We start from the raw sequence: 54,923 nt of genomic DNA, 5'->3' as shown, positions 1-54,923 counted from the left end.
AAGCGTTATCAATATTTGGAAAAAGAGGACTTTGAAACGGCTTACGGTGTTGACAGTGTGCTCAAAGAACGCTTGGAGAGGTTCATGCCGTCGTATGTACTGCGGACGGTCAGCGGTGTTGTTTTATGTATGGTTGCCTTTATTTTTCTTATAATTTCGGATATAGCGCCGGAATTTTATCAACTTTCATCCGGCTTTTTTGCAGTTATTGCTATTGCCCTGGTGGCAGCAGCTGTTTATTTATTCGTACAGGCGAATATTGTCCGCTCGTCCTATTACCGTTTGCTGCAACCAAAGAAAAAGACTGTCTATCCTGAAAAGATTAGGTTATTGCTCGAAGCTTACTGGATTATAATTATCTTCATTTATTTAGCCTATAGTTTCATCACATCCGATTGGAGAAAAGGCTGGATCGTTTGGCCGTTGGCCGCATTGACTTACAGAGTAATAAAAGCGGTGCTCAAAGCGTGGAGGCTCGGAAAGAAATAAGTGATTTGTTTCGTTTATAATAGAAATAAATGTAAGAATCAATAGGTTTATCGACTATAATCGATAGCGTAAGCAAAAAACTGTAATCGAAAGGTACGATGTTATGTCATACATAGTACGTAACAAATATCTTAATAAGATCAAACCTTTTATTGACAAGCCTATTGTGAAGGTGATTACAGGTATGAGGCGCGTGGGAAAATCCACTTTGTTAAACATGATTCAATCTGAGTTACTTACAGACGTTCCCACAAGTCATATTATTTATATTAATTTAGAATCAGCTCAATACTTATCGGTCAAAAACGATCTTGACCTGCAAAAGTTAATTGCAACACGTAGTCAACAAATCGAAGGTAAAATATATTTTTTCTTCGATGAAATTCAGTTAGTCACTCACTGGGAGCGTGTCATAAATGCACTTAGAGTTGATTATGATTGCGATATCTATTTGACCGGTTCTAACTCAAAATTATTGTCTAGCGAGCTTGCTACCTTGCTTGCAGGGCGTTACGTGAGTTTTGAGGTGTTGCCTTTTACTTTTAGCGAATTTGTAAATTTGTATCAAACTTTGAATTTAAGCATACAGGAATTATTTCAGCTATATGTCAAGATTGGCGGCATGCCCCCTCTTCATTATTTTAATGGAGAAGAAGAGCCGAGTTTTAAGTATTTAACCGATATCTACAATACTGTTGTTGTTAAGGATATACTTGAATACAATTCAATCCGAGATGTCGACGTGTTTAATCGCATTTTACTTTTTTGTTTAGATAATATTGGTCAAAGTTTTTCGGCCAATAGCTTACGTAAACATTTTATGAGCGAAGGTCGTAAAGTGTCAGTGGACACCATTTTGAATTACTTGAATTTTTGCCAAGCCGCATATCTTCTAAAAAAAGCTCCACGCTATGACAGTGTCGGAAAAAAGTTATTGACGGTTGAGGAAAAATACTATGTAACGGATCATGGCTTTAGGCAAGCAGTAGGTTTTTCAAATGTTGCATCAATTGAACGTATTCTGGAAAATATCGTCTATATTGAGCTTTTGTCTCGTGGCTTTCAAGTTCAAGTTGGTCGTATTAACAATCAAGAAATCGACTTCATTGCTACGAGGCAAAATAAAACTGAGTATTATCAAGTCTCTTATTTAATGGGTAGTGAAGAGACTCGTAGTAGAGAATTTGGTGTTTATCGATTGGTTAAGGATAATTATCCTAAATTCGTTTTGTCGATGGACACAATAAATTTTTCGCAAGAAGGCATTATACACAAATATTTACCAGATTTTCTACTGGAGAAGGATGCGTAAGGTGCTTGATTTTGCTCTTATGTAGATTAAGTTTCGCGATGACATTATGAAAGCTCAAAAGACTAGTATGGATTCTAATTTTAATAGAATTGTATTCTTATTAGAATTGCATAGTAAGAAGAAGGACAACTTATGAGATTAATTAGACCAGATAAGAAATATATCCAAAGTTATATAGAAGCAAATGAAGAAGATGAAATGTTTAGGCCGCATGCTGAAAGACGTTTTAGAGACTATGAAACAATTATAGAGCGTTCTTATAATTTTGAGCATGGTATCAATTTACCTGCAAATTATGTGAGAGCTACTACATTTTGGCTGATAGATAATGAAAAATTTATTGGTGAAATTGGTATTAGGCACGAATTAACTTCTTTTTTAATTAACTATGGCGGTCACATAGGGTACGAAGTTAGGCAATCTGAATGTATGAAAGGCTATGGAACAAAAATGCTTTCTATGGCACTTACATATTGTAAAGAGACTTTGCACCTACAGAAAGTTTTGATTACATGCGATGATGACAATATCGGATCAATAAAAGTTATAGAAAATAATGGCGGAGTTTTGGAAAACAAAGTAGAAAATAGCTTATCAAGGGGAAATGTTACCACAAGAAGGTATTGGATTACTCTATAGGGAAAAAGCAATTTAATCTATGCGCTATTTAATCTATGCACTATGAAATTAATTGCCACCTTTCCACATACGAGGATTTTAAGAAGACTAAATCTTTATCCATGCTGATCACTCAATCCGTATTGTATGGCGTGCAGGTGTTATCCCAGACGATATACAAGCTATCCTATAACAGCTATACTATACAAACGAGTTAATTGGCTGCATGAAAGTCAACAGGTAAGCATACCAAGAATGTGGGAACTCTATGGCAAAGAAATTACGTCTTAAAGATATTGCCGAGCAAGCAGGCGTTTCTATTACGGTGGTTTCGCTGCTCCTTAACGGCCGCGATGTTCGAGTAAGCGATGAAAAACGTCGTCTTATTTTAGATATTGCGCGCCAAAATCACTACCAACCCAATCAAATTGCACGGAGTTTGGTTACTCAACACTCGCACACCTTGGGTCTGATTGTTCCTAATATTGAGAGCCGATTTTTCTCGTCGTTTGCTAAACATCTTGAACTTAAGTGCCGCGAAAATGGCTATGCCTTGTTTATCACCAATTCAGATGAAAGTTCCACGCATGATAGCGAGCTTGTTTCGCTTTTGATTCAGCGCGGCGTAGATGGCATTTTTATTATTTCTTCTGATGAGCTATCTGCTACCGAAGAGTTCAAGCAAACGCTTTTGCACTTAAGCGTTCCTTACGTTATGGTTGACCGTACTATTGCTGGTCTTGCGTGCGATAAGGTGTACTTCAATAATGAATTAGGCGGCTATCTTGCCACGCATTACTTACTTGCTCATAATCACCGCCGCATTGCAGCGCTTATTAACGCAGATTCCCTAACGGGTCAAAGGCGCCTTAATGGTTATAGACGCGCGCTGCAAGAATATGGCGTTGTTTTTGATGATTCTTTGATTTTGCCAAGCAGATATTATATAGAAGATGCATACAATGCTTCTCATGCGCTGGCACATCTTGGCGCAACGGCTGTTTTTGCAAGTAGCGATAACATCGCTTTAGGGCTGCTTCGCTATTTATATCAAACAAACTTGCGAGTTCCGCGCGATTATTCGGTTGTAAGTTACGACAACTCTGCAGCTGACGCGCTGTTTGAGCCTGCCTTAACTTCTGTTGAACAAAACGTTTCTGAACTAGCTCAAGCATCGTTTGATACCATGCTTAAACGGGTGTGTGTTAAGAAACGTACCAACGATAAAGGCGACAAAGGCGATGCAGACGCTGTATCCGCTGCAAGTGATAAAGGCGACAAAGAAGCTGCACGCGCTGCGTCCGCGGCAGGTGACGAAGACGCTCCTTTTGATATTATGCTTAATCCCGTGTTGGTAGAAAAAGCAAGTGTTCAAAATTTGTAGTAGCCGCCTTTGTTATGAGACACATGTGAGAACTTCTCATCTTGGTCTGCTCATACGTTTAATATTTCTTATATGTGCATACGATTGCAGAGCGCTGCGGTTGTGATGTCTAACATTTGCATAACTTTGTTTTGATGTCTAACAGCTGCGGTTTTGCGTCTGTCGTGTGGTGTTTTGTGTGGTGCATTTGCAGGCTGATGCTTAGCATTTACTGATTGACGCCTACTATCAGCGCCTTTGCGCGCGCTGCTTGTTACGTTTTTGGCTGGCAGTGGTTTTAGCTGGCGAGGTGTTAATCGTGATTAATAGCGTTATTCAAACGCGTGCGATAGTGCCCATATACCACACAAGCAAGTGGTAACAGCACAAGCATGGCAGGGAAAAATAGTGCGTGGGGAACGCATGTTACTAATACGCCGCCAATCATTGGCGCTGTAGCCATACCAATATCAAGACCAATATAAAATGTTGAACTTGCAAGACCTTGTTCGCTTCGAGGAGCGAGCATCATGGCAGTTGATTGGTTTACCGAATAAATAACGCCGTATCCAATTGATAACAGAATCGCGGCAATACTCATATGAATATCGTTAGCCATGAACGACATCATAAGCAAATATCCTGCCATAGCAATGGTGCTTATCCAAAACCAGATGCCAAACCTTACTAAATCAAAGTATTTTTTGAAGACAACACGTATGATGAGCAGCGCAATTGCGTATATGATAAAAAATAGCCCACTTGATACTTCAAGTGACGCGTCCGCCACGTATTCAACCAAATCGGCTTGCGTTGCAAAGTAGGGTATAGAAAAACAAATCATAAATAACGTAATAGGAAACGCGTCTTTTTGAAGGATCTTAACGTTTCTCCACGGCGCCTTTGATTCAGTAGAACACGCGTTTGTAGAGTCCGCGCAGCTTTTTTGTTGTACAAGAGGGTATGCGTGATTGCTTACAAATTGGATAACAATCAGCATGATGAATGCGGCACCAGCTGCTAACATAAGGGCTTCTCGGTAGCCGATAATTTTATAAAAATAAATTCCAACTGCAGGGGCGATGGCCATAGCAAGAGCGTTCATAAGCCCGTAAAAGCCCATAGCTTCGCCCACGTGATTGCGCGGAACAAGAAAACCTAACCATGTAGTCATACATACCGTTGCAAGCACAAAACCCGTACCGTTAATAAGTCTAAAGATAATAAGCCAAACTCCGTTAGGAGCAATACAATAGCCAACGACGCCAATAAAAATAAGCACTCCTGCAATACAAGATAGTCGATACTTAGAAAAACGGTCGGTAATGTTTCCAGCTATAGGACGCAAGAAAAGAGAAACTACGCTCATTGATCCGGTAATGATTCCAGCAATAACTGCACTTACACCAAGCGTAAGGGCGTACCCATTAATGAGCGGCGTTACCAGCATAGTAGAAAACATAAAGAAAAACGATGCTGCCATAACCAAAATTACGTCGCGCGTATAAATGGATTGATGAGCGTGGTTTGTGTTCGTAGTCTGTGTAGGCTTTTGCCCAGAGCGTTGCGTGTTCATAGCTGATGCAGGTTCATGGTGGGAGTGTGCATTCATTTCATCTGCAGGTTCTTGCTGAAGCTTTGCGGTGGTGTCATGAGTATTTGCGCGAGCTTGATTGAGCGTATGCGTAAACGTACTCGAAGAGATTTCTTGTGACAAGCGAGCGTCCTTTCGTTAACAAGTCCTTTACACGGTAAAGGTGCACAGTTAAGAATGCTCTTGTTTGACGGGTTTAATTCGCACATCATAGATATAACAAAAAAATGCTAGAAAATATGCTTATCGTGCTTTTTCTGCTCGTTTTTCCATGATATTTGTTTGCGTTTATATGCATAAACCAAGAACGCTCTAGCCCCATAAAACATGGGACTAGAGCGTGGTGCTCTGCATATGTGTACTACACATTCGTTACGTATGCATGTGCTATGCTGCGAAAGTTATTTTGTGCGCTTTTTCATGAATCCAAAAGCCGTTGCACTTATGCCAAGTACAAATGTACCAAATCCAAATGCGAGTAAGGATGAATCGGAAGTTTGAGGCGTGCGATGCGCGCCGTTTGCACGTCTTACACGATGTTTTGCTTTTGAAGCACCAGTTTGCTTTTCAGTTTTGTGGGGGTGCTGAGCAAGCATGTAATCATGACTTGAGTCTTGTTGTTTGCTGTCAGCTTGTTTTTGAGCTTCGCTTGGCTGCTCACTTTGCTGAGGTTTGCTTGATTGCGGAGCCTGAGGTGCCACATCGCCAGCTTGTTGAGGCGCAGAGCCCGTCTGGGGCTTTTTGTCCATAGGTGGTGTTGGTTGTTTTTCGGGTACAGCTGGTTTTTGAGGCTGAACTTGCGGTTGAACCTGAGGTTGACCTTGTGGTTTTACCTGCGGTTGTGGCTGCTCCTGAGGTTGAACTTGTCGCTGTTTTGGTTGCTGTGCCTGATCCTGCCCCTGAATTTGAGGTTTTTCTTCCTTTGGCCTAGCTTGTTGTTCGGCTTCGGCACGTTGTTTTGCCTCAAATTGAAGTACTGCTTCTGTAAGAGTTTTTTGTGCAGCTACAGTTTTTGCGTGAGCATCCTTAACAACGCGTTCTTGTTGTGAGATAGCTTCTTGTAACTGTGATAATTCACTTTGAGCTTGCTTAAGTTCACTCTTAGCTACGGCTTCTTTTTCTTCAGCTTCTTCACGTTTGTTATATGCTTCAAGTATGGGCTCAAATTCCTTTGTTTTTGCAACTAAGTCTAAAAGTTTAGTTTGGAGTCCTTCGCTTGCTCGACGAGCAGTTTCTTCGGCTTCTGTAAGTTGTTGTTTTGCTAGTTTTTCATGCTCGGTATGTTCTTGAATGTTTTGCTCAAGTTTTGTTTTCTCTTGCGTATTGTCACTAATTTTTTGTGTAAGCTGTCCAACTTTTGCTTCAGCGCGATCTTTCGCCACAACAAAAGGTCTTTTTTCCGTTTCGGCTTTGCGCTGTTCTTGTGCAAATTCTGCATCTTTTTGCTGTTTGATGCCTTTTTTAAATTGAATAGTAAAGTTGAGCTTGTTGAGGTCCCTTTTTATTTGATCAATTTGGGGCTTAAGCTCTGCTATTTTAGCTTCAGCTTGTTGTTTTGCAGTTTCGGCTTGTTCTTTCTTTTTTGTTTGCTGCTCTATTGCGTTTGCATTTTGCTTAATTTCCTCCCCTGCTTTTGCAAGTTTGTTGATAATGCTACCCAAATTACCAATTCCACCATTTTCAAGAGCAGTTTTTTCTTTTTGAATAGCCTTTTCTTTTTCTTTTAGTCCAGCAGTTTGACCTTGTAATTCGTTAAGTTTTTGCTGAGCCGCTTGAGCTTCCTGAGTTTTTGTATCTTTGAGTGTTTGATGCTCGCTAAGCAGCTTCTCTTTAGCCTGTTTTTCAGTTTCTTTAGATTTCTTGTGTTGCTCCAAGCCGTTAAGCTCATTGGTTTTTGCTTCTATCGCAGTCGAAAGTTTTTCAAATTTTTCGTCATACGTTTTAGCTTTTTCCAATAATTGCTGTTGTGCTGTCTGTAGCTGTTGTTTTGCTTGAGTAAGTTCGCTTTCAAGTTGTTTTGCTTCTTCTATATGTTGCGTGTGCTTTTGAGTTGCTTCGGTTAGTTTCTGCTTAAAAAGTTGATGTGTCTTCTCTTTGGTTTCGATATCTTTATCAGCATTGTCTTTTGCGCGTTGAGCCTGTTTTTGTTCAGCTTTAACCTTTTCAAGCGCAGCTTTTTTGTTTTTAAAATCTTCTTTATCAACTTCGCCGACTTCTTTAAGAGCTTTTTGTGCCTCGAGAACAGCTTTTTGCTTCTGTTCAGTATTGTTCTGTGCAACTGAAAGCTTATCTTTATGTTGTTTTAAAAGTTCTTTAGCAGCGTTTTCTTTTTGCTGAGCATCTTCAGAATTTTTACGTGCGCTTGCAACATCTTTATCACTTATGCTTTTGAGCTTAACATGTTCATTTGAAACAAGAGGAACGTGTATGTTTGCTGCGCTCTTAGTAGCTGCCATAGCAAGCGGTGCCGGATATGCAAGAGCTAAACCTGCGATAACTGCTCCAATTCGGTGTATATTTTTCATGTTCATCCTTATCTGGATCGTTTGCTTTACACTAGGAAAAATAGTTTACATGATCAACTAAATATTTCCTAAAGGATTTTTTGTGTGTGATCAACATGTGAATAATATGGGCACATCGCCACGTTTACGATGTGCCCATATACAAAGATCAGAAAAGAATGAAGATATCCTGTTAGGATGTCACGCTTATGCAAGCGCTGCGTATACATGAATAGGACCGCAAGCTATCGTGTAAGCTATCGCGCAAGTAGGCGCGCACAAGCTATCGTGTAAGCTATCGCGCAAGTAGGCGCGCATAAGCTATCATACAAGCTATCGTGCAAGTGAACCCATAGGATCCCACGGTTCAAGTACGCGAGCTTCTTCTTGCTCAAATACAGCTCGTTGTTCGGCGGTTAAATACTTTATGTCTACAACAACCTGATACACATATTCGTCAAACCATGCATCCGACAAGGTATCAAAGCCGTCACGACCGTGGTCTTTACCCCAGCTGTTTTCAACTTTCCACATAACAGGCTTTTTGTTTTCGTCTAAACGAACACCTTCAAGCACCATAGCGTGAGTCATCAGTGATTCTGCGTAATCAAGGCGTGTAGCTTTATCCATGCAGCCTTCAACCTCAAAGCCAAATAACGCGTCTACATCAAGCGCGCCAAGATCCATCATACCTTCATCGCGCAAGTATGATTGCGCTACATCGCAACCAAACCACACAGGCAAGTTATCGTTTAGCTGGGCAATAGCTACGCGCTTAAGCTCGGACGGCTCCAAATTGAGATAGCGCACGCCGTGATCTTCCCAAACATTGCCCAAACGAGAAACCGTGTAGGTATGACCAAACGGTTTATCTGCAGTTGGTGCCGAAATAAGAGAAATATAATCATCAAGGTTCATGTCAACAGCACGCTTGAAAAATTCTTGTGGTGTAAATGTACCTGAAAGCACTAGCTTGTGATCTTTATCGCGCATACGAACGTCAAAGGTTACAGGAGGCTCGCCCAAACAGATAGAAAGCAAATGATAAATGTTGTTCATCATCTCTTTTTTCATCTCGTAGAGATCTTCGTCTGTAGCTCCTGCCTCATGTGTTTCACGCAAGTTATGCGCACAACCACGTAAATAACGAGTTAAATAGCGATCCATGTCTGATGTGTTGCACGAATTTGCTGTTTCGGGCATAGCTTCCTTGGGGCACACACCATATTTTTTTACCAAGCTCTTAAACATATCCCATTGGCCACCATCGCCAATAGGGTCGGTGAGCAAAAATGAAACTAGACGGCCGTGCAGATCTTCGTCAACGGTGTCGATGATGTTCTCCAAAAACCAGTTGCTTTTTTCCATTTTGTCCCAAAAGAGGGGATATGCTTGTGAAAGCTCAAAGGTGTCAAGATTATATTTTTTGATAATGCGATAGCGCATGGTATTAAGTGACGCAAACATCCAGCAACGCCCAGAACGCTGTTGATTGCAACGCTTACCTTGCGTTACTTCGATATCAAAGTCAAGTGTGTTTTGTGCAACGCCCTCGGGTACACGCGCTGCTTTTCGTACGCCGTTAGAACTTGCTGCATTTTTTGCAACTTGATTTGCGCGTTCGTCAACAAAGCTGTGATGAGCGCGAAAAACATCTTCAGAAGAAATGCTGTGCATAAAATTCATGAAAACCTCCCTAAAGTACGCAGCGTTAGTAATCACTGCTATGTTAAGTAAGCATATCATGCAATATGGAGGTACCTTATACGAGTGAATATTTAAGACGTAAAGCACATGACTTGTGATAAACTCGCTATACACATACATATTTGTTTGCCGTTTGCATGTACAACAATCCCTTTATTGCAATGGGTTGTATCAAAATTATTTGCTACGTAGTTGTCGTACGTAGCAATTTTTTGATAGTACAAGCCAATAGAGTACGAGCCAAATACCTCATTGTATGAACGGTATATCAGCATGTATACCTATACAGTTCGCTTAAGCAGTAAAAGCATGTTGTGGATGCTTGTCTGCGGAAAGGCAGAGTATGAAGATTCTCTATAACGATGGACGCGTGGAAGAATGTCCTAAAGACATGGAAGAGCACGTTATTCGTCATTCATGTGCACATATGTTGGCACAGGCAGTTAAACGTTTATATCCCCAAGCTCACTTTGCATATGGTCCTGCAACCGAGACGGGATTTTATTATGATATGGAATTCCCCGAGGGCGTAAAAATCAGTGAAGATGATTTACCTGCTCTTGAGGCAGAAATGAAAAAAATCTCAAAAGAGAATCTCAAAGTTGAAACCTTTGAATTGCCACGCGCAGAAGCAATTGCTTTTCTTAAAGAGCGTGGCGAGAAATTTAAGGTAGAACATATTGGCGATTTTCCAGAGGACACACGTCTTACCTTCTATAAGCAAGGCGAATACGTTGATATGTGCACCGGTCCTCATGTGTGCTATACCAAGATGGCAAAAGCTTTTAAGCTTACGGGAGTTTCGGGTGCATATTGGAAAGCTAATAGTGATAACGAAATGCTCACTCGTATATCTGGTGTTGCATTTGTAACAAAAGAAGAGCTTGCCGAGCATGAACGCCTTATGGCAGAAGCAGAAAAACGTGACCACAGAAAGATTGGTCGCGAAATGGATCTGTTTATGGTAAACGAAGCAGGTCCTGGTTTTCCGTTTTGGCTGCCCAATGGTATGCGTATCCGCAATGCACTCATGAACTATTGGCAAGAAATGCAAGAAAAATTTGGTTACGAGCAAATTCAAACGCCTGTTATCCTTTCGCGTAAATTGTGGGAAACATCTGGTCACTGGGATCACTACAAAGAAAATATGTACACCACAAAAATTGACGAAGAAGATTTTGCCATTAAGCCTATGAACTGCCCAGGTGCATGCTTGGTATACATGAACAAGCCTCGTTCGTATCGTGATTTGCCGCTTAAACTGGCAGAGGCAGGTCTTGATCACCGTCACGAGCTTAAAGGTACGCTTCATGGTTTGTTCCGCGTTCGTGAGTTTACGCAGGATGACGCGCACCTCTTTATTCGTCCCGATCAAATTTGTGATGAAGTTGCAGAGGTTACGCACCTTATTACCGCATACTATAAGCAATTTGGATTTCCGTATAAAGTTGAGCTGTCTACACGCCCCGAAAATTCTATGGGCTCAGACGAGGATTGGAAAACCGCAGAAGACGGTTTGCGCAACGCTTTGGAAACTATGGGTCTTGAGTATACGATTAACGAGGGCGACGGCGCTTTTTATGGGCCAAAAATCGATTTCCATCTTAAAGACTGCTTAGGCCGTACGTGGCAATGTGGAACTATTCAGCTTGACTTCCAATTCCCACACAACTTTAACCTTGAATATGTTGACAAAGACGGTCAAAAGAAGCGCCCGATTATGATTCACCGCGCAGGCTTTGGTTCGTTTGAGCGCTTCATTGGCATGCTTATCGAGCAGTACGAGGGTAAATTCCCTGTATGGCTGGCACCTCTGCAGGTAAAAGTTTTGCCAGTTTCCGAAAAAACGCGCGCATATGCACGCGAACTTACGCAGAAACTACGCGACCTTAAGATTAGAGTAAAGCTGGACGATCGCGACGAAAAAATTGGCTATAAAATCCGTGAGGCGCGCTCAATTGACCGCGTTCCCTACATGCTTATCGTAGGCGAACAAGAAGCTCAGGCGGGCAATATTTCGGTACGAGATCGTACCAACACCACCAAACAATATGCGTTTGATGATTTTGTTGCACTGCTTCAAACTCAAATTTCTTCTCGTCAAGACAATCAAGAAGACTAGAGCCGTACAAAAAGTCTAGGTCAGTACAGGCTAGAGCAGCAAAAAAACAACTCAGATATGTGGCTTTGTGTTCTGTGCTTGGTTTGAGCACAAAGCCGCTTGAAGTTGCATCAGCTCTTGGTGGTTTAACAGACGTTTTTATGAGGTTTGCATACGCTCTAGTCGCGTAACACATGTGGCGTGAATCGAAGTTATTATGACATCTAACACTCATACAACTACTCAAGCATTACCTACAAAATCGCAGATAAAAGCCTGTGCTTCGCAGGTATTAAGCGGGCTTGATCAAACAAGGGACGCACGCGTTGCCTTGTATAAAGAGTTTCATCAACATCCCGAGCCGGCGTTTCAAGAAGTGTGGACATCTCAGCGGATATATGATGAGTTACAGGCCTCACATATTGAGGTAACTCGTATTGGTAAAACGGGACTTGTAGCTCGTATCCAAAATGGCGAGGGCGCATGTGTTGCTATGCGTGCCGATATTGATGGTCTTCCTGTTAAAGAAACGTCACAAAAACCCTATGCATCTACGTATACCGTGCAAGACAGCACAACTGGTGCCAGTGTTCCCACCATGCATGCGTGTGGCCACGACTTTCATATTATGAGCCTACTTTCTGCACTTAAAGCGCTTAATGAGCATAAGTGCGCTTGGAAGGGAACCTATCTTGGCGTATTTCAACCTGCCGAAGAAGTAGGCCAAGGTGCGCTGTCTATGATTCGCGAGGGCTTATGCACACAGTTTACCAAGCCCGATGTGTATTTAGGTCAGCACGTTATGCCTACGCTTCCCGGAGGCTGCGTGGCAACAAAAGTAGGTGCATTTTTCTCGGCGGCATACTCTATTCGCATTACCTTACATGGTAAGGGCTCTCACGGTAGTATGCCCGAACTAGGAATCGATCCAATTGTTTTAGCGGCAAGTGTTATTATGCGTTTGCAAACTATTGTGTCGCGCGAGATGCCCTCAGATGAGCGGGTTGTGCTTACCATTGGTTCTGTATCGGCAGGGAATAAAGCGAATATCATACCCGATGATGCAGTCTTATTGCTTAATACCAGAACCTATAATGCCGAGCTTGAAAAGCGCCTTTTTGCAGCAATTGAGCGCATTGTTCGTGCAGAATGTGCGGCGGCAGGTTGTACGATTGCACCCGATATTGAATATTTTGATAGAGGACCTCTTACAAGCAATGACAAAGACACCACCGAGCGCGTTCAAGAAGCATTTACCTCGTATTTTGCTAAGCAATCATTGCAAGGCGAACCGCAAAGCGTATCGGAAGACTTTTCTTATATCCCTGATGAATGGGGTTGTCCCTATACATTTTGGACGCTGGGAGGCTTTGTGGATATGAATAATGCTCCTGCAAACCATAGCCCACATTTTGCGCCCGATTTACAGCCAACGCTTGACCGTGGTTTTGAAGCTGCAGTTGTAGCTGCGCTTGCATGGCTTGCAAACTAACGCATATTATCACGGTATGTATGAGTTGTAGTTGTATGAGCATGGAGCATGTTTAGAATGTGACCTTTTCCAAATCATGTTCATTTTTGCCAAGTGTTTGCATAAACAATGTCAAATTCCGCACGCAATACTAGACTTGCGCTGCTTTTTGTGCAATTACATACAAATTTGAATGATTGTCTTTTCCATCGGCATACCAATACGTAAGAAGTTTAAGCGCTGCTGTGTTGGCTATAAGGTTGAATACTTCTTGTTCAGAAAAGCTATGAGCATAGCGCATAACGCCTTGCGTATGCTTCCATCCAAGCAGGTAATCGTTGTTTTCTAGCTCGGACGCGTCAAGCGTATATCTTTGTTGCGCTGCCAGTGCGCATAGAGCCTCTTTTGTTTGTGCTTGCGCTTTGATGCGTCCTTGCTCGGTGTTGCCAAAACACCAAAACGAAAGCACGATAATGCCGCCTACACGTACATGCTTACAAAGTGCTGATAGGAACGCTTGTCTGAGCTTAAAGCTGGGAATATGATGCATAAAACCAAAGCATACCATGAGGCTTGTTGTTTGTGTAAGCTCTGCCATGGGGTCACGCTCAGCCATGAGCTTAGATAACACGTCTGTTGTATGAATGGTTACGCATGCATGTTGCGTAAGCGTATGCGAGAGCTTTTGCATGCCAAGTTGTGTAAGTGCTGATTGTTTATCAATGCCAATGTAAGATAGCGCACCCTTGCTGCCTGCATTGGGGTAACCTTTATTGTTGTGCAGGTAGTTGATAAGAAAATCTAGGAACCGAAGGTTTCCGCATGCCACATCAATACAGTCGCAAAGATGTGTTTGTGCGTATGATACATTGTTGTTGCTAAACAGAGATAAACCATGTTTGAGCAGGTAATCCATTGCATATGCCCACCCATCCCATGGACGGGTGCGAGTATCAGAAAACGACTGAGCTTCCTTGTGGTAAAAGTCATTGGTAAGACTAACCAATGTTTGCATGGTTTGTTTGTTCAACGTTCTTTCTTTCCGTTCTATCTTTGCTATGCACATGACCCTACACGTTATCAGGCTTGTTGGTGCTTGGTGTTTTTTCTTGCAAGCGCATCTGTTGTTCTCGTATGCTTAGCATATGCGTTACACTAATACTATGACTACTGCACCAGAATACATATATCATAACACGCCACAAATTGACGATGTTCTTCTTAAGCTTATCAAGCGCGTTGAGAAAACAGGCGCGCTTACGTCTGTTCAGCTCAATGCATTTCTTAACGAATGTAACCGCGGGATTACCACCCACGAGGAACAAACGTCAAAAAAGCAGCTTATTCCTCGGTATATGGAAGTTAAGCATTATGAACACCAGCTCTGGAAATCTTGGGGCGTAACCGATGAAACAGAACAAAAACTTATTCAAACGTTGCGTATAAAGCCTAGACGCTCTGCTTCGGGCGTGGCTACTATTACGCTTCTTACCAAACCGTGGCCGTGCAGCTCAAATTGTATTTTTTGTCCAAGCGATATTCGTATGCCAAAAAGTTATATGAGCCGAGAACCAGCTTGCCAGCGCGCGGAGCAGTGTTTATTCGATCCATTTTTACAAACAACCTTGCGCCTACAAGCGTTGGTGAATATGGGCCATCCAACCGATAAAATAGAAATCATTATTTTGGGCGGAACATGGAGCGAATATCCCACGGCGTATCAGTGTTGGTTTATTCGCGAAGTTTTTCGCGCGCTCAATATGGGCTACGCTTCACACAAAGAGAGAAACGCCATTGTTGCACTGTACGAGCGCTGTGGCTTGCGCTTTGACCCGCACGCTCGTGAAATTCATTATGAGCGTACTCAGCACGATATTGATGCAGGAAAACTTACCTATAACGAGGCATTTAGCGCAGCGTATACAGCTCGCGCAACTTGGGTTAAAGCAGCCGCATTTCAGCGAGCTTCTATGGATGAAGTTCGCGAACAGCAGCGTATCAACGAAGGTGCACATCACCGTGTAGTTGGCCTTGTGATCGAAACGCGACCCGATACCATAAACGTTGAACATCTCTATCTTATGCGCGCGCTTGGTTGTACCAAAGTCCAAATGGGTATTCAGGTGCTCAACGAAGAAATTCGTCAGCGAAATTTACGCAAAGGCTCACTTGATGATATAAAGCAAGCCTTTGAGCTGCTGCGTTTATTTGGATTTAAGATTCATGTTCACGCAATGGTTAATCTGTTGGGCTCAACGCCAGATACCGATAAAAAAGATTTCAAGATGTTGGTGCATGACAGCTTGTATTTGCCCGATGAAGTAAAACTCTATCCGTGTGTGTTGGTAGATTCTGCTCGGCTGAAAGCATGTTATGAGCGTGGTCTTTGGCAGGCATACACCGAAGAAGAGCTGGTAGATGTGCTTGTAAGCGATGTGCTGGCAACGCCATGTTTTACACGTATTTCGCGTATGATTAGAGACATTTCGTCTACCGACATTATTTCGGGCAATAAAAAGGGTAATTTGCGTCAGTTAGTAGAACAAAAAATTGCACAAAGCACTACGCAACCTTGCGAAATTCGTATGCGCGAAATTGCAACAAGTGTTCTTGATCCGCGTACGCTTCATATGGAAGTTGTTCCGTATGCCACAAACGTTTCTACCGAGTATTTTTTGCAGTGGGTTGATGATCATAACCGTATAGCAGGCTTTTTAAGGCTTTCTCTTCCGCATAGATCTGCGCTTGACAAATATTGCGCGTGTGAACATTTTCCTATTTTGCCTCATGAGGCAATGATTAGAGAGGTCCACGTATATGGCACAACGGCTCAAATTGAAGGTCATGCTGGAACGGCTCAGCACCATGGTTTGGGTAAGCAACTTATTAGTCGTGCAAAATCTATTGCACGCGAAGCAGGCTATACGTCGATAAATGTTATTTCTTCGATTGGAACACGTAAGTATTATCGCTCACAAGGATTTATGGACGCGGGGTTATATCAACGCGCAAATCTTGCGTGTTCAAAAGATTAGTTTGTGGTGTTTGCAGGAGTATCTACAGGATTACTCTTAACAATTCGCACAAGCCACTATGAGTTTTACTGTTGTGAAGACAATAAGAAAATCTAAGTGTACTTATTAAGATTTTGTTATTCCTCTTGTATAAGAAAAAAAATATGGGTATGCTTTCTAATAGTTGATGGGCAACTGCAATACGTCATTTGTCCATCCTCAAATTTGTATTAGGTTCCTTGCACGTATGTTGTGCATACAAAAGGAGGTTCATATTATGACACTTAAGCCTTTGGCTGACCGAGTTTTAGTTAAACCCGCTCCAAAAGAAGAGAAAACATCTTCGGGATTGTATATTTCAAGCGGTGCACAAGAAAAACCTCAACGTGGCGAAGTTGTTGCAGTTGGCGCTGGTAAGTTAAACGACAAAGGCGAGCGCATTGCTTTAGACGTTAAAGTGGGAGATCAAGTTTATTACGGCAAATTTGGCGGTAATGAAGTTAAGATCGATGGCGAAACATATCTGTTGCTTCGCAGCGATGACATCTATGCAATTTTGTGCGAGTAAGTAAATTCTTATAAACACATGCAGGCGCGTCTCTGCCAAAAGCGGCAAAAATAAACGATGTACCTGCGTAAAGTAGCATATTATATTGAAAGGAAAAGCTCAATGGCTAAAGATATTGTTTTTGGTACCGATGCTCGTGCCAAACTTGCTCACGGTGTAAACACACTTGCTGACGCCGTAACTACCACTCTTGGACCTAAGGGTCGCTACGTTGCACTTCAGCGTTCTTACGGTGCTCCTACCATTACCAACGATGGCGTAACCGTTGCAAAAGAAGTAGAACTTAAAGATCCTATCGAGAACATGGGTGCACAGCTTGTTAAAGAAGTTGCTACAAAAACCAATGATACCGTAGGTGACGGTACTACCACAGCAACACTTCTTGCTCAAGTTATTGTAAACGAAGGTCTGCGCAACGTTGCTGCAGGTGCAAACCCTATTGCCATTCGTCGTGGTATTGTAAAAGCTGTTAATGCTGCGGTAGAAGAAATGAAGAGTGCTTCTAAGGCAGTTTCTACTAAAGAGCAAATTGCTTCCGTTGGAACAATTTCTGCAGTAGACTCCGAAATTGGTAACAAAATTGCTGACGCCATGGAAGTTGTTGGTAAAGACGGTGTAATTACCGTAGAAGATTCTCAAACCTTTGGTATTGATATTGATACCGTTGAAGGTATGCAATTTGACAAGGGATACATTTCACCTTACTTTGCAACCAACAATGACACCATGACTGCCGAGCTCAAGAATCCTTACATCTTGATGACTGACCAAAAGATCTCTAACATTCAAGATATTCTTCCTGTTCTTGAGGGTATCCAAAAGAGCGGTTCACCTCTTCTTATCATTGCAGAAGATGTAGACGGCGAAGCATTGGCAACGCTCATTCTTAACAAGCTCCGTGGTACGCTTACCGTATGCGCTGTTAAGGCTCCTGGCTATGGTGACCGTCGTAAGCGCATGCTCGAAGATATTGCTGTTCTTACTGGTGGTCAGGCAGCTATGAAAGAGCTTGGCGTAGAACTTACCGATGTAACAGCCGAGATGCTTGGTCGCGCTAAGTCAGTTAAGATCACTAAAGACAATACAACCATTGTTGATGGTGCAGGTTCTAAAGACGCTATCAACGAGCGTGTTGCACAAATCAATAATGAGCTTGAAAATACTACTTCTGACTTTGACAAAGAAAAGCTCCAAGAGCGCAAGGCAAAACTTGCAGGTGGTGTAGCAGTTATTAAAGTTGGTGCAGCTACCGAAGCCGAGCTTAAAGAAATCAAGAGCCGTATTGAAGACGCTCTTCAAGCAACTCGTGCAGCTGTAGAAGAGGGTATTGTAGCTGGTGGTGGTGTTGCATTCTTGCAAGCTGCAGCAGCTCTTGATAACGTTAAAACTTCGGAAGCCGATGAACAACTAGGTGTTGACATCATCCGCAAAGCTTTGATGGCTCCTGTTAAAAAGATTGCTACCAACGCCGGTTATGAGGGCTCAGTGGTAGTTGAGAAGATTTCTAACCTTCCTGCAGGTGAAGGTCTTAACTCTGCTAATGGTGAGTGGGGCGACATGATTAAGATGGGCGTTCTTGACCCAGTTAAGGTTACCCGTACTACCTTACAAAATGCATCTTCAGTTGCTTCGTTGATCCTTATTACCGAGGCTACTATCTCAGACGAGCCAAAAGATACTTCTATTGAAGAAGCTATCTCTCGCGCAGCTGCTTCAGGTCAGCAAGGTGGCGGAATGTACTAATCGCATGATGGGTACAAAGTTGCATATATAACGTTTGTATGCTTTAAACGTTAATGGTAATGCGTATCTAAATGTGATGTACATAAAGATGGTTATTAAACGTGCATGTCTCGAAAGAGCGTGCACGTTTTTTTGTAAGCTTTTGGAAAGTTTATCTCTTAAACCTTTTTGCGCATAAACTATAGAAAAGAGCTTTTATTCTTGCACACGGTCGTGATTGATAGGTGTATAAAACAGACGTTTGATTTCGTCTTGCGTGTGAGCTTGTCCTAATACCCACATAGTTTTGGCAAGCAAAGCCTCGGTGGTCATATCGGCACCACGCAGAACACCTTCGTTATGAGCAAATGCTTGTCCAACTTCGTATACGCCTAAATCTAAACCTTCTTCGGCAACTTGTGTGGTAAGTACAAGCGTTTTACCTTGCTCTATCCAGTTTTTAAGCGCAGACGCAAAATTATGCTGATGAGAATTGGGAATGCCACCTATACCAAACGTTTCTAGAATAAGCGCATCATACTCTTTAGCAAGTGCGTCAAAAATATTGGGTTTAAGCCCTGGAGTAAGTCTTAGACACATAACACGATCGTTAAGACGCTCATAAAAGCGTACACATGAGTGCTCACTTTCTTGTGCTGTTTTGTAATTGCTACATTCCGACGCCATTGGTGCATGCGGTGTAGATAAGCCTGATTGCAAAGCACTTCTGTTTTGTTGGGGTTTTTGATCGCAACAGCCATGTCGTACAATTTTATTTGCTCGAATCATAGCAATCAAGGGATAATTTATGCTGGTAAACGCATTATAGCTCATGGTTTTTTGCTTATACGCGCGTGTTCCGCACATAACAGATCCGCCAAATACCACATTAACATCGTAGGAATTATCATCGCACGCAAAAAGTGCCGCCTGATAGAGATTAAGTTTTGCATCGGTAAAAGCACCTGTCATAGGCTGCTGCGAACCAGTAAGCACAATAGGCTTGGGACTGTTTTGAATAAGGTAGGATAGCGCGGCTGCGGTATATGCCATGGTATCGGTGCCGTGCAGCACGATAAATGCATCAAAATCATCGTAGGCATCTTTAATGCAGTGCGCAATTTGTAACCAGTGCTCAGGAAGCATATTAGTTGAATCAATATTCATAAGCTGCGTAGTCTTAAACGTGCAAATATCTTTAAGCTGTGGTACATAGCGTGCAAGCTCTTCTCCCGAAAGTGTAGGAGTAAGACCTTCTGCCATGGGTTGAGAGGCTATCGTACCTCCGGTAGCTATAAGCAGGATATGCTTCATGTTTGTTCTCTTTGTCTCGTGCGTGTTCAATAAAGTATGCGCTGTGTACACAACATGTGCTGTGTACGTTCACTATAAGCATTACGTATTGTAACAAGAATATATGTGCACAAGCGTGTAGCGCCTTATAAGCTCATAGAGTTAAAACGTGCTCTCACAATACCTACATAATAGGCGGCTGGTAGCCTCGCGCGTATGAAACACCTAAGCTAACAGCCAAAACACGAGGGGATTGCCATGGAGGTAGGGTTGCATATCAGCCTGAATTGTATGATATAGAAGCTGAAAGTTAACTGAATATAACTTTGTTGTACAATAGCATCGATTCAAAAAGTTAGCAGTGGTTAACACGTATTTACAGAGTTACAAAGCGTGTTTGAAATCGTTTTTTCTATAACCACTCGTTGTCTGGAGGTTTGCATGAACAAGTTTGGTACTATTGCAGCTTCGGCTCTTTCCGTTGGTCTGGCATTTTCTATTTTTGGTTGCGCAGGACAACAAAGCGCTCCTAAATCACAATCTCAAAACACTGAGGCCGAGCAATCTCAAAGTGCGTCTGCTGATAAAAAAGAGGCAGTAAAGGATCTCAAGGGCTGGGAAGGCACTTGGAATGACTTTAGCAAGTATCTTGATGATAAAGAGCTTGATTCCGCTTATGCTGAGAAGGCACAAGAAGCAGGTAAGTCACCTGAGGACATTAAGAAAGAGCTTAAAGAGCGTCGTCATTCAGACTTTGGTGGTCTTGAGATCAAGGGCGACACCATTACCTTCCTTGATGGCTTTAAAGACAAGGGCGGAAAAGAAATCGGTAAAGTTACCTATAAGTTTAAAGACTCCAAGAAAGTACAACACGGCGGTAAAGAGCTTGAATGGGATGTTTTTGAAGCACAAGATAAAGATGCTAAATATCCTGTATTGCTCATGATGCCTGTTCACGGTGAGGAAGAGCTTGTTCACTTCCACATGCGCTATGGTAAGAATGCTGATGAACTCTTTAAGAAAGACGGTTGGTTCCCAACATTTGTTAAACCAAACAGCACGATGGATCAAATTGCCGACGAGGTTAAAGAGTAAATTTGATTTAATAATTTCTAAAAGTCCTCGCACTTGCGGGGACTTTTTGCTTACCTATATGGAGTATCAAATCGTATGAGATATTCAAGAAGAGAATTTTTGGGCCTTTGTGCCGGCGCTTGTTCCGCTACGCTTGGCGCAAGCATGTTGGGTGCATGCCGCAGAAGATCGCATGCTAAACCCGTTATTTATGCGTCTTTTTATCCCGTATTTGACTTAGTCCGTGAAGTTGCTCAAGATACGGTTGAACTGCATTCATTTATGCCACCTAATAAAGACCCTCATGTTTGGGAGCCAACGCCAAAGGGCTTGCGCGATTTAAGCGAAGCCGATCTTCTCGTGGTAAATGGTGCCAATATGGAGCACTGGATTGATCAAGTTCGTGACAACTTGCCCAATTTACCTGTATTAACGCTTTCTGACGGTATTGACTTAATTACCTATCGTGGTGCTGCTGCAATGGGAGAATTTCAGTACATAGCGCGTCTTGGCGTAAGAAGCGGTACGTACGGTTTTGAATTTGGCCACACGCACCAAGACATTATGCGTGTTGCGTTCTTTAAGGCAGACGAATCTACACCACTTGCAGACTTGGTAAAACGCGGTCGCCAGATTATGCAGCAAAAAGGCGAGGTTATCGCCCAGCATAAAACAATTGATGTTGAAGACGGTAAAGTGTATGCACTTGAGATGGGTCACGAGAGCGGATATATTGGATTTACTCTGCCCGAGGATGCAAGTTGGATTGTTCTTTCTGATAGAGCGAGTGCCGATTTGTTATCGTATCGTTTAGTTGAATCAGAAAATGGTGACGAAATTAAAGTAACGCCGCTGATGGAAGGTTCTTCATCAGGTGCCGATAAAATTACCTATGATCCTCACTCATGGATTTCATTTATAAATGCTAAACAGTATTGTGCGGCTATTCATGACAAGCTTTGTGATATGTATCCTGCTAATAAAGAGGAATACCGTAAGAATAAGCTTGATGTCGTTTCTCGTCTTACCGAATTGGGTGCGCAGTATAAAGAGAAATTTAAGCCTTTAACACGACGTGAATTTGTGGTAACGCATAATGCATATTCGTATCTGTGCAGAGATCTTGGCATTAAGCATTTTCCGTTGCAAGGACTTACCTCTACCGAGGCACCAGCGCTTAAAACTGTTCGTAAGGCAGTTGATTTTTGCCATCGACATAATGTAACAACTGTATTTTACGAGCTTGGAGCATCGTCTAAAGGTGCCGATACTGTTGCCGAAGAAATTGGCGGTCAGGCGGTGCCACTGGCTTCGATGGAGTACGTAAGCGAAGAGCAAGGTGCCGAGATGAACGGCTACGTTGAAATCATGAAAGACAACGTTGAAAAGATATATCAGTCACTTGTTTAGCCTATCTATTTGCACGTTTGGTACACAATTGTTTGAAGCCTAAGGAGGGTTCATGCACATAATAGATGTTTCGAACCTCAATTTTGGATATACATCCGAGTTGGTGCTCAAAGATGTCAATCTTTGTGTTGACGAGGGACAATTTATTTGTATAACTGGAGAAAATGGTTCGGGTAAATCGACGCTTTTGAAAGTTTTGCTTGGCGAGCTTAAGCATTTTGAAGGAAGCGTTAAATTATTTGGAAATGCAATTAACTCAATTAAAGACTTTAAGGATATTGGTTACGTTCCTCAAAACAGCGTTATGAATAAAGTCGCGTTTCCTACTACCTGTAGAGAAATGGTAGCTATCAATTTATATCGCTCGTTTGGCCCTGTTAAATTCCCCGGAAAAAAGCATTTTGAACGCGCGGAAAAGGCCTTAGTTGACATGGGTTTGGAAAAATATGTTCGCACGCCATTTAACGAGCTTTCTGGTGGATTGCAGCAGCGCGTTATGATTACACGTGCACTCATCAATGATCCACGTCTTTTGATTTTGGACGAGCCAACGGCAGGCGTTGATAACGAGAGTAAAGTTCGCTTTTTGGATCTTTTGGAAACAGTTACACAAGAGCGCAATATTACTGCTGTTTTGGTTTCTCACGAACTTGAACTTGTATCACGTCATATTAACTTTGATGCAACCTACCGTATTAATTCAGGAAGGATAGCTCATGTTTGATCTTCTTTCAATTTTTCAATTTGAATTTATGCGCCGAACGCTTGCTGCGGGTCTTATGCTTGCTATTGCATTGCCGCTTATTGGTATCGTGATGATCAACCGCAAAACGTCAATGGTTTCAGACGCACTGTCGCATGTTTCGCTTATGGGTGTTGGTTTAGGCTTGATTTTTGGATTTGACCCTGTTATTGGTGCGGTATGTACGTGTATTGTTGCAGGATTCTTTATAGAAGGAATTCGTGCAAAAATGCCTCAGTTTGGCGATATGTCGGTTGCAGTAATTATGAGCGCAGGGCTTGGTATGGCAGTTGTACTTGCCGATTTTGCACCTGGTGGAAATACGTTTGAATCGTATTTGTTTGGTTCGGTTTCTGCGGTAACGGTTGTTGATCTTATAAGCACCGCAGTTGTTTTTGTGGCAACGCTTTTGGTGAGCATTATTTGTTATGCAGGTCTTTTAGACCTGGCTATTGATGTAACGCTTGCTCGTATTGCTGGAGTAAAAGTTGCGCTGGTAAATGGTGTATTTACACTGCTTGCGGCCATTATGATTGGTTTAGCTTGTAAAGTTGTAGGCGCTCTTTTGGTTGTATCCCTTGTTGCACTTCCCGTTGCAACTGCGCTTATTATGAGCCGCTCGTATTTTCAAACCTGCGTGTTGTCCGTAATTTTAGGTATCATCTACACGATGGTAGGACTTATTTTCTCGTACTTTGAAGACGTACGTCCTGGTGGAGCAATTGTTGTAGCTGCTGTTATTGGAATTGTGATATTCCTTATTGTTTCTTCGATTAAAAATAGGCTTAAACCTACTAAAGGACGCGGCGTATCTAATGCTGCTGCCGCAAGCGCACAATAAGCACGTATGTTGAGAGCCCCTATATAGTTTAGTTACTACACAATATGTAACTACATAATAAGGCTTTGGATTACTCCAAAGCCTTATTTTTGTTCATACTCCATCACGCTTACATGGGCCTCTTAGGTGGACTTGCCCTCGTTTGTTGTGTGCTCATCGTCTAGCTCGAGTTTGTGAGGTGGCCATCGTTTTGCGCGTTTAAGGCTGTCGCATAATATCCATTCAATTTGTCCGTTAACGCTTCTCATTTCATCACGCGACCAAATTTCGAGCGCATTCCATATATCGGGGTGTATGCGTAAGGGATATTGCTTTCTTATTGCCATATGCCTTGAGCTTTCGTGTTTGTGACAGTTAATACAGTGGGATATCTTGTACCTGCATGTGTGCATATCCGTTTATTGATCGTGTTTGTTCAAATAGTACCAAGCAATCAATTTCTTAAGCGGTATACACCGGATTTACTATTGATATAGCGATCCTGTATTCAGCACGGGTTGGGTTTCTGATTCGCCACAAAGAACTACCATAAGATTGCTTGCCATAGCTGCTTTTTTATCATCGTCAAACGCAACTACGCCTTCTTCTGCAAGAGAGGTAAGTGCCATGTTAACCATAGATACCGCACCTTCTACAATTTTCTTACGAGCAGCAATAACTGCCTCTGCTTGCTGACGACGAAGCATTGCCTGCGCAATTTCTGGTGCGTATGCAAGGTGTGTGAGTCGAGCGTCTTCAACTGTTACGCCTGCTGGAGCAAGCTTAGCACTGAGCTCTTGGCGAAGTCTTTGCGATACATCTTCGATATTGGAGCGAAGCGTAATAGCGGTGTTGGTGGCATCATCATCTTCCATGTGGTCATAGGCGTATAAGCTTGCAACGTGACGGACTGCTGTTTCGGTTTGCATGTCCACATATGCATCGTAATTATCCACATCAAATACGGCTTTAGCCGTATCAACAACGCGCCAAACAATAACAGTTGCAATTTCTATGGGATTTCCCATCTTGTCATTTACTTTAAGACGATCGCCTGTAAGTGTGCGTGCTCTAAGTGAAATAGTTGTTTTACGAACTTTTACTTGCTCGTTAGATGACGAGGAATTGCTATTTGATTCTGATAGATTGTATGATTTGTATTCCACTGATGAGTTTAAGCTGCGCGCAAAGAACGGATTTGCAAAATGCAAGCCGTCTGTTTTTACCGTTCCTTTATAGTTTCCAAAGAGGATACATATACGCGCTTGTCCAGGTTGAAGGGAAAAAAGACCCATGTTTACAATACAGGTAGCAAGTAAGAGCACAAGTGCAATACACAAGGGTGTTAATGAAGGCATTTGTTGGAGCTTATCTGCCTGTATGGCCTCCAATATAAACTGTATAACTGCATAAATTGCAAGTGCATAGCCTGCAATTACAAAAGGTACAACTATCCATCCGTTGAGCGTTTTTATCTCTTTTTCTTGCGTCATATCAGATCCTTTCTCGCAAAGTTATCAATGACGTTGTTATATCGTTTATAGCGCTGTCTAACCGATATGAATATGATATCACATTTATATCAAAAAAAGAACTTTTTGCATATGTGCGCAAAAAGTTCGTAAAACGAGGCGGTGCTTAAGCACGCGCGTTACAAAATGAGCACGCGTATTTCTTGCCTAAAAAAGCGTGTCTAGAACCTCAAGAACGCCATCATCGTTATTTGAAGGTGCTTGTTTTTGAGCATAATCAGCTATTCCGTCCATAGCGTTTGCCATCGCATATCCGCAGCCTACATACGAAAGCATTTCTATATCGTTTGCAGCATCACCAAATGCAATACATTCCTCAGGTGTAATATTCCAGCGTTTGACAAGTAAATCTATTCCAAACGCTTTATTAATACCTGTCAAAATAAGATCAATGGAGCCGTGACCACTTGTGGTAGGAATAATGTGCGAGGGGAGTTGTGCGCGAAGCATTTGATAATACGAGTCGGTATCGTTGGGTTGCATAACTTCGCATACTTTAAGAATGTTATCGTTAATCTCTAAAAGATTATCAACAATTTCTAGAGATGGAAAATAATATTTTACCAACCCTATAAATTCTGGCGTTGCATGGCGTTTTTCTATGTACGACGCGTGTTCTCCACAAAAAATAGTGTACAAATTGGGGTCGGGCATAACCGTATTGTAAATGGTACGTAGATCTTTTTCGTCCAAATGAGCGGTATAAATAAGCTTGCCCGAATCAACAACATATCCGCCATTTTCGGCTACATATGAAAGTGTATCTGCATAGCCGGGGAAAGACTGTTTAAGCTGAATATACTGGTTACCACTTGCCAAAACAAAGCGTGCACCTTGTTGTGTCATGCGATGAAGAATGCGCCTAAAACGAGGCTCATCAAACTCTTTGTTATCTCGTAAAAATGTGCCGTCCATATCACTTGCTACAAGCTTAATGGTAGAACTCATGGGTAATCCTTTCTTGAGCGCCTGTAATGCTCAAAAGCGTGCCTTGTTGTTCTACCAAACCTTTCAGTGGTAGATAGTTCAAAATTCAAGACAACTCAATTAGACGCGTTTGATGAACGCGCTTGATTAACGAATCTGCGCAAAAAGCGCTTGTTGATTACATACCGCGAACAAGGTGTTTTGCGTAACATGTCTTAGCTAGGAGCGCATAAGCTCAAGCATGGCATCGATATCTTTTCGACCAAACGCAACATCATCACGATCATTTACTACAATGCACGGTACGCTCATAACGTTATAGCGTGCTTTAAGTTCAGGGTAGTGAGCAATGTCGTATACGTCAACCGAAACAGAAGAATTACATGCAGCAATATGCTGGGCAGCAACTACGGTATCTGGACACATGGTGCAGCTAAGACTTGCAAGAATTTTTACGTTGGTGGCACCTAATGCAGCAATAGCGTGTTTTTGCTCGTCAGTAAGTTTTTGACCAGGACCTGCAACGTTATACAAACCAAGCATAAATGAGGTAAACTCGTGGCCTCCAGGAACGCCGTGAAACGCCAGTCCGCTATCTTGGCCTTGCTCATTGCATACGTGTACGCAGGGAAGATATGCTTCTTTGTTTGCTTGCTCTTGAGGAAGGATCTCCACTTGTATTTTGGACGAGATCTTATGCAATTCTGTGCAATATGCACGTAGTTCTTGAGAGAGGCTTGTTTCATCAAGCGCAAGACGCAGAATTACCGAGCGCTCCATGCGTGCACACAAGCCTTTGAGCTGCTCAACCATATCAGCGTCAAAGAGAGCGTTTGCATTTGGTGCAGATGTATCGGTAGCGTCAGTGTCATGTTGTTGCATATCATTTACACGCGTTGATGGACGACGAGGAATAAGGCCTGTTTTCTTTTGCTGGTGTACAATGGTGCGCTCCATTTCGGTAGCTGCAATAGCGGCTTCACCTGTTGCGGTTACCACTTGGCGCAAATCCTTAACGCATACATCACCTGCAGCATAGATACCTTCAGCACTTGTTTGCTTTTGGGCATTGGTGATGATGTTTCCTCGTGCGTCTAAGCTCACAATATCGCGCACAAGTTGTGTTTCGGGCGCGTACCCTGCAAGAACAAAGACACCAAAGGTATCGTTTGGCGCAGCTTCATAGGTATGAAGCTCACCAGTTTTATTATTTTTAGTTACCAATTTAGAAGGCATGGTATCACCGGTGAGTTCGGCAACTTCGGTATTGGTATGGATAGTAATTTTTTCGTTTGCCCGTGCCGCATCGGTAGAGGCTGCAGCGCAGGTAAAATCGTCCTCGCGAATAAGAATATGTACATGCTTTGCATATTTGGTAAGAAATACGCTTTCTTCGGCTGCAGCAAAGCCTCCGCCTACAACAAAGACGTCTTTGCCCGTAAAGAATTCACCATCGCAGGTTGCACAATATGCAACGCCGTGACCTTGGAACTTCTCTTCACCGGGGAACCCAATTTTTCGAGGTGCAGAGCCTATTGCCAAAAGAATGCTCAAGGTTGAGAAATCGCCTTTGGTGGTATGTACAATTTTTATATCGCCATCTGATTCGATGCGAGTTACTTCTGCAAGCATAAGCTCGGCGCCAAAAGATTCTGCTTGACGACGCATAGTATCGGTGAGCGCCTTTCCGCTTATGCGCTCAACGCCAGGATAATTAACAACTTCGTTGGTAATGGTGATTTGCCCACCAAATTGCTTTTTCTCAACAATTAAGACGCGATAACGAGCGCGCGCGAGGTAAATACCTGCAGTTAATCCAGCAGGTCCTCCACCTACAATAACTGCGTCGTAGAGCGTGTCAAGCTGTGGTGTATGAGGTTGTGGTGTATTGGTTGGTAGAGCGTCGTTTGGAGCATGTTTATTTTGATCCATGACAATCCTTTCAGTGCAAAATATGGTCGTTATGCGTGTAACGAGGTAATACTTAAGCAAGCGTGGTTAAAAATCGTGCAGTTTGAAATCAAGTGGTTAATATCAAGCGGTTTATAATTCGGCGGGTGGAAATCAAGCTATCCTTAAAACTACGATAAAAGCCCGTGCAACTGCAACGGGCTTTTACTGAGCATGCGAGCGAATATAAGCTCTCTACGTGCGATTAAAGTTGCCCAACCAAGTCAAGGCTTGGTTTAAGCGTATCTTCACCGGGTTGCCATTTTGCAGGACATACTTGGTCACCATGAGCGCGTACAAATTGTGCAGCCTCCAGCAAGCGGAGTAATTCTTTTGCCTCGCGTCCAATGCTTCCCGAAGTCACTTCGTATACCTGAATTTTACCGTCAGGGTCTACAATAAATGCTCCACGCTCTGCTAAACCGCTTTCTTCAATTAACACGTCAAAGTCGCGTGCAAGAACACAGGCAGGGTCTGCAAGCATAGGATATTGCACTTTGCTTACACGATCTGAGTGATCGTGCCATGCTTTGTGCACAAAGTGAGAGTCACATGAAACGGAATAAATTTCGCAGTGAGCTTTTTTGAAATTATCATATTCTTCGGCAAGCTCTTCAAGCTCGGTAGGGCATACAAATGAAAAGTCTGCAGGATAGAAGAAGAACAATGACCATTTTTCATTGCCGTCTTTGTCTTTGCCGATCACATCATTTTTGGTAACTACCGAAAATGTATCGTTTTGATAAGCCTGTACTGAAAAATCGCCAATTTCTTTTCCGATAAGAGACATGTGTTCCTCCTAAAAACATGACTTACGTTACCTTTCCTTAGGTACATGGTTTCTATTTCCTTATTCGATTGTTCTATACACATCTTCTATGCGCATACATTAAAAATTCGTAAATGGGCGAGCGCGTCATAATAAACACGTGTTCTTGGCGGATCTGCGCAATTTAGGCATGCTCTGAACTTGCGTTTTGTTCGTCTTCCAAAAGGTCATCAATGGTACCTGCGCAATAGCGCGTGCACACAAGATCTGCTGTGTCGAGCGTTCGTGCTATATCGATATCTGCACAAATACCAAAGTCACAATCGCCGTCGCTATCCAAAAACATTTGACGCACGCACCACGTCCCCAATTTTTCGTCCGTGGTGTCAAAGGTACAATAGGTGTTTGATCGAGCGTCTGCAGTAAGCTCTATTTGGTCGTGAGCCTCATAAAATTCGTCCAATACACGCGTCCATTGTCGCGCGTGCCAGCCCCATGCGCCGTCGAGTTCGCCTAAAGCCGAAGCATCATGTTGAGCGGCTTTAACAACGCGTTGGAACAAAGCATTGTGAATAAAGATCATAAGTCCGCGTCTATCGGGGACGAGATCTTGCGTTTGAGGCATACGCGGCGGCTCAGCTGCGTGTATAAGGTTGTTACCTTGCCATTCATCAAGTAACGACGAGTCGGTTGTACTAATGAGTACGTGCAGCCATGAAATAATGTCGTGGAGTTTATCATCAAGTTTGGACTCAGGAATTGTTTTTGCTAAAAATCGCCATACATCTGATAAGTATCTAAGCAGCGTTCCTTCATTTTTAATGATGCCTACAACTTGCACATAGGTTTTAAAATCGCTTGCCGTTTCAAGCATATTTCTTACGATAGATTTTGGCATAGGCACAAAATCCCGCGCCCAGGGTACTTGGGCGCTATAGTTTTCATAGGCAGTTTTGATAAGCGATTCTAAAGGCTTTTCGTAGCTTACGTCCTCGAGACGCTCCAGCCGCTCTTCGTATTCGATACCTTCTGCCTTCATACGGCTCATAGCCTCGTTTTTTGCCTTTTTAAGCAATGCTTTCATAATTTGCGGTGGATTATCAAGCGCCGATTCAGCAAGAGAAACAACATCAAGTGCATAACTTGGACTTTGAGGATCTAATAATTCAAGCGCCGCAAGAACAAATGGCGCAAGTGGCTGATTAAGAGCAAAATCCTCGGGGATTTCAATGGTGGGCCTATAGGTAGCTTGTATCCAGCGTTTTGGCTCGGCTACGCGCGCAAAAAGCGGGTTTGTGTCAAGGTCATCTTCTTTATATGCTGGGTTCGTTGCGCTTAGCGCGTCTGTTACATCCGTTACGTCTGTTGCGCTTGCCTCATTTGTTACGTCTGTTTTATCTGTCACTTCTGTTACATCAGAATCAAAATCCTGACAAACCTGTTCAATAACGCCCGAATCAAGAAGCGTCGCAAAAATTTCCTGCGTTCTTCCCAAAAGTTGAGTTTTTTCTTCATCGGGGATAAACGAATTCATAATGAGAAATACGATGCGCCGAAAAGCGTGGCCTTGTTGCATAACTTCTGCAAGTACAAGCGCATGCGATATTTTAAGATGTGCGCGCAACTCTTCTGGAGAGCTTTCAATAAGCTTGTGAAATGTTTTTTCACTCCAACTCAAAAATCCTGCTGGTTGAGAAGGTGCTTTTATGCGTCTAAGTCTTTTAGGATCGCCTTGCGCCTTTGCCTGTGCTTTAAGACGTTCGATTTCATATACCGTTGCCTGTGCTTGTACCACGCCTTCGGTATCAAAACCGCACCTGCCTGCTCTACCTGCAATTTGATGGAATTCTCGCGCATTCAGATAGCGCATGTGCCGTCCGTCAAATTTAGTGAGCGAGTTAAAAATCACGGTATGGATTGGAACATTGATCCCAACGCCTAAGGTATCTGTTCCGCAGATAACTGGTAAGAGTCCTTGTTGCGCAAGTTTTTCTACCAAAAGTCTGTAGCGTGGCAACATTCCTGCATGATGTATGCCAACTCCACATGTGAGCAAGTGTTTAAGCGATTTACCATATGATGTGGTAAAACGAACGTTTTGCAAAAATGTTTTGATTTTTTCGCGCTCCTCTTTGGTAGAAATACCAAAATTGGCAAGCGCACGCGCACTTTTTTCGGCCTCGCTTTGTGCAAAATGCACAATATACAAAGGAGCTTCTTGTGCTTGCAAGGCTACCTTAACACTTGCCTCTAAGGATGTAGTAGCGTAGGCAAAGCGCAGAGGTACAGGACGAGGTGCATTGAGTACTGCATCAACGTGTCTTTTGGTCATACGCTCCAAACGTGCTGAGAGCGCGCTCATATTGCCAAGTGTGGCGCTCATAAGGAGAAACTGTGTATGCGGAAGGGTAAGCAGAGGTATTTGCCACGCCCATCCTCGGTCTTTATCGGCATAGTAGTGAAATTCGTCCATGCACACCGCCGAAATATCAGAGTTCGATCCAAAACGCAAAGCGTCATACGCAAGAATTTCTGCCGTACAACAAATAAGAGGAGCTTCGCTATTGATAACTACGTCACCGGTAATCATACCTACTAAGTCTTTGCCAAAGAGGGCAGTAAGTTCAAAAAACTTTTCGCTTACCAGTGCTTTTATAGGAGCGGTATAGTACATGACGCCGTTTTGAACTAAGGTAAAATAACACATTCCAAGGGCAACCATCGATTTTCCCGAACCAGTAGGCGTACCTAAAATAACGTGGTTGCCACTTGCAAGGTCTAAAAGCGCTTCTTCTTGATGATCCCAGAGCGCTTTACCCGAATCTTCTGCCCAGTTTATAAATCGCTCAAGCGCTGTTTCTGGATCAAGGTGTTCAAGATTTCCCTGTTCATCAAGGGGTAAGAGCTTATATAACGAAGGAAGTTCATCCGTATGGTTACAAGATTCGCCCGAGTTGGTACCATCGTTTGGCTCATCTTGATGTGTTGTTGTGGTAGGAGATGAAATGGCGTTTGTTGGTATATGCATGTGTGCTCGATTTCTGTCACGTTTGCTTTATATGTATATTTATATTTCTTTGCTCTTGAGTCACTTATTATAATATAGTCAACTGTGTTGTTTAACTGATATTGAATGGATTTTAGCTCGTGGAATTCTACTCTTTAATGTTCATATGCTTTTGTGCACTTTTGTGCATAACCTACTACGCAGTAGGATATATCTTTAAGCGCTTCCAATGGGTAGTTATCCTTATCTTTTCGCTTATCTTTTATGCACTTGTTACCAATATAGATACCATTGTCTATGTTGCGTTTACCCTCGTGCTTACCTATATCACCACCTTATCACTTAACAGAATTGATTCCTCAAGCAAAAAGCGCTTACATACCATCACCAATAGAGCAGACAAAAAGGCTTTTAAGCATAAAGCTGCTCGTATCAAGCAGCTTGTATTGATAGCAGCTCTTATGCTTATTGCAGGATGCTTATGCTACCTTAAATACTGGAATACCATTCTCTATGCACTAAGTCTTGCTCCTTCTACTAAAAGCTTAGGGCTTTTGCTTCCTTTAGGTATTTCCTTTTATACCTTCCAAGCACTCTCATACGTCTTTGATATCTATAACCAAAAGTACACACCAGAACAAAATCCATGTAAGCTTGCATGCTATCTCATCTACTTCCCTCAACTTATTCAAGGCCCCATTAACCGCTTTGATAAACTAGCACCTCATCTTTTTAGCTATCACGCAGCTTCTGATACACACTTTGGGCGTGCATCAGTACTGTTTTGCTATGGTGCTCTTAAAAAGTACGTTATGGCAGATCTTTTAGTAGACTCCATCTCATATATCTTCGACTATAAGCCTGCCTCTCTTCCAGGCTCTATTATCGTCTTTGGTATTTTGCTTTATTCTGCTCAGCAATATGCCGACTTCTCAGGTGGTATCGATATGGTAGAAGCCACTTCTGAGTTTTTAGGCATTCCTATGCAAGCAAACTTCCGTCGTCCGTATTTTTCTATTTCACTGGCTGATTTCTGGAGACGCTGGCATATCTCTTTAGGTCTTTGGATGAAAGACTACGTATTTTATCCTTTAGCACTAACACGCCCCATGAAAGCTTTAGGCAAGTGTGTAAAAACACACATATCTTCTCACTTAGGAAAAACTCTTCCTGCAGCCCTTGCCAATATCTTTGTATTCTTACTCGTAGGAGTTTGGCATGGTGCTGATGCACACTTTATCTGGTGGGGGCTCTATAACGGTCTTGTAATTGCCACATCAGATATTGCAAAACCTCTTACCCAAGGCTTAGCACATCTTTTGCACATTAACCAAAAAACCCGCAGCTACCATGTATTCTCGGTTATTCGCTGCTTTATCGTAGTAAACATTGGCTGGTACTTCGATCGTATCTTTGATGCACAAACCTCGTTTACTTGCCTCTACAACACGGTGTTCTCGTTTCGCGCGCAAGACTTTGTAGCAACCTTACGCACCATAGGAATCCATAAGGATAAAATAAGTGCGCTGTGCCTTTCTTTTGTGATGTGGTGTATCGTTTTTGCAGTAAGTTTCTATCAAGAGCAAGGCCACGATATATTTACGTTTTTATCGAAACAATCGTATATTGTTCGTATTCTATTGTTTGCACTCTTTGGCCTTTTGATTACCTTGGCATGTATCTTTAATGTGGGAGGAGGGTTCATGTATGCCAACTACTAATACATCCCCACAACATACGCCGGAGTCTACAAGCACGCCTTCGTGCTCACAAGTGCAACATACATCATCAGCATCAAACAACAATAAAGACACAAAACATAAGTGCTTCTTTATACGCAAAATCAAGATTGCAATCTTATCTTGTGTTTTGCTTGGTATTATTGCAGTTTGTTATGCGCATATCTTTTCGTTATATGCTTCTTTGGCACAAGTAAGTTGGAATGATTTTAGAGAAGCTCCCACGTGCGATACGGTTATTGTGGGATCTTCGTATGCACAGCGTAGTGTAAATCCTCTTGTGTACGATGAAACACGTGCGGAACTTTCAGACGTTCAAAATCCTTCTACTTATAATCTTGCAACTCCTGGTCAAGTTTTATCTTCCACCTACGATACGGTGCTTGAGGCTATTGAACATAAGCATGTTAAACGCGTTATCTTGGGTATTGGTTTATATTCTCTTGATAATCCATATAACGTTCGTGCCGAAGTTCCCTATCTTTATGCACACTATCAACATGATCCCATCACGCTTGCTCAAAAATTGGGGTCACTTGTGCTGCGAAAAGAAACATTTGGTGCAAAGGATTCACTGAACGTTTATTTTCCCTGGGTATTTACGCCTACGCGCACGCCACAGGCGCTTTATTACAATGTTGTTTCTCGTTTGACTCACGAACCTTATGGCTTAGCGGCCCAAAAGGTAACTACAGATTGGACGTATGTCGGACGAGGCTATGGTAATTATAACTGGGCTTTGGAAGATGGAAATTATGATACGTCAGCTCAAGTATATGGGTGGCCTCGTCTTGATCAAAAGAGCTTTGAATATATAGAACAAATTGCCCGTCTTTGCCAAGATCGTGGTGTTTCGTTTATCTGCATAGCCACGCCTCATCCAACGTATGATATTGCGGCGTTTGGTCCATTTTATCCAAAAACCATGCAGCGCGTACGTGATATTGTTGAAGGCGCCAACGGTGTATTTCTTGATTGCAATATGTGTAAAGAGGGTGTTCTTTCATTTTCGCGTTCGGAGTTTGCCGACTTTGAACACTTAAATACAGCTGGTGCCCAACATTTTTCGCGTTACTTGGCTAAACTTATATATCGTATAGACATGCACGAAGATGTTTCGCAGGATTTCATTTCGTATGACGAATGGGATACTTGGATGAAACAGTACAAAGCAACGAAGGGTAACTCATGAAGTGCGTTTTAACTTGGTTGGAGCAATCTGCTGCACAAAGGCCGCGCCATTGTGCGGTAAGTGATCCACATCTGTCTCTTACCTATGAAGAGCTCTTACACGCAGCGCAAAGTTTTGGTACGTATTTTGCAACAGCAGATCATGCTGCTGCGCGCCAATCTATTGCTTTTTATCTCGAAAAAAGCTCGTACGCGCTTGCTGCTATGCTTGGAGCGGTGTATGCAGGAGATTACTATTCGGTTCTTGATACACGCCAGCCTGCTGTTCGTATTCACGAGATTTGCCACACGCTTAATCCGCAGGTAATTGTAACTGACGATGAATTTTATGAGCAGGCTTTAACGCATATAGATACAAACTGTTATCAGGTCGTTCGTTTATCCGAAATATTGCATACCGCAATAAATACTGACGTTTTGGCTGCATGTCAGCGTGCTTTGTGCGATATCGATCCCTTGTATGTTAATTTTACTAGTGGATCTACGGGAAAGCCCAAAGGCGTTGTTGTTTCTCATCGCTCGGTTATTGATTTTATTCCAATATTTACCTCTACGTTTCATATGGATGGCGATGATATTTTTGCCAATCAAGCTCCCTTTGATTTTGATGTGTCGGTAAAAGATATCTATTCTGCGCTCTACTTGGGTGCAACGCTTCAAATTATTCCTCGTGAGTATTTTAGTGTTCCCACCAAACTTATGGATTATCTGGTAGAACAAAAGGTAACTACGCTCGTATGGGCAGTAAGCGCCTTGTGTTTTGTATCAATTATGAATGGCTTTGATTATAAAGTTCCTACTACTATCAAGCGTGTGCTGTTTTCGGGCGAAGTTATGCCGATAAAACAGCTTGCAAAGTGGCGTAAATATCTTCCTGATGTTACCTATGTTAATTTATATGGGCCTACAGAAATCACCTGTAATTGTACCTATTTTGTGGTTGATCGCCCGTATCAAAAAGGCGAAGTTATTCCTATTGGCAAACCATTTGATAACGAGCGTGTGGTTTTGATTGCTTCGTGTGACGAGGGCGAGGATAAAGCGTGTGCAGTTGCGGATGAAGGCGCCCTTAACGATGGCAAGACTTGTGAGTATCAAGTTACCAAGGCAGGTGTAGAAGGCGAAATCTGCGTGAGCGGAACGGCACTTGGTTTGGGATATCTTAATGAGCCTCAAAAGACCGCTGCTGCGTTTGTGCAAAATCCGTTACAAAACAGCTGGTTAGAGCCTTTATATCGTACGGGTGACATGGGCTATTTTGATTCTTGCGGAAATCTTGTCTATACGTCGCGCAAAGATCATCAAATTAAGCATCTTGGTCACCGTATTGAGCTTGGCGACATTGAGGCTGCTGCCATGAATATCGATGGGGTAGAGCAGGCGGTTTGTACCTATGATAGTAAGCGTCATCGCTTGCATCTGTTTTATATGGGTATGGCTGCGCGCTCAGATGTTGCGGATGCGCTTCATCACAATTTACCTCAATTTATGATTCCTAATACACTTGAGGCACTTGAGAAGTTGCCCCTTACTAAAAACGGCAAAGTTGATCGTCAAGCTTTAATGAAAAAATAAGGAAACAATATGGATATACAAGAACTTGCAACAATTGCACAAACATATGCCACGCCCACCTATGTCCTTGATGAACAGGCTTTTAAGCAACGTCTTGAGCATGTTAAAAAGATCATGGGTACTTCAATTGATTTGTGCTATTCCATTAAGGCCAATCCTTTTCTTTCAAAAGCTGCACAAGCATGTGGCTTTAAGCTTGAGGTTTGTAGCCCTGGCGAGTTGGAAATCTGTAAACGTTTGCATGTAGATCCAAAAGCCATTGTGTATTCAGGTGTTTGCAAACAAACGGATGATATACAAGCTGCGCTGCGCTATGGCGTGGGTGTTTGTACAGCCGAATCGGTTTTGCAAGCATTGCTTATTGAACGCGAAGCGGCAAAGTTAGACCAAGAAGGTCTGCTTTCAAAATCACCTGTACGCGTTTTATTGCGTCTTAATGCAGGTAGTCAGTTTGGTATGTGCCAAGACGATCTGGAGCGCCTTATAAATAATCGCGCGCAATTTATGCATTGTTCGTTTGTGGGTATTCATTATTTTGTTGGAACTCAGCGTAAAAAACTCACGCACCAAGAAAAAGAATTAGTTCGTTTAGAAGCGCTTATCGATGAACTTGAAAGCAAGTACAATTGGAAATGCCAGCGTTTGGAATACGGCCCTGGCCTTGCATATCCCTATTTTATCGATCAAGATGCCTCTGATACGCTTTTGCCTGCAAAAGAGCTTGCACCCACATTGCAACGAATAGCAAATCGTGTACCGCTGACGGTTGAAATGGGTCGTTTTTTTGCAAGCGAATGCGGAACCTACCTTACGCGTATTGTTGATATTAAGCATGGTCAGGACACAAAAACAAACTATGCATTTATTGATGGTGGCATTAATCATGTGTCTTATCTAGGTCAAATGATGGGGTTAAAATGTCCGTCTATCATCAATGTGAGCCAGCAACAAGCAACGTGTCTTGATGTGTCTGCGTGCGAGGATGAGGCGCAGCCAAAATCGGCGTTATCTACACAAGCGCAGTCTACGCCTGAAGAGCCGCAGCCTTTTGCGCAGGCTGATGAGAGCAAAGGCGGCCGTTTTACCAGTTCATGGACGTTATGCGGAAGCTTGTGCACTACTTCGGATGTTTTGGTAAGAGAATATGAATCTTCGCTTGGTTTAAATGATATACTTGCTTTTCAACATATAGGTGCGTATTCTATCACCGAGGCAATGTATTTGTTCTTAAGTAGAGATATGCCTCGCATTGTCATTCGTAAAGCGCATGGTGTTTACGAATTGGCACGTGATTTTATACCAACAAATGTATATAATTGTCCGCAAAACGCGGGTAAATAGTGGTCTATCTCAAAGGAGCACGTCATGGATGACATTACACTTGATGCAGTAATTGCAATGCTTTCTGATATCAATGATGAGGTTGATTTTTCTACCGAGGACAAGTTGGTAGACAATAGAATATTGGATTCTTTTGACATTCTCTCTGTTATCTCTGCAATTGATGATGAGTTTGATGTATCTGTTCCAGCAAAAGAGATCGTCCCAGAAAACTTTAATAGTGCGCAAGACATTTACGAAATGATTGTTCGTTTAGCTGATAGCGAATAGCCTTGAACATAGCCGCTCAATAGCCAAACATGAGCGAATAAATTGTATGCGCATTACAACAGTATTATGTGTTCGCGGTACGTATGATTGAAAGTTCATCTCTGTTGTAGTTATGCTGTGCGCTAAATTGGTTGTGCTTGTGTTAGTTAGCAAGTTTTGTGCAAGTTACGCGTGAGTTTTAAGCACGCTATCATATGTACGATAAAACCTCCCAAAGCCTTTGTGTGACTTTGGGAGGTTTTTTGTGTGAGGGAGCTTTTCGTATGAGACATCATAGGGTTTATGTATCACTACCTCGTGCGTTTATAGGTATGGCATTAGCTCTTGTGTTTGCGTGGTATGGATTTACTACAACACCGTTGTCGTATGTTCTACCTGCGCAGATGCAACCAGCATATATGCGCCGCGCTCCACAAGTGCGCCTTTCTCAGCCTACGCAGTGGTCTGGTGAGCATTATCCCGATTATGTGCGCGTTGTTTCGGGTGCATATATTGATAGCGATGTGCCTGTGGGTGCTGTTGTGTACAGTCCGCTTGATGCGTATGGTAGAGCCGTAAAAGTTGAGGGTTGCGTAACGTATGACATGATGCAGCACGGCAGTAAGCGTCAACGAGAAGAGCTCCCTAATCCTAGTGGTTGGGGGTATAACAAAAAAGTTGCCATAGAGTTACCACAAGGTCGTGTGTATCATGGTTGGTTTTGGAATAGAAGTCATATGCTTGCAAAATCATTGGGCGGTGAGGAAAAGCTTGAGAATCTTGTATGTGGCACGCGTATGCAAAATGTGGGTGCTCACGACGATAAAGGAGGGATGGATTATTGTGAGGCAAAAACTCGACTGTGGCTTAAATCACATCCAGATGGATATGTGTACTACATAGTTACAGCACTTTATAGAGCTGATGAACTGGTCCCACGGAGCGTGGTGGTTGATATGCTTTCAAGCGACCGCACAATCAATGAAGAAGTAGAAGTTTATAACACGGCTTTAGGATACGAAATAAATTATAGTGACGGTACATTTAATCAAAAATCCGAATGATACAGATATTATCTACGTGATAGGTTGAGTGTTGCTATTTTGTGGCTTACGAGCTTTGTTGTGCGTGTGCCGTATACGCTGTGTATGCTGTGTCCGCTGTGGTTTGTGGCACTATTGCGCAACATAGAGCTTGATAGAAGCTCCTTTTGTCTTTAAAGTTCCTGGTGCAGGGTCTTGGGCAATGACTGTACCTTTTGCCACTTCGGAATTTTCTTCGTATTCAATGTGGTCTTTAACAAAAAATGAGGTGTCAGCAATTGCTTTAAGTGCGTCTTGCTCGGTAAGTCCTATAAACGACGGTACTTCGCGTGAGTCTTGACTCAATTTTCCAACTTTGAGGATTACGGTACTTCCACGCATAACGTTTTCGCCCGAACTCGGTGTTGTTGCAATAACCTTTCCAATTTGGTCGTTAAGGGTAGTTGTCTGTTCTTCCACTTTAACGTTAAGATTTTTGCTTTGTAGCTCTGCTGTTGCTTCATCTACTGAAACACCTACATAGTTATCCATGGTTTGACCTTTGAGGAGTCCAAAGCATTGGGTAAGTATGGTAGATGAAATAAGAATGGAGCAGACAAGCGCAATTGCAATTGCTTTAAGAAGAAATGGTAGATCCTTAAGTTTTTGAATTGCAGACTTTTGAATAGTTGTTGTATCTAGATAGGTTGCAGGAACGTATAAATCACTTTCGGGTACCTGCGAATCGGTATCTTCGTGAGTTGGAACTTCGGGAGTATCTTTTATATGCTCTCTGGTAAATAGATTGTCGTTCCCAATTTCAAATAAGGTATGTAAGTCATGAGCAAAATTTTCGCTCATAGATTTTTTAGATTCATGTGCATTGCTTAAATTCACAATGGTGTGGCTGTGAGATGGCATATGTATATGTGGAAGGTTTTCCAGCATATGTTTTTTAGAATTGCTCGGCAATGATGTTCCCTTAAGAGCCCTACAGATACCGTGTTTTGCATAAAACACCTTCCATATAATACGAATTATTACAAAACTATGCAAGTTATCCTATTAGGTATGTGAAGCGATGTAGAAATATTAGATGAATACCTTGATGATCTATATACATACGAGCCCGCGCGTAAACTTGCCTCTTATAGGTATGACCCGTATAATCTTTGATAGATGACCATAGAATCTAGGTGTTACAAGTTATGGTATAAGACTATGATTCACAACGTTTGGGGTACGTTCATAGGTATTTTGCAGGATAGGGGGTAGCAATGTCGGGCTTTGCATGTTGTGATTGCATCTTTTGTAATTGTTCGCGCGATGAGCAAACAGGTTTGTATCATGCGGTCTGTTCAAAGGGTTATACGCTTGCTAACGCTCATGATATGCGCGTTCCCCAAAAATACTATGCATCTACGCCGCGTGTATTTGTTCCTGTAACCGATCCTTTTGGACAACAATACTTTAGAACACATGCAACATGTGCGCAGTTTCAGAGACCTATGGATGCTGAGCCTTCCCATCATTTTTGGGATGTCATTCGCCTCAACGGTAAGCGTTAAATGTGTGTGGGTTCACTTATTTTGTTTCGATAATTTTTTCTCTATCTTTAATGTCTTGCGTGCAATGAGGACAACGCAGCGCCTTTTGATCAATTTTTTCGTAGCACAAAGGACAACGTACAATTGTTTCGGGTTTCTCCTCAAGTGAAATTCCTATAAGTTCCCCTCCTGCTTTCTTTAAGGTATTGATGCCTTTGACCAGCAAAAATACGATAAACGCCACAATAAGGAAATTGATAATTGAGCTTAAAAACGCGCCAAAATCTATATGTGTTCCTGGAACTACCAGACCTGAAATAGTGGTTTGACCTCCTGTAAGAAAAACTATAAAGGGGTTGATGATGTTATTTACCAAAGAATTGACAATTGAGGTTAAAGCGCTTCCGACAATGACACCAACAGCCATGTCTACCACATTGCCTCGCATAATAAAGTCTTTGAATTCTTGTATAAATTTTTTCACATCATCAACCTTTCACGTTGTTTATGCACGCAGGTATTATAGTGTCTAACCGGTCCTGCAAATCCAATGAGTATTAAACGTGTTTGCAATCAATATCGCTATCCAAACAGATGGTAACAGGTCCATCATTTATAAGATGTACCTGCATATCTGCGCCATACACACCTGTTTGGCAGCGAATATGATGTGCTTGTACGCACGCACAAAAATGTTCGTACAGGCTGCGTCCCTGCTCAAATGCTGCTGCGTTGGTAAACGAGGGGCGCCTTCCGTGGCGACAGTTGGCATACAGCGTAAATTGGCTTACAGCTAAAACTTCGCCGTCGATGTCTTTAATCGAAAGATTCATTTTTCCATCTGCGTCGCTGAAAATTCGTAGCCCCAGTGCCTTATCGCAAAGAGCCTCAACGCTTGCACGCGTATCGTCTGGTCCAATTCCAACCAAAATCATAAGACCTTGTGCGCATTGGCCTACTATGTTATTGTCGATTTCTACGCGAGCCTCTTGCACGCGTTGAAGCACTAATCGCATATTAACACCATACCCATGTTACTAAGCTATACCCTCAAATTATAAGTTGTAAAGTGCGGTAAATTTTTGCGTAAGATAGTCTAAGTAGTACGTAGTAGTAAGCGCTTCACCGCTGGCTTCTTTGATGAGCTCATGTGGCGTGCGGCTACGACCATAGCTCCAGATATGGTCTTTAAGCCACAGGCGAATAGGAGCTAAATCACCTGAGGCAAGCACATCGTCCCATGCAATACCAGAAGCGATCATAGAGTGCTTAAGCTGTGCGCCAATGGCGTCGCCTACCGCATAGCCTGGGAAATAGCCTAAATACCCACTTGACCAATGCATGTCTTGAAGCGCTCCATGCGCAGGATCGCTTACCTCCACGCCAAGATACTCTTTGTAGAGTTTATTCCAGGTAGCAGCTACGTCCTCAACATCTAACTCACCTGCAAACAGCTGTTTTTCAATTTCGTATCGAATCATAATATGAAATGGATACGTTAGTTCATCGGCGTCCATACGAATAAGCCCTGGCTTTACCGCGTTAGAAACTTGCCAAAATTGTTGCGGTGTAACGCGTCCAAGCTGACCTTGAAAATGATGCGCCATCAAGCGCAAAATGTGTGGCGCAAAGTTGCGGTCGCGCGCAATGTAATTTTCAAAGAATCTCGATTGAGATTCGTGAATACCATACGATGTGCCGCCTTTAAGTGATGTGCAGTCATAGGCAGGATTAACACCTGTTTCGTAGAGCGTATGTCCACCTTCGTGAAACATCGAAAAGACATTTGAAAGCACATCGTGCTCATGGAGATGAGTTGCAATAATGCCGTAATTAATCGAAGGAGCATCTGAGTATGGGTGCTCGGTATCTACGACAAGTACATGGTTTTTATCGAGACCCATAAGATCAATAATGTCATGCGCAAGTAGACGCTGTCGCATAATATCAAATTTACCTGCAAAAAGTGAGGTATTTGGCCTAAAACCTTTATTTTGTTTAATCAAAACATCGTGAAGCAAAGGCGCAATTCCCGATTTTACTTCTTCACAAAATGTGTCCAAAAACGCGTGTGTTGTTCCTTGTTCATATTCATCGAGCCACACGTCGTAGGGGTCTTTTTTACTATCGCGTGCCTGTGCAATTTCTTTCATTGTCTCAATAATTTGTTTCAAATAGGGAGCGAACATTTCCCATGAATTTTGTGCTTTTGCCTTGTGCCATGCGTCATCGGCTATGCACGTAAGTTCTGCAAATTTTTGCGCAAGCTCACTTGGAACGTCCACAAGTTTTTGGCGGTCATGCTGCAAAATGGCAACCTGTGCTTTTTGCGTTTGCGTTAGAACGGCGCTTGGGCAACTAAGCCGTGCCAGCAGGTCTGCTGTATTTTGTGAGCACAGTAGGTCGTGACGTCTGTTTTCAAGCAAACTTAATACTTTTGAACGTGTTTGAGCAGCTCCTTGTGGATCTATGGACATACCAAACCCTGCAATTTCAGCAGAACAGTAGCGTGTTACAAAAAGATTTTGCTCAAGCTGGTTAAGCTCTTCTGCGTCAGCTTTAGGATTGGTAAGTGCAGCACCCAAATCTACGGGTGCGTCCTCGGCTTTAGGATGAGCCCCCAAATCTACGGGTGCGTCCTCGGCTTTAGGTTTACTCATTTGTTGTGTTTCATTTGCATTGTCCATGGTAGATCCTTTGCTTGTACACTCATGTATTACGTAATTTATGAGGTAGCTCCTAGGTATAGTTTCATTATATCGTAGTGGTTATCTAAATAGGAACTATTGCATACAGATGCACGAAAAAATTGTCTTGCCCTGTACAGAACGCAAGCTGTTTACCTGGATGTTCCAACGTGAACGGTATAAGTTTCCCCCTGAAATGCACAGGTAAATATGTTTCGTAAAATATGTTACCATTGAGACCTAAGGCTTGTAGTTGTTGGGCAAATCAGTTCAAAGTCGCACGTAAAGGGGCAAATGAAAAGGTGTTTTGCCAACGTACTATAAGCGCTCATAATCCGCGCTTTGATAGGAAGTGATTGTATGGCTGAGCAAAGCTTTGACATAGTTGCTGCTACAGGTTGCCCTAGCGGTATTGCTCATACTTATATGGCTAAAAAGGCACTTGAAGATGCAGCAGCTGCAAAGGGCCTCACCATAAAGGTCGAAACTCATGGACAGATAGGAGTCGAAAACGGCTTAACTGCTCAAGAGATTGCATCGGCAAAAGCTGTTGTTATTGCTGCTGATAAAGACGTTCAAGAAGAGCGTTTTGCTAACAAACCATGCGTTTCGGTAGGTGTTTCAAAATGTTTAGATGTTAATGCAGCCCAAGCGTTGATTGATCGTGCGTTATCTGCTCAGCCAAAGGTTGTACATGAAGATGCTGCTTCAGCTCAAGCTGCTGCAGCTGCGCCTGCAGACACTTTTGAAGAAAAAGAGTCTATTGGACACATCATTTACAAGCATTTGATGAATGGTGTTAGCCACATGCTTGTTTTTGTAGTAGCTGGTGGTGTTTTAACCGCAGTTTCATTCTTATGGGGAATTACATCATTTAGTTCAACTGCTCCCGATTATAATAGCTTTGCAGCTATGCTTAAGTACATCGGTGGCATTTCAATGGGCTTAATGGTTCCTGTTTTATCAGCCTATATTGCAGAATCTATTGGTAAGCGTCCTGCATTGGTACCAGGTTTTATAGCTGGTATGATTGCTATTCAAGGTTTGCCTGTAAGTCCAGAAGGTTTAATTGACGCAGGCGGTCATGGTGTTGGCTTTGGATTCTTGGGTGGTATTATCGGCGGTTTCCTTGCTGGTTATGTTATTTTAGGCCTCGAAAAACTGCTTGCAGGACTTCCTCATAATCTCAACGGTCTTAAAGCTATCTTCTTATATCCTTTGCTTTCTACCTTCATTGTTGGATTAGTTATGCTCGGAATTTCTGGACCTATGTCTGCTATCAATATTGCAATGATGAACATGCTTAAAAGCCTGTCAACATCTGGTCCTATTGTTTTGGGCTTGGCTATTGGTTGTATGTGCGCTTTTGATATGGGTGGCCCTGTTAATAAAGCTGCGTATGTTACGGGTACGTTCTTCTTAGGCGAGGCTCTTGCTGCAGGTATTGGTACTGACACGTATGCATTTGGTACAAACTTTATGGCTGCGGTTTCGGCTGCTTGCATTGTTCCTCCATTAATTACCACCTTTGCCGTTGTGGTAGGCAAGAAATATTTCTCACAGTCAGATCACGATGCTGGACTTGTTAACTTTATCTTGGGTTGTACGCACATTACCGAAGGTGCAATTCCTTTTATGACCAAAAACATTTGGCCAGTTATGCCCATTATGATGCTTGGTTCTTCTATTGGTGCCATTGGTTCTTTGTTGTTTGCGGTACACGACCCAGCTCCTCACGGTGGATTCTTGGTATTGCCCGTAGTTGATGGCGGTCTTTGGTGGGTACTTTCTATTGTTGTTGGAGCAGTTGTAGGCGGTATACTTTATGTAATCTTTAAAGCCTACGAGTACAAAAACAACGGTAACAAGGTTCTTTCATAATTGTATTGTCTTGCACATAAAGCTTTTGTGGTGTCTTGCAATTCGTCCCATTAAGGCTAAAGAGCTTATAAGTATTTGCTATAATTTGTAGGAAATATAAAAAGTTGCTACGTTTCGTGTGTCATACAAAAAGGTATACAAGTCTTGTATATAGTCTTATATGTATACACACTGCTTATAAGATAAGGGGCTTAAATATGAGCGATTTTGTACAATCTTCACATGTCTTTCTGCAAAATTCTTCGACAACTGTTGATGAAGTTTTGGCATTTCTCGCAAAGAAGTCTTGTGAGCTTGGCGTTGCTGATGATGAACAAAGTGTTCTTGATGCATTTAAAGCGCGCGAGGCAGAGGGTACCACGGGCATGATGGATGGTTTTGCAATTCCTCATGCAAAGTGTGATGCTATCAAGAAAGCAACCGTGCTTGTTGTTAAATTTAGTGGCGATGTAGCATGGGAAAGCATGGATAAAAAGCCTGTTCGTGCGGCTATTGCATTGTTTGTACCTTCCAAAGAGGCTGGTACCACTCACTTGCAGCTTCTGTCTAAGGTTGCTGTTTTGCTCATGGACGAGAAGTTCCGTGCTTCTGTTTTGGAGAGTGAAGACCAAGCTGCAATCGCTGCGCTCATCAACAAAGGGCTTGAGGCATAACAGAGTTTACTGCATTGGCATATAGCAAGTTATTGCGCATGTACCATCGTGTACATGCGCTTTTTTGTAGCTGTCTTTTTACTTTGTGCACTTTTATCGAGCATTTGAGTAAACCATTAACCATGGTAAAGGCATGTGTATACTAAGGGAAAAGCTTTTTATGCGTTGAGCTTGTGTTGAGCTTGTAATAGAGGTGAAAGAGTTTTATCACCAAAGATACTATAAGTTGCTATAAAAGGTCAGGTTGCTTATGAATTCGAGTGAATGTGTTGCATCGCAAGATCAGTCGATGTGTTCAGCAGTTGCAAATCTTGAGCTTCTTTGTTTAAACCCAGAATTTCACCAAAAAATTTGGGGTGGACGTCACCTTGAAACCGAGTTTAATTACGCAATACCTGATGGCCGTATAGGTGAGTGCTGGGCAATTTCTGCACACCCTCATGGGGATTGCAAACTTTCGGCAGGCCCTCTTGCAGGAAATACGCTTTCGCAGGTATGGGATTCGCATCCTGAGCTGTTTGGCAATATAGATTCTGATAGATTTCCTCTGCTCATTAAAATTCTTGATGCCGAAGACGATTTATCCATACAAGTGCATCCAGACGATGCTTATGCGCGCGTCCATGAGCATAATTCTCTTGGTAAAAGTGAATGTTGGTATGTGTTACACGCCAAGCCAGACGCAACTATTATTGTGGGTCAAAAAGCGCGCTCCCGCGAGGAATTTGCTCAATTGGTAAAGCAGGGTGCATGGAAAGATGTGCTTAACGAAGTGCCAATTCATGAAGGCGACTTTTTCCAAATCGATCCAGGATGTGTTCACGCTATAAAAGCTGGAACTATGGTATTAGAAACTCAACAATCAAGCGATATTACCTATCGTGTTTATGATTATGATCGACGTCAAAAAGATGGCAGCCTTCGTGAACTTCATATGGAAAAAAGTTTAGACGTTATCAACTATCATGCGCCGTTATTGTCTTCAGGTGCCGTGCATGCTCCCGAGCATGATGGAGTAACCAAGCTGTGTGTTTGTCCTCGCTATACCATTTTGCGTATACGTGTAAACGGGTCGCGCGCGCTTGCCCAATCGGCGCCATTTTTATGTGTAAGTGTTGTTGAGGGTGAAGGCAGTATTGCAGGTCTTTCGGTTAAGCGCGGATCTCATGTCATCGTGACGGCATTGTGCTCAACGCTGCAATTGGAAGGGGATATGACGCTTATTGCGTCGCATATCTAAAAAAACTTTATATTGGTGTTCCTAATTTAAAAAATACATGTTAGTATGGTAGTGTTATTAGCTTCCTTAGCTCAGTTGGATAGAGCATCGGTCTTCTAAACCGCAGGTCAGGCGTTCGAATCGCCTAGGGAGCACCAGAATTTAAGCATGGACTTATGCATTTGTTAGTTATATGCATAAGTCCATATTTTTTAGGAGTTTCTCGTTACATTATGTATATTATGAGTCATAATAAAATACGAATGTGTAATGGAAGGAGTTTGCGTTGATTTATACAGTTACCCTCAATCCTGCGATTGACTATGTTATGCACCCTGTTAGTTTGGACATGGGATTTACTAATAGATCTTCAAGCGAAGAGGTTTATTGCGGTGGTAATGGTATCAACATATCAACGCTTTTAAACGAACTCAAAGTTGTTAACGTTGCCTTTGGTATTGCTGCCGGATTTACGGGCGACTATCTCATTAAGACGCTGCAGGACAATGGCGTATCTGCTAATTTTGTTCGTCTTAAAGAAGGTTTTACGCGTATTAATGTAAAGCTTAACGGCATTGTTATGACCATGTGTAATGGTATGGGTCCTGTTATTACCCCCGATAAAGTAGACGAGCTTCTTGAGCGTCTTGAATGCATTGCACAAGGTGATACGCTTATCCTTACGGGCTCCATTCCAAAATCACTTCCCGAAAACATGTACGATATTATCATGAAACGTCTCGAAAATAGAGGCGTACGCTTTGTTGTGGATGCACCCGGTGCATTGCTCTTAAAATCACTTCCTGCGCATCCATTCCTTATCAAACCCAATAATCACGAAGTTGGCCGTATTTTTGATGCTTCACCCGAAACACCTGAAGATTGTATTCCCTATGCGCAAAAGCTTCACGATCAAGGCGCGCAAAATGTTATCGTTTCTTGTGGTGGTCATGGATCGCTGCTTATTGACGAACATAACGAAATTCATATTTGCCCAACCGTAAAAATTAAGCTTGAGAACGCAACAGGCGCTGGAGACTCAATGGTTGCTGGTTTTGTTGCAAAGACTCAAGCAGGCGCCTCTTACGATGAAGCATTGCGCTTTGCATCTGCATGTGGTACTGCTACTGCAGCAAGCAAGGGTATTGCAAATCGTGCAACAATCGATCGCATTAGTGCAGAACTTGATGCGCTTATCGCAAATAACTAATAAGGTAATTTATTTTTAATAAATTGGTATTGTTCTATGTCATTCATATGTGCCGGCCACAAGGAGGATTTGCATGTTTGAAGGAATTAACGCATCTGACGGTTATGGTATTGGAGTTGCACAAGTTGCAGTTGCTCCCGATTTATCGTTTACCCCTACCGCACCAACAGATTTAGCGGCAGAGAAGGAGCGTTATGCACAGGCGTTACAAAAATTTATCGATCAAACAAACGCGCAAATCGAGCGTATGACGCGTACGGTTGGTAAAGAATCTGCAGCTATTATGGGCGCTCACATTGAATTTGCAGAAGACGATGGCATTAAAGAAACTATCAATTCTTCTATTGATTCGGGTATGTGTGCAGAACAAGCCGTAAGCGAAGCATATGATATGTATTTCAATATGTTCTCAAATATGGAAGATGAGTTGTTCCGCGAGCGCGCAGCAGATGTTGCCGATGTTAAAACTGGTATTTTGGCAGATTTGCTTGGTAAAGAGGTTGTTGATTTATCCAGCTTGCCCGAGCACTCCATTGTAGTTGTGCACGAGCTTACGCCATCTATGACTGCAGATATCGATAAGAAAAATGTTGCAGGTATCATTACCGAAACTGGTGGTCGTACTTCTCACTCCGCAATTATTGCGCGTGCTTTGGAAATTCCTGCAGTTCTTTCGGTCAAAGATGTTACAAAAACCGTTAAAACAGGTGATATGGTAATCGTTGATGGATCTCGTGGTCGCGTTATTGATGATCCAAGCGATGCTGAACTTACAAAATATCGTACTAAAGCTGCAGTGTTTGCAAGCGAAAAAGCTGCGTTGGAATCGTATCGCGGTAAAGAGACGGTTACCGGTGATGGCGACAAGGTTCTCCTGGTTGCCAATATTGGTAATCCCGACGATGCCAATGCTGCTGTTGAGCATGATGCCGAAGGTGTTGGTCTCTTCCGTTCCGAATTTCTTTTCATGGACGCTCCCGAACTTCCAAGTGAAGACCAACAGTTTGCTGCATACCAAAAAGTAGCACTTCGTATGAAGAATCAACCTGTTATCATTCGTACGCTTGACGTGGGTGGCGATAAAAATATTCCTTATTTGCACTTGCAAAAAGAAGATAATCCATTTATGGGATTCCGCGCCGTTCGTTATTGCTTAAACAATGCCGACCAGTACAAGGTTCAGCTTACAGCTTTGTTGCGTGCATCAGCTTTTGGTGATATTAAAATTATGTTGCCGCTTGTTACCTGTCTTGACGAAGTTCGTCAAGCTCGCGCGCTTGTTGCAGAGTGTATGGAAGACCTCGATCAACGCGGTATTGCTTATAACAAAGATATCGAAATTGGTACGATGATCGAGACTCCTGCTGCATCTCTTATTGCCGACAATTTGGCAGATGAGTGTGACTTCTTCTCTATTGGTACTAATGACTTAATTGGTTACACTATGTGCGCTGACCGTGGAAATGATCGTGTCGCATATCTGTATGACGTATATCAACCGGCAGTCCTGCGTTCGCTTAAGCGTATTATTTCTGCTGGTAACGAAAAGGGTGTTATGGTTGGTATGTGTGGTGAAGCTGCTGCAGATCCGCTGCTCATTCCTGTACTTATTTCGTTTGGCTTAAATGAGTTTTCGGTTAATCCTCCTTCAATTCTTCGTACACGTCGTATTATTTCTGCGTGGACAAAAGCAGAGGCCGATGCACTTACCGAGAAAGTTATGTGTCTTAAGACTGCTGCCGAAGTTAAGGCTGCGCTTCAAGCTGCTGCTCGTTAAGCCCTTTGTGATGCGCATGCAGCCGTGCGTGTAAGGTTTTGCTCACGTGTAGTGGTGTTGCTATAGGATTAAAGCCCTAAGAACATTTGTTCTTAGGGCTTTATTTTGCGCATGAGCGCGCCTGTACGTACTTATATGCGGTTGCCTTTAGGCGTGTGTTTCATCCCAGTGAGCAACATAAGCGTCAATTTCTTGTAGATATAAAGCTTTACGTTCGTCGGAAATCCAGCTCATTCTAAAGCTATTTTTAGCAAGCTCAATAATATCTTCGCGCGTAAACATACCACTTTGTGCAAGAACTTCGTAGTTATCGCAGATGTAGCCACCAAAATATGCGGGATCATCAGAGTTAATGCATATTTGTACACCGTGATTCAGCAAATCCTTTACTTCGTTTTGTTTTGTACCACCGCCACAGAAGGTATTAGAAATAGGACATGATGTAAGACCAACACCGCGCTTTGCAGCCAACTCAACCAAATCAGGATCTTCAACGATGTTGGTTCCGTGGTCAATGCGATCTACGTCAATGATTTCAAGAAGCTGTTTGATATGCTCAATGGAATCTTTTTGATCTATATCGGCATGAGCGGTAACATGAAGCCCTAGTTCTCGTGCGGATGTAAATTGGTTAAAGAATTTAAGTGGGGGATTATTGTGTTCGTCAGAATCAAGACCAATACCTATGAGATGATCGGCAAAGTCCTTAAAAGCTTCCATGGTAGCTCGTGCACTTTCGGCACTAAAATCGCGCAGGAAGCACATGATTAACTCTGCGTCTACGCCTAAAGCACGTGCATCGCTACATGCGCGCAGTAACCCCAGAAAAACATCTTGACATTCAACTCCACGTGCGGCGTGTGCTTGAGGATCAAAAAATATCTCAACATGGCGTACGCTGTTTTCCTGAGCTTTGAGCAGGTATTCCCATGCAAGGTCATAGAAATCCTGTTCGGTTACCAGGGTTTCCATACCTTCATAGTACACATCTAAAAAAGATGGAAGATCAGAAAAATTATAGGTACTTTTAATTGCTTCAACGTTATCAAAGCCAATATCAATTTGATTACGCTGAGCAAGCTTAAGCTTAAGCTCGGGTTCAAGCGTACCTTCTATATGTAGATGAAGCTCTGCCTTAGGAAGGCCTTGGATGAATTGACGCGAAATTTCGTGTGACATAGTTACCTCCAAGTTTATGGGTACACGCGCTGTTTGCTACGTTTCTTATAGTTTAATGGATGTGTTGAATAATCAGCATGGAATCGTCAAGATTTTTTATAAGATTGTTGTAGGGAGTTTAAAGTGTAGAATTCTCTATAAATAAGCACGCAAACGCTGCCGATGACATTACAAAATCCTATTTAAAACGCTGCTTACAATCCTGTCAGCAGCGTTTTTTAGTAAATCTACCAACGGCATTGAGCAGGCACAATAACATCAAGCTCATGTGGGCAAATGCTAACTTTGTAGCTTTGGCCTTGGAATACTTCGCCATCTGTTTGACAAGGTACCAGCGGATCACTAAAACTTACTTCAAATGAGGTAACTTCGGCAGTGGTGATAATGCCTGAACGCGTGTGTAAACCTGTTCGCGCAAGTCCAAAAAGCGCCAGTAAATGGGGAATCGAAGGACGTTTAGTATTAAAACACATGCTCAACAAACCATCGTTAGGCTTGGCGTCAGGACAAATCATAAAGCCGCCGCCATAGGTTGGACCAATATTTGCTACCAGTACAATGCAAGGCAAGTCATAGCTTTGATTGGTACTTAAACTAAGATGTGCTTGATACCCTTTATGTCCGCGTGCCATAATTTTGAGGCCTGACGTGGCAAATAATGCAGAACCTTCTTGTTTTGCATGGTCAGCACGTCGAATAGTAGTATCAACAGATACGGCAGCATCTAAACCAAAGGAGAGGGTTTCCATAAAATAGGTAGATTCTCCCTGTTCATTAGTAATTTTTCCCAAATCAAAGTTGCAGTGATGTCCAGAAAAAATTTCGGCTAGTGAGGTATCAGGCGCGTTATAGGTTGCGTTTAAAGTTCGAGCAAAATCGTTGCCCGAACCCATAGGAATAACGGCAAGTGTAGGGCGCTCGTTGCGCGGAATGTTCATGAGCCCGTTTATGGTTTCGTGGATAACACCATCGCCGCCCAGGGCAATAACCGTGTCGTAGTTGCGTGCGTCTTCTGCCATGAGTGTAGCGTCTTTTGGGCCTTTGGTAAGCAACATTTCAAAAGAAGTTGAGATGGAAGAGTACGAATTAAAAAATCTCCGCGCGCGCATTGCCGCCATGTGACCCTTTCCGCTGTGCGAAGCGGGGTTTGCAATAACGAGTGTTCGTCCCAGATTAAGATTAGGCATAACTCTCCCTTGTTGTTTGCTTTACCTTTTATTTTAGCCGACTTTGATACGTATGAATCATGAGTTTTCTATTTTTGTGAACAATTATGAACTATTATGAACAATTTTTACGCTGAAAAGAATTCAAGAGGCTTGCTTAAGAGTTACCTTTATTAAAAGGATTGGAAAAATTACAAATTAAACTGCGCTAATCACATAAGAAACGGTTTTTACAAAAGTTTGCTCATTACGTAAAATTGTAAAAATGAGAAAAGACTATAAAAAAGATTACAAAAAACTCCAAATATGGAGCGGCGGACGGGACTCGAACCCGCAACAATCAGCTTGGAAGGCTGATGCTCTACCAATTGAACTACCGCCGCACAAAAAAATGGTCGGGGTGACTGGATTCGAACCAGCGACCCTCTGCTCCCAAAGCAGATGCGCTACCAAGCTGCGCTACACCCCGTGACCGCTTGACTAGTATAAAATAGTTTGCCTTTTGAGGCAAGTATCTTTTTCGTGAGAAAATCATCCTTCAAAATTGGTACATCTTTCCACAACGCCTCATTACGTCTTATAATGAAAAGGTCTGAATTATTCCTTATGTAAAGGGTATATCAGCTTTAGTTTTACAACGTTAGTTTTATAAAATTATAGACTAACAATCAATTGATGGGAGATATATGAGCTGTTCAACCATGAATTATTCTCAAAAGGTTCTTACCGATCTCAAAAACCGCTACAGCACACAACCCGAGTTTATCCAAGCTGCAACCGAAATTCTTACGGGATTACAACCCGTCCTTGATAAACATCCCGAATATCAGGAGCAATCGCTGCTTGAACGCCTTGTAGAGCCCGAACGCATTATTATGTTTCGTGTTCCGTGGGTAGATGACAGCGGTAGGGTACAAGTTAACCGCGGGTATCGCGTTCAGTTTAACTCGGCAATAGGACCATACAAAGGTGGTCTGCGTTTTCACCCTTCGGTTAATTTGAGCATTCTTAAGTTTTTAGGTTTTGAGCAAACCTTTAAAAATAGTCTTACCACACTTCCTATGGGTGGTGGCAAAGGTGGCGCAGACTTTGACCCCAAAGGTAAGTCCGATGCCGAGGTCATGCGTTTTTGTCAATCCTTTATGTGCGAGCTCGTTAAACATGTAGGTCCAGATACCGATGTGCCAGCTGGTGATATTGGTGTTGGCGGCCGCGAAATTGGTTATTTGTTTGGTCAATATAAACGTCTTACTAACACGTGGTCAGGTGTGCTTACAGGAAAAGGTTTATCGTTTGGTGGATCGCTGGCGCGTACCGAAGCAACAGGTTATGGTGCCATTTATTTCCTTAACGAAATGCTTAACCACAAAAATACGCAACTTGCAGGTAAAACGGTAGCAATTTCGGGTGCTGGCAATGTTGCAACCTATGCCGTTGAGAAAGCAACGCAGCTTGGCGCGCATGTTATTACGGTTTCGGATTCTTCGGGCTATGTTATGGATCCGCAAGGTATTGATGTTGACTTGCTGAAAGACATAAAGCAGGTTCGTCGTGCGCGTATAAGTGAGTATGTTAAGGCTCGTCCACATGCAAGCTATCATGCAGGCATGCGTCCTTGGGGAGAAACTTGTGATATTGCGCTTCCTTGTGCAACGCAAAACGAGCTGGGCTTAGACGATGCAAAACAGCTGGTAGCACATGGTACAAAGTTTGTTGTTGAAGGCGCAAATATGCCAACAACCTTGGAGGCAACAACTTACCTTATGCAAAATGGTGTATATTTTGCGCCAGGTAAAGCTGCAAATGCAGGCGGAGTTTCGGTTTCGGGCTTGGAAATGAGCCAAAACCACGAACACCTTTCTTGGACGTTTGAGGAAGTTGACGCCAAATTACACGATATTATGCATGATATATTTGTAGCTGCAACTACAGCAGCTGCCGAAGTTGGCCAAGAAGACAATCTTGTGCAAGGTGCAAATATTGCCGGATTTAATAAAGTTGCCGCAGCTATGATGGCTCAAGGTATTTGCTAAGTTACATTCGCTTCGCATAAATTGGGCTCCTATGCGCAGCCGCGCTTCAATCAGGTAATAGCTACTATTTGTATGAAAGATATTCAAAGGTATGACGTTAGACGAGCGCATAAAACAAGGGAGATTGGGGGCACAGCCCCTCTGCGTTGCTGCAAAGGATTTTGTCTGTGGTGCCGTGCGTGTCGCGCCAGAATTAAAGTCATGGTATCGTCCGTGGCGTTTTACGCATGAGCAATTTCGCGCGTTGGGTTCTTGTCGCGCATGGCACCCTGGTTTGTTTCGGCAGATGGCACGTACATGTGCAGGCATTACCTTACAGTTTGAAACCGACTCGTCAGAAATTTTTGTTGAGCTGCGTTTGGATGAGGAACCATCAGGTACGCGAGCAATGCTCGACATTGCTAAGCGGATGCAACAAGTTCACGAATGTGATGAGATCGTCTCATCGCAAAGCTTGCACGCTCTAT

General features: G+C 42.6%; 43 protein-coding genes, 3 tRNA genes and 1 pseudogene (1 of these 47 only partly in view). 28 read left to right on the top strand and 19 right to left on the bottom strand.

Going from position 1 to position 54,923, the window contains the following annotated elements:
- The 4 genes and pseudogenes from AC1DBT_RS04375 to AC1DBT_RS04360 form a co-directional block, all read left to right on the top strand.
- A pseudogene (locus AC1DBT_RS04375) lies at window positions 1–489 on the top strand (helix-turn-helix domain-containing protein); the annotation flags it as partial.
- Between the two features lie 103 nt (window positions 490–592).
- Window positions 593–1,801, top strand: coding sequence for an ATP-binding protein (locus tag AC1DBT_RS04370; protein ID WP_480018743.1), 1,209 nt, complete (start codon window positions 593–595; stop codon window positions 1,799–1,801).
- 132 nt (window positions 1,802–1,933) lie between these two features.
- On the top strand, window positions 1,934–2,440 hold the full coding sequence (locus tag AC1DBT_RS04365; protein WP_480018742.1) for a GNAT family N-acetyltransferase: 507 nt from the start codon (window positions 1,934–1,936) through the stop codon (window positions 2,438–2,440).
- 247 nt (window positions 2,441–2,687) lie between these two features.
- Window positions 2,688–3,803 (top strand): LacI family DNA-binding transcriptional regulator, encoded by a 1,116-nt coding sequence (locus AC1DBT_RS04360; protein WP_480018741.1) that lies wholly within the window; start codon window positions 2,688–2,690, stop codon window positions 3,801–3,803.
- Between the two features lie 292 nt (window positions 3,804–4,095).
- Here AC1DBT_RS04360 and AC1DBT_RS04355 read toward each other — a convergent pair whose 3' ends face one another.
- The 3 genes from AC1DBT_RS04355 to AC1DBT_RS04345 form a co-directional block, all read right to left on the bottom strand.
- Window positions 4,096–5,499 (bottom strand): MFS transporter, encoded by a 1,404-nt coding sequence (locus AC1DBT_RS04355; protein WP_480018740.1) that lies wholly within the window; start codon window positions 5,497–5,499, stop codon window positions 4,096–4,098.
- Between the two features lie 278 nt (window positions 5,500–5,777).
- Entirely contained in the window at window positions 5,778–7,901 is a 2,124-nt protein-coding gene (locus AC1DBT_RS04350) for a hypothetical protein (protein ID WP_480018739.1), read from the bottom strand.
- A gap of 312 nt (window positions 7,902–8,213) precedes the next feature.
- A complete protein-coding gene (locus AC1DBT_RS04345) occupies window positions 8,214–9,566 on the bottom strand; it encodes a C1 family peptidase (protein WP_480018738.1) in 1,353 nt (450 codons plus the stop codon).
- A gap of 364 nt (window positions 9,567–9,930) precedes the next feature.
- Here AC1DBT_RS04345 and thrS point away from each other — a divergent pair, with 364 nt between their 5' ends.
- A complete protein-coding gene (gene thrS / locus AC1DBT_RS04340) occupies window positions 9,931–11,709 on the top strand; it encodes a threonine--tRNA ligase (RefSeq protein ID WP_416454007.1) in 1,779 nt (592 codons plus the stop codon).
- 196 nt (window positions 11,710–11,905) lie between these two features.
- The gene (locus AC1DBT_RS04335; RefSeq protein ID WP_480018737.1) at window positions 11,906–13,180 is read left to right on the top strand and encodes an amidohydrolase; all 1,275 of its coding nucleotides are present in this window, start codon (window positions 11,906–11,908) and stop codon (window positions 13,178–13,180) included.
- A gap of 130 nt (window positions 13,181–13,310) precedes the next feature.
- On the opposite strand, the gene AC1DBT_RS04330 is transcribed toward AC1DBT_RS04335, so the two are convergent.
- A complete protein-coding gene (locus AC1DBT_RS04330; protein ID WP_480018736.1) occupies window positions 13,311–14,189 on the bottom strand; it encodes a methyltransferase type 12 in 879 nt (292 codons plus the stop codon).
- Between the two features lie 115 nt (window positions 14,190–14,304).
- On the opposite strand from AC1DBT_RS04330, the gene AC1DBT_RS04325 reads away from it, so the two are divergent.
- From AC1DBT_RS04325 to groL, 3 genes are all read left to right on the top strand, one after another.
- Window positions 14,305–16,194, top strand: coding sequence for an elongator complex protein 3 (locus AC1DBT_RS04325; protein WP_480018735.1), 1,890 nt, complete (start codon window positions 14,305–14,307; stop codon window positions 16,192–16,194).
- 256 nt (window positions 16,195–16,450) lie between these two features.
- Window positions 16,451–16,741: a co-chaperone GroES gene (locus AC1DBT_RS04320; protein WP_035434662.1), complete on the top strand. Its 291-nt coding sequence runs from the start codon at window positions 16,451–16,453 to the stop codon at window positions 16,739–16,741.
- A 102-nt stretch (window positions 16,742–16,843) separates the two neighbouring features.
- Window positions 16,844–18,484, top strand: coding sequence for a chaperonin GroEL (groL, locus tag AC1DBT_RS04315; RefSeq protein ID WP_048596256.1), 1,641 nt, complete (start codon window positions 16,844–16,846; stop codon window positions 18,482–18,484).
- Window positions 18,485–18,679: 195 nt separating this feature from the next.
- Here the strand turns inward: groL and AC1DBT_RS04310 are convergent, their stop codons facing one another.
- Window positions 18,680–19,777 carry an asparaginase gene (locus tag AC1DBT_RS04310; RefSeq protein ID WP_480018734.1) on the bottom strand — a complete coding sequence of 366 codons (1,098 nt, stop codon included), beginning with the start codon at window positions 19,775–19,777 and terminating at the stop codon, window positions 18,680–18,682.
- A 420-nt stretch (window positions 19,778–20,197) separates the two neighbouring features.
- Between AC1DBT_RS04310 and AC1DBT_RS04305 the strand changes: the two genes are divergently transcribed.
- The 4 genes from AC1DBT_RS04305 (at window position 20,198) to AC1DBT_RS04290 (ending at window position 23,823) form a co-directional block, all read left to right on the top strand.
- On the top strand, window positions 20,198–20,851 hold the full coding sequence (locus AC1DBT_RS04305; RefSeq protein ID WP_480018733.1) for a ZinT/AdcA family metal-binding protein: 654 nt from the start codon (window positions 20,198–20,200) through the stop codon (window positions 20,849–20,851).
- A gap of 75 nt (window positions 20,852–20,926) precedes the next feature.
- Window positions 20,927–22,240: a metal ABC transporter solute-binding protein, Zn/Mn family gene (locus AC1DBT_RS04300; RefSeq protein ID WP_480018732.1), complete on the top strand. Its 1,314-nt coding sequence runs from the start codon at window positions 20,927–20,929 to the stop codon at window positions 22,238–22,240.
- A gap of 52 nt (window positions 22,241–22,292) precedes the next feature.
- Entirely contained in the window at window positions 22,293–22,964 is a 672-nt protein-coding gene (locus tag AC1DBT_RS04295) for a metal ABC transporter ATP-binding protein (protein ID WP_061103144.1), read from the top strand.
- Window positions 22,957–23,823 carry a metal ABC transporter permease gene (locus tag AC1DBT_RS04290; RefSeq protein ID WP_480018731.1) on the top strand — a complete coding sequence of 289 codons (867 nt, stop codon included), beginning with the start codon at window positions 22,957–22,959 and terminating at the stop codon, window positions 23,821–23,823. The genes AC1DBT_RS04295 and AC1DBT_RS04290 overlap by 8 nt, the downstream gene beginning before the upstream one ends.
- 122 nt (window positions 23,824–23,945) lie before the next feature.
- Here AC1DBT_RS04290 and AC1DBT_RS04285 read toward each other — a convergent pair whose 3' ends face one another.
- From AC1DBT_RS04285 to AC1DBT_RS04260, 6 genes are all read right to left on the bottom strand, one after another.
- Window positions 23,946–24,149 carry a type II toxin-antitoxin system antitoxin gene (locus tag AC1DBT_RS04285; RefSeq protein WP_480018730.1) on the bottom strand — a complete coding sequence of 68 codons (204 nt, stop codon included), beginning with the start codon at window positions 24,147–24,149 and terminating at the stop codon, window positions 23,946–23,948.
- 138 nt (window positions 24,150–24,287) lie between these two features.
- Window positions 24,288–25,295, bottom strand: a complete 1,008-nt coding sequence (locus AC1DBT_RS04280) for an SPFH domain-containing protein (RefSeq protein WP_480018729.1) — start codon at window positions 25,293–25,295, stop codon at window positions 24,288–24,290.
- A gap of 186 nt (window positions 25,296–25,481) precedes the next feature.
- On the bottom strand, window positions 25,482–26,282 hold the full coding sequence (locus tag AC1DBT_RS04275) for a Cof-type HAD-IIB family hydrolase (RefSeq protein WP_480018728.1): 801 nt from the start codon (window positions 26,280–26,282) through the stop codon (window positions 25,482–25,484).
- Between the two features lie 198 nt (window positions 26,283–26,480).
- Window positions 26,481–28,193, bottom strand: a complete 1,713-nt coding sequence (locus AC1DBT_RS04270) for an FAD-dependent oxidoreductase (protein WP_480018727.1) — start codon at window positions 28,191–28,193, stop codon at window positions 26,481–26,483.
- A gap of 223 nt (window positions 28,194–28,416) precedes the next feature.
- A complete protein-coding gene (ahpC, locus tag AC1DBT_RS04265; protein WP_006303389.1) occupies window positions 28,417–29,001 on the bottom strand; it encodes an alkyl hydroperoxide reductase subunit C in 585 nt (194 codons plus the stop codon).
- A gap of 163 nt (window positions 29,002–29,164) precedes the next feature.
- A complete protein-coding gene (locus AC1DBT_RS04260; protein WP_480018726.1) occupies window positions 29,165–32,008 on the bottom strand; it encodes a DEAD/DEAH box helicase in 2,844 nt (947 codons plus the stop codon).
- 119 nt (window positions 32,009–32,127) lie between these two features.
- Between AC1DBT_RS04260 and AC1DBT_RS04255 the strand changes: the two genes are divergently transcribed.
- The 6 genes from AC1DBT_RS04255 (at window position 32,128) to AC1DBT_RS04230 (ending at window position 39,146) form a co-directional block, all read left to right on the top strand.
- Complete coding sequence (locus AC1DBT_RS04255; protein WP_480018725.1) at window positions 32,128–33,708, top strand: MBOAT family O-acyltransferase; 1,581 nt, start codon at window positions 32,128–32,130, stop codon at window positions 33,706–33,708.
- On the top strand, window positions 33,695–34,918 hold the full coding sequence (locus tag AC1DBT_RS04250; RefSeq protein ID WP_480018724.1) for a hypothetical protein: 1,224 nt from the start codon (window positions 33,695–33,697) through the stop codon (window positions 34,916–34,918). Before AC1DBT_RS04255 ends, AC1DBT_RS04250 begins: the two co-directional genes overlap by 14 nt.
- Entirely contained in the window at window positions 34,915–36,492 is a 1,578-nt protein-coding gene (locus tag AC1DBT_RS04245; RefSeq protein WP_480018723.1) for an amino acid adenylation domain-containing protein, read from the top strand. The genes AC1DBT_RS04250 and AC1DBT_RS04245 overlap by 4 nt, the downstream gene beginning before the upstream one ends.
- Window positions 36,493–36,501: 9 nt before the next feature.
- Window positions 36,502–37,833, top strand: a complete 1,332-nt coding sequence (locus tag AC1DBT_RS04240) for a diaminopimelate decarboxylase family protein (RefSeq protein WP_480018722.1) — start codon at window positions 36,502–36,504, stop codon at window positions 37,831–37,833.
- A 24-nt stretch (window positions 37,834–37,857) separates the two neighbouring features.
- Window positions 37,858–38,103, top strand: a complete 246-nt coding sequence (locus AC1DBT_RS04235) for an acyl carrier protein (RefSeq protein ID WP_006302549.1) — start codon at window positions 37,858–37,860, stop codon at window positions 38,101–38,103.
- 263 nt (window positions 38,104–38,366) lie between these two features.
- The gene (locus AC1DBT_RS04230) at window positions 38,367–39,146 is read left to right on the top strand and encodes a DNA/RNA non-specific endonuclease (protein ID WP_480018721.1); all 780 of its coding nucleotides are present in this window, start codon (window positions 38,367–38,369) and stop codon (window positions 39,144–39,146) included.
- Between the two features lie 111 nt (window positions 39,147–39,257).
- Here AC1DBT_RS04230 and AC1DBT_RS04225 read toward each other — a convergent pair whose 3' ends face one another.
- The gene (locus tag AC1DBT_RS04225) at window positions 39,258–40,076 is read right to left on the bottom strand and encodes a PASTA domain-containing protein (protein ID WP_480018720.1); all 819 of its coding nucleotides are present in this window, start codon (window positions 40,074–40,076) and stop codon (window positions 39,258–39,260) included.
- A 305-nt stretch (window positions 40,077–40,381) separates the two neighbouring features.
- On the opposite strand from AC1DBT_RS04225, the gene AC1DBT_RS04220 reads away from it, so the two are divergent.
- Window positions 40,382–40,672 (top strand): hypothetical protein, encoded by a 291-nt coding sequence (locus AC1DBT_RS04220; protein ID WP_480018719.1) that lies wholly within the window; start codon window positions 40,382–40,384, stop codon window positions 40,670–40,672.
- 16 nt (window positions 40,673–40,688) lie between these two features.
- On the opposite strand, the gene mscL is transcribed toward AC1DBT_RS04220, so the two are convergent.
- From mscL to AC1DBT_RS04205, 3 genes are all read right to left on the bottom strand, one after another.
- The gene (mscL, locus tag AC1DBT_RS04215) at window positions 40,689–41,135 is read right to left on the bottom strand and encodes a large conductance mechanosensitive channel protein MscL (protein WP_311439214.1); all 447 of its coding nucleotides are present in this window, start codon (window positions 41,133–41,135) and stop codon (window positions 40,689–40,691) included.
- Window positions 41,136–41,208: 73 nt separating this feature from the next.
- Window positions 41,209–41,667: a D-aminoacyl-tRNA deacylase gene (gene dtd / locus AC1DBT_RS04210; protein WP_480018718.1), complete on the bottom strand. Its 459-nt coding sequence runs from the start codon at window positions 41,665–41,667 to the stop codon at window positions 41,209–41,211.
- A 39-nt stretch (window positions 41,668–41,706) separates the two neighbouring features.
- Entirely contained in the window at window positions 41,707–43,338 is a 1,632-nt protein-coding gene (locus AC1DBT_RS04205) for a carboxypeptidase M32 (protein WP_480018717.1), read from the bottom strand.
- 360 nt (window positions 43,339–43,698) lie between these two features.
- Between AC1DBT_RS04205 and AC1DBT_RS04200 the strand changes: the two genes are divergently transcribed.
- From AC1DBT_RS04200 to ptsP, 6 genes are all read left to right on the top strand, one after another.
- On the top strand, window positions 43,699–45,219 hold the full coding sequence (locus AC1DBT_RS04200) for a PTS fructose transporter subunit IIC (protein WP_480018716.1): 1,521 nt from the start codon (window positions 43,699–43,701) through the stop codon (window positions 45,217–45,219).
- Between the two features lie 197 nt (window positions 45,220–45,416).
- Window positions 45,417–45,872, top strand: a complete 456-nt coding sequence (locus AC1DBT_RS04195) for a PTS sugar transporter subunit IIA (RefSeq protein ID WP_480018715.1) — start codon at window positions 45,417–45,419, stop codon at window positions 45,870–45,872.
- 250 nt (window positions 45,873–46,122) lie between these two features.
- Window positions 46,123–47,112, top strand: coding sequence for a type I phosphomannose isomerase catalytic subunit (locus AC1DBT_RS04190; RefSeq protein WP_480018714.1), 990 nt, complete (start codon window positions 46,123–46,125; stop codon window positions 47,110–47,112).
- Between the two features lie 60 nt (window positions 47,113–47,172).
- Window positions 47,173–47,249 (top strand) — tRNA-Arg (locus tag AC1DBT_RS04185).
- A 128-nt stretch (window positions 47,250–47,377) separates the two neighbouring features.
- Window positions 47,378–48,301 (top strand): 1-phosphofructokinase, encoded by a 924-nt coding sequence (gene pfkB, locus AC1DBT_RS04180; protein ID WP_480018713.1) that lies wholly within the window; start codon window positions 47,378–47,380, stop codon window positions 48,299–48,301.
- 73 nt (window positions 48,302–48,374) lie between these two features.
- On the top strand, window positions 48,375–50,078 hold the full coding sequence (gene ptsP / locus AC1DBT_RS04175) for a phosphoenolpyruvate--protein phosphotransferase (protein WP_480018712.1): 1,704 nt from the start codon (window positions 48,375–48,377) through the stop codon (window positions 50,076–50,078).
- Window positions 50,079–50,225: 147 nt separating this feature from the next.
- Here the strand turns inward: ptsP and add are convergent, their stop codons facing one another.
- The 4 genes from add to AC1DBT_RS04155 all read right to left on the bottom strand — a co-directional run bounded on the left by add (window position 50,226) and on the right by AC1DBT_RS04155 (window position 52,892).
- Complete coding sequence (add, locus tag AC1DBT_RS04170; protein WP_480018711.1) at window positions 50,226–51,257, bottom strand: adenosine deaminase; 1,032 nt, start codon at window positions 51,255–51,257, stop codon at window positions 50,226–50,228.
- A gap of 227 nt (window positions 51,258–51,484) precedes the next feature.
- Entirely contained in the window at window positions 51,485–52,444 is a 960-nt protein-coding gene (locus tag AC1DBT_RS04165; RefSeq protein WP_480018710.1) for a diacylglycerol/lipid kinase family protein, read from the bottom strand.
- Between the two features lie 286 nt (window positions 52,445–52,730).
- A tRNA-Gly gene (locus AC1DBT_RS04160) sits at window positions 52,731–52,806 on the bottom strand.
- A 9-nt stretch (window positions 52,807–52,815) separates the two neighbouring features.
- Window positions 52,816–52,892: transfer RNA gene (locus tag AC1DBT_RS04155), tRNA-Pro, on the bottom strand.
- Between the two features lie 232 nt (window positions 52,893–53,124).
- Between AC1DBT_RS04155 and gdhA the strand changes: the two genes are divergently transcribed.
- Together gdhA and AC1DBT_RS04145 are read left to right on the top strand one after the other, a co-directional pair.
- Window positions 53,125–54,456, top strand: coding sequence for an NADP-specific glutamate dehydrogenase (gene gdhA, locus AC1DBT_RS04150; RefSeq protein WP_480018745.1), 1,332 nt, complete (start codon window positions 53,125–53,127; stop codon window positions 54,454–54,456).
- Window positions 54,457–54,547: 91 nt separating this feature from the next.
- A protein-coding gene (locus AC1DBT_RS04145; protein ID WP_480018709.1) for an SGNH/GDSL hydrolase family protein crosses the window boundary here: on the top strand, window positions 54,548–54,923 show its start. 1,622 nt of this gene lie beyond the right edge of the window; 376 of the gene's 1,998 nt are visible here — the first part of the coding sequence; the start codon lies at window positions 54,548–54,550; its stop codon lies off the right edge, out of view.

The organism is Fannyhessea sp. C0108B2 (assembly GCF_056583915.1).
This window is presented reverse-complemented; position numbering and strand designations above follow the sequence as displayed.

Bases quoted from the DNA above. Each gene is read 5' to 3' on its own strand.
- AC1DBT_RS04370 (WP_480018743.1), top strand. From the start codon at position 593: ATGTCATACATAGTACGTAACAAATATCTTAATAAGATCAAACCTTTT.
- AC1DBT_RS04365 (WP_480018742.1), top strand. From the start codon at position 1,934: ATGAGATTAATTAGACCAGATAAGAAATATATCCAAAGTTATATAGAA.
- AC1DBT_RS04360 (WP_480018741.1), top strand. From the start codon at position 2,688: ATGGCAAAGAAATTACGTCTTAAAGATATTGCCGAGCAAGCAGGCGTT.
- AC1DBT_RS04350 (WP_480018739.1), bottom strand. From the start codon at position 7,901: ATGAAAAATATACACCGAATTGGAGCAGTTATCGCAGGTTTAGCTCTT.
- AC1DBT_RS04345 (WP_480018738.1), bottom strand. From the start codon at position 9,566: ATGAATTTTATGCACAGCATTTCTTCTGAAGATGTTTTTCGCGCTCAT.
- thrS (WP_416454007.1), top strand. From the start codon at position 9,931: ATGAAGATTCTCTATAACGATGGACGCGTGGAAGAATGTCCTAAAGAC.
- AC1DBT_RS04335 (WP_480018737.1), top strand. From the start codon at position 11,906: ATGACATCTAACACTCATACAACTACTCAAGCATTACCTACAAAATCG.
- AC1DBT_RS04325 (WP_480018735.1), top strand. From the start codon at position 14,305: ATGCGTTACACTAATACTATGACTACTGCACCAGAATACATATATCAT.
- AC1DBT_RS04320 (WP_035434662.1), top strand. From the start codon at position 16,451: ATGACACTTAAGCCTTTGGCTGACCGAGTTTTAGTTAAACCCGCTCCA.
- groL (WP_048596256.1), top strand. From the start codon at position 16,844: ATGGCTAAAGATATTGTTTTTGGTACCGATGCTCGTGCCAAACTTGCT.
- AC1DBT_RS04310 (WP_480018734.1), bottom strand. From the start codon at position 19,777: ATGAAGCATATCCTGCTTATAGCTACCGGAGGTACGATAGCCTCTCAA.
- AC1DBT_RS04305 (WP_480018733.1), top strand. From the start codon at position 20,198: ATGAACAAGTTTGGTACTATTGCAGCTTCGGCTCTTTCCGTTGGTCTG.
- AC1DBT_RS04300 (WP_480018732.1), top strand. From the start codon at position 20,927: ATGAGATATTCAAGAAGAGAATTTTTGGGCCTTTGTGCCGGCGCTTGT.
- AC1DBT_RS04295 (WP_061103144.1), top strand. From the start codon at position 22,293: ATGCACATAATAGATGTTTCGAACCTCAATTTTGGATATACATCCGAG.
- AC1DBT_RS04290 (WP_480018731.1), top strand. From the start codon at position 22,957: ATGTTTGATCTTCTTTCAATTTTTCAATTTGAATTTATGCGCCGAACG.
- AC1DBT_RS04285 (WP_480018730.1), bottom strand. From the start codon at position 24,149: ATGGCAATAAGAAAGCAATATCCCTTACGCATACACCCCGATATATGG.
- AC1DBT_RS04280 (WP_480018729.1), bottom strand. From the start codon at position 25,295: ATGACGCAAGAAAAAGAGATAAAAACGCTCAACGGATGGATAGTTGTA.
- AC1DBT_RS04275 (WP_480018728.1), bottom strand. From the start codon at position 26,282: ATGAGTTCTACCATTAAGCTTGTAGCAAGTGATATGGACGGCACATTT.
- AC1DBT_RS04270 (WP_480018727.1), bottom strand. From the start codon at position 28,193: ATGGATCAAAATAAACATGCTCCAAACGACGCTCTACCAACCAATACA.
- ahpC (WP_006303389.1), bottom strand. From the start codon at position 29,001: ATGTCTCTTATCGGAAAAGAAATTGGCGATTTTTCAGTACAGGCTTAT.
- AC1DBT_RS04260 (WP_480018726.1), bottom strand. From the start codon at position 32,008: ATGCATATACCAACAAACGCCATTTCATCTCCTACCACAACAACACAT.
- AC1DBT_RS04250 (WP_480018724.1), top strand. From the start codon at position 33,695: ATGCCAACTACTAATACATCCCCACAACATACGCCGGAGTCTACAAGC.
- AC1DBT_RS04245 (WP_480018723.1), top strand. From the start codon at position 34,915: ATGAAGTGCGTTTTAACTTGGTTGGAGCAATCTGCTGCACAAAGGCCG.
- AC1DBT_RS04240 (WP_480018722.1), top strand. From the start codon at position 36,502: ATGGATATACAAGAACTTGCAACAATTGCACAAACATATGCCACGCCC.
- AC1DBT_RS04235 (WP_006302549.1), top strand. From the start codon at position 37,858: ATGGATGACATTACACTTGATGCAGTAATTGCAATGCTTTCTGATATC.
- AC1DBT_RS04230 (WP_480018721.1), top strand. From the start codon at position 38,367: ATGAGACATCATAGGGTTTATGTATCACTACCTCGTGCGTTTATAGGT.
- AC1DBT_RS04220 (WP_480018719.1), top strand. From the start codon at position 40,382: ATGTCGGGCTTTGCATGTTGTGATTGCATCTTTTGTAATTGTTCGCGC.
- dtd (WP_480018718.1), bottom strand. From the start codon at position 41,667: ATGCGATTAGTGCTTCAACGCGTGCAAGAGGCTCGCGTAGAAATCGAC.
- AC1DBT_RS04205 (WP_480018717.1), bottom strand. From the start codon at position 43,338: ATGGACAATGCAAATGAAACACAACAAATGAGTAAACCTAAAGCCGAG.
- AC1DBT_RS04200 (WP_480018716.1), top strand. From the start codon at position 43,699: ATGGCTGAGCAAAGCTTTGACATAGTTGCTGCTACAGGTTGCCCTAGC.
- AC1DBT_RS04195 (WP_480018715.1), top strand. From the start codon at position 45,417: ATGAGCGATTTTGTACAATCTTCACATGTCTTTCTGCAAAATTCTTCG.
- AC1DBT_RS04190 (WP_480018714.1), top strand. From the start codon at position 46,123: ATGAATTCGAGTGAATGTGTTGCATCGCAAGATCAGTCGATGTGTTCA.
- ptsP (WP_480018712.1), top strand. From the start codon at position 48,375: ATGTTTGAAGGAATTAACGCATCTGACGGTTATGGTATTGGAGTTGCA.
- add (WP_480018711.1), bottom strand. From the start codon at position 51,257: ATGTCACACGAAATTTCGCGTCAATTCATCCAAGGCCTTCCTAAGGCA.
- AC1DBT_RS04165 (WP_480018710.1), bottom strand. From the start codon at position 52,444: ATGCCTAATCTTAATCTGGGACGAACACTCGTTATTGCAAACCCCGCT.
- gdhA (WP_480018745.1), top strand. From the start codon at position 53,125: ATGAATTATTCTCAAAAGGTTCTTACCGATCTCAAAAACCGCTACAGC.